This is a genomic window from Sphingomonas sp. CCH21-G11 (assembly GCF_001555965.1).
Taxonomy (GTDB): domain Bacteria; phylum Pseudomonadota; class Alphaproteobacteria; order Sphingomonadales; family Sphingomonadaceae; genus Sphingomonas.
Genome location: NZ_LSHX01000031.1, coordinates 57,672 through 113,242, shown reverse-complemented (window position 1 = coordinate 113,242; position 55,571 = coordinate 57,672). Strand labels below are relative to the sequence as shown.

General features: G+C 68.9%; 51 protein-coding genes (1 of these 51 only partly in view). 29 read left to right on the top strand and 22 right to left on the bottom strand.

The genetic code is table 11. The features are described from left to right. Nucleotides 1–35: 35 nt before the first annotated feature. The gene (locus AX676_RS08175; protein WP_066483044.1) at nucleotides 36–413 is read right to left on the bottom strand and encodes a winged helix-turn-helix transcriptional regulator; all 378 of its coding nucleotides are present in this window, start codon (nucleotides 411–413) and stop codon (nucleotides 36–38) included. Nucleotides 414–498: 85 nt separating this feature from the next. On the opposite strand from AX676_RS08175, the gene AX676_RS08170 reads away from it, so the two are divergent. Then, the gene (locus AX676_RS08170; RefSeq protein WP_066483042.1) at nucleotides 499–1,500 is read left to right on the top strand and encodes a zinc-dependent alcohol dehydrogenase family protein; all 1,002 of its coding nucleotides are present in this window, start codon (nucleotides 499–501) and stop codon (nucleotides 1,498–1,500) included. A gap of 159 nt (nucleotides 1,501–1,659) precedes the next feature. Continuing rightward, the gene (locus AX676_RS08165; protein ID WP_066483040.1) at nucleotides 1,660–2,400 is read left to right on the top strand and encodes an SDR family NAD(P)-dependent oxidoreductase; all 741 of its coding nucleotides are present in this window, start codon (nucleotides 1,660–1,662) and stop codon (nucleotides 2,398–2,400) included. A 30-nt stretch (nucleotides 2,401–2,430) separates the two neighbouring features. Here the strand turns inward: AX676_RS08165 and AX676_RS08160 are convergent, their stop codons facing one another. The 3 genes from AX676_RS08160 to AX676_RS08150 form a co-directional block, all read right to left on the bottom strand. After that, nucleotides 2,431–3,015, bottom strand: coding sequence for a peptidase S14 (locus AX676_RS08160; protein ID WP_066483037.1), 585 nt, complete (start codon nucleotides 3,013–3,015; stop codon nucleotides 2,431–2,433). Nucleotides 3,016–3,091: 76 nt separating this feature from the next. Next, nucleotides 3,092–4,123, bottom strand: a complete 1,032-nt coding sequence (locus AX676_RS08155; RefSeq protein ID WP_231726130.1) for a C13 family peptidase — start codon at nucleotides 4,121–4,123, stop codon at nucleotides 3,092–3,094. Nucleotides 4,124–4,195: 72 nt separating this feature from the next. Then, a complete protein-coding gene (locus tag AX676_RS08150; RefSeq protein ID WP_066483035.1) occupies nucleotides 4,196–5,212 on the bottom strand; it encodes an alpha/beta hydrolase in 1,017 nt (338 codons plus the stop codon). A gap of 75 nt (nucleotides 5,213–5,287) precedes the next feature. Here AX676_RS08150 and AX676_RS08145 point away from each other — a divergent pair, with 75 nt between their 5' ends. Beyond that, the gene (locus AX676_RS08145; RefSeq protein ID WP_066483034.1) at nucleotides 5,288–5,563 is read left to right on the top strand and encodes a BrnT family toxin; all 276 of its coding nucleotides are present in this window, start codon (nucleotides 5,288–5,290) and stop codon (nucleotides 5,561–5,563) included. Continuing rightward, nucleotides 5,538–5,783, top strand: coding sequence for a type II toxin-antitoxin system BrnA family antitoxin (gene brnA / locus AX676_RS08140; RefSeq protein ID WP_197417157.1), 246 nt, complete (start codon nucleotides 5,538–5,540; stop codon nucleotides 5,781–5,783). Before AX676_RS08145 ends, brnA begins: the two co-directional genes overlap by 26 nt. Before the next feature lie 50 nt (nucleotides 5,784–5,833). Here brnA and sdhA read toward each other — a convergent pair whose 3' ends face one another. Genes sdhA through sdhC form a run of 3 tightly spaced genes read right to left on the bottom strand, consistent with a single transcriptional unit; the run spans nucleotide 5,834 to nucleotide 8,440 of the window. Next, the gene (gene sdhA / locus AX676_RS08135; protein ID WP_066483028.1) at nucleotides 5,834–7,636 is read right to left on the bottom strand and encodes a succinate dehydrogenase flavoprotein subunit; all 1,803 of its coding nucleotides are present in this window, start codon (nucleotides 7,634–7,636) and stop codon (nucleotides 5,834–5,836) included. Then, a complete protein-coding gene (gene sdhD, locus AX676_RS08130; protein ID WP_066483025.1) occupies nucleotides 7,633–8,022 on the bottom strand; it encodes a succinate dehydrogenase, hydrophobic membrane anchor protein in 390 nt (129 codons plus the stop codon). The genes sdhA and sdhD overlap by 4 nt, the downstream gene beginning before the upstream one ends. Nucleotide 8,023: 1 nt before the next feature. Beyond that, entirely contained in the window at nucleotides 8,024–8,440 is a 417-nt protein-coding gene (gene sdhC, locus AX676_RS08125; RefSeq protein WP_066483022.1) for a succinate dehydrogenase, cytochrome b556 subunit, read from the bottom strand. A gap of 257 nt (nucleotides 8,441–8,697) precedes the next feature. Between sdhC and AX676_RS08120 the strand changes: the two genes are divergently transcribed. The 5 genes from AX676_RS08120 to AX676_RS08100 are packed head-to-tail and all read left to right on the top strand — an operon-like array spanning nucleotide 8,698 to nucleotide 13,972. Beyond that, nucleotides 8,698–9,966 (top strand): methyl-accepting chemotaxis protein, encoded by a 1,269-nt coding sequence (locus AX676_RS08120; protein WP_082730854.1) that lies wholly within the window; start codon nucleotides 8,698–8,700, stop codon nucleotides 9,964–9,966. A gap of 13 nt (nucleotides 9,967–9,979) precedes the next feature. After that, entirely contained in the window at nucleotides 9,980–11,356 is a 1,377-nt protein-coding gene (locus tag AX676_RS08115) for a methyl-accepting chemotaxis protein (protein WP_066483019.1), read from the top strand. Between the two features lie 42 nt (nucleotides 11,357–11,398). After that, the gene (locus AX676_RS08110) at nucleotides 11,399–12,100 is read left to right on the top strand and encodes an SDR family NAD(P)-dependent oxidoreductase (protein WP_066483016.1); all 702 of its coding nucleotides are present in this window, start codon (nucleotides 11,399–11,401) and stop codon (nucleotides 12,098–12,100) included. Continuing rightward, complete coding sequence (gene bla / locus AX676_RS08105; protein WP_082730853.1) at nucleotides 12,090–13,007, top strand: subclass B3 metallo-beta-lactamase; 918 nt, start codon at nucleotides 12,090–12,092, stop codon at nucleotides 13,005–13,007. The genes AX676_RS08110 and bla overlap by 11 nt, the downstream gene beginning before the upstream one ends. Beyond that, the gene (locus AX676_RS08100) at nucleotides 13,004–13,972 is read left to right on the top strand and encodes a 50S ribosomal protein L11 methyltransferase (protein ID WP_066483097.1); all 969 of its coding nucleotides are present in this window, start codon (nucleotides 13,004–13,006) and stop codon (nucleotides 13,970–13,972) included. Before bla ends, AX676_RS08100 begins: the two co-directional genes overlap by 4 nt. Before the next feature lie 162 nt (nucleotides 13,973–14,134). On the opposite strand, the gene phhA is transcribed toward AX676_RS08100, so the two are convergent. Beyond that, entirely contained in the window at nucleotides 14,135–15,007 is an 873-nt protein-coding gene (gene phhA, locus AX676_RS08095; RefSeq protein ID WP_066483014.1) for a phenylalanine 4-monooxygenase, read from the bottom strand. Nucleotides 15,008–15,049: 42 nt separating this feature from the next. On the opposite strand from phhA, the gene AX676_RS08090 reads away from it, so the two are divergent. Together AX676_RS08090 and AX676_RS08085 are read left to right on the top strand one after the other, a co-directional pair. Beyond that, nucleotides 15,050–15,694 (top strand): TIGR02117 family protein, encoded by a 645-nt coding sequence (locus AX676_RS08090; RefSeq protein ID WP_082730855.1) that lies wholly within the window; start codon nucleotides 15,050–15,052, stop codon nucleotides 15,692–15,694. Next, a complete protein-coding gene (locus AX676_RS08085) occupies nucleotides 15,685–16,377 on the top strand; it encodes an esterase/lipase family protein (protein ID WP_231726131.1) in 693 nt (230 codons plus the stop codon). Before AX676_RS08090 ends, AX676_RS08085 begins: the two co-directional genes overlap by 10 nt. A 27-nt stretch (nucleotides 16,378–16,404) precedes the next feature. Here AX676_RS08085 and pepN read toward each other — a convergent pair whose 3' ends face one another. Further along, nucleotides 16,405–19,008: an aminopeptidase N gene (gene pepN, locus AX676_RS08080; protein ID WP_066483012.1), complete on the bottom strand. Its 2,604-nt coding sequence runs from the start codon at nucleotides 19,006–19,008 to the stop codon at nucleotides 16,405–16,407. 127 nt (nucleotides 19,009–19,135) lie between these two features. On the opposite strand from pepN, the gene AX676_RS08075 reads away from it, so the two are divergent. Together AX676_RS08075 and AX676_RS08070 are read left to right on the top strand one after the other, a co-directional pair. Beyond that, nucleotides 19,136–20,791: a M28 family metallopeptidase gene (locus AX676_RS08075; RefSeq protein WP_066483010.1), complete on the top strand. Its 1,656-nt coding sequence runs from the start codon at nucleotides 19,136–19,138 to the stop codon at nucleotides 20,789–20,791. Between the two features lie 21 nt (nucleotides 20,792–20,812). Beyond that, nucleotides 20,813–21,652: an NAD(P)-dependent oxidoreductase gene (locus tag AX676_RS08070; protein ID WP_066483008.1), complete on the top strand. Its 840-nt coding sequence runs from the start codon at nucleotides 20,813–20,815 to the stop codon at nucleotides 21,650–21,652. On the opposite strand, the gene AX676_RS08065 is transcribed toward AX676_RS08070, so the two are convergent. The 4 genes from AX676_RS08065 to AX676_RS08050 all read right to left on the bottom strand — a co-directional run bounded on the left by AX676_RS08065 (nucleotide 21,562) and on the right by AX676_RS08050 (nucleotide 26,358). Beyond that, nucleotides 21,562–22,494, bottom strand: a complete 933-nt coding sequence (locus tag AX676_RS08065) for a DMT family transporter (RefSeq protein WP_066483005.1) — start codon at nucleotides 22,492–22,494, stop codon at nucleotides 21,562–21,564. The genes AX676_RS08070 and AX676_RS08065 overlap by 91 nt on opposite strands. After that, a complete protein-coding gene (locus tag AX676_RS08060) occupies nucleotides 22,491–23,492 on the bottom strand; it encodes a threonine aldolase family protein (RefSeq protein ID WP_066483003.1) in 1,002 nt (333 codons plus the stop codon). The genes AX676_RS08065 and AX676_RS08060 overlap by 4 nt, the downstream gene beginning before the upstream one ends. 51 nt (nucleotides 23,493–23,543) lie before the next feature. Beyond that, nucleotides 23,544–25,676 (bottom strand): transglycosylase domain-containing protein, encoded by a 2,133-nt coding sequence (locus tag AX676_RS08055; RefSeq protein ID WP_066544214.1) that lies wholly within the window; start codon nucleotides 25,674–25,676, stop codon nucleotides 23,544–23,546. Nucleotides 25,677–25,791: 115 nt separating this feature from the next. Beyond that, nucleotides 25,792–26,358 carry an HNH endonuclease gene (locus AX676_RS08050; RefSeq protein WP_066482995.1) on the bottom strand — a complete coding sequence of 189 codons (567 nt, stop codon included), beginning with the start codon at nucleotides 26,356–26,358 and terminating at the stop codon, nucleotides 25,792–25,794. 102 nt (nucleotides 26,359–26,460) lie between these two features. Between AX676_RS08050 and gluQRS the strand changes: the two genes are divergently transcribed. The 5 genes from gluQRS to egtD all read left to right on the top strand — a co-directional run bounded on the left by gluQRS (nucleotide 26,461) and on the right by egtD (nucleotide 30,463). After that, nucleotides 26,461–27,336 (top strand): tRNA glutamyl-Q(34) synthetase GluQRS, encoded by an 876-nt coding sequence (gene gluQRS / locus AX676_RS08045; protein WP_066482993.1) that lies wholly within the window; start codon nucleotides 26,461–26,463, stop codon nucleotides 27,334–27,336. A 9-nt stretch (nucleotides 27,337–27,345) separates the two neighbouring features. Then, nucleotides 27,346–27,573 carry a twin transmembrane helix small protein gene (locus AX676_RS08040; RefSeq protein ID WP_066482991.1) on the top strand — a complete coding sequence of 76 codons (228 nt, stop codon included), beginning with the start codon at nucleotides 27,346–27,348 and terminating at the stop codon, nucleotides 27,571–27,573. A 15-nt stretch (nucleotides 27,574–27,588) separates the two neighbouring features. Further along, nucleotides 27,589–28,155, top strand: coding sequence for a cob(I)yrinic acid a,c-diamide adenosyltransferase (locus AX676_RS08035; RefSeq protein ID WP_066482988.1), 567 nt, complete (start codon nucleotides 27,589–27,591; stop codon nucleotides 28,153–28,155). Nucleotides 28,156–28,227: 72 nt separating this feature from the next. Beyond that, on the top strand, nucleotides 28,228–29,484 hold the full coding sequence (gene egtB, locus AX676_RS08030) for an ergothioneine biosynthesis protein EgtB (RefSeq protein ID WP_066482986.1): 1,257 nt from the start codon (nucleotides 28,228–28,230) through the stop codon (nucleotides 29,482–29,484). 1 nt (nucleotide 29,485) lies between these two features. After that, nucleotides 29,486–30,463, top strand: a complete 978-nt coding sequence (gene egtD, locus AX676_RS08025) for an L-histidine N(alpha)-methyltransferase (RefSeq protein WP_066482984.1) — start codon at nucleotides 29,486–29,488, stop codon at nucleotides 30,461–30,463. Nucleotides 30,464–30,493: 30 nt separating this feature from the next. Here the strand turns inward: egtD and AX676_RS08020 are convergent, their stop codons facing one another. Further along, nucleotides 30,494–31,483 (bottom strand): DUF1176 domain-containing protein, encoded by a 990-nt coding sequence (locus AX676_RS08020; protein WP_066482982.1) that lies wholly within the window; start codon nucleotides 31,481–31,483, stop codon nucleotides 30,494–30,496. Between the two features lie 68 nt (nucleotides 31,484–31,551). Here AX676_RS08020 and AX676_RS08015 point away from each other — a divergent pair, with 68 nt between their 5' ends. Continuing rightward, entirely contained in the window at nucleotides 31,552–32,421 is an 870-nt protein-coding gene (locus AX676_RS08015; RefSeq protein WP_066482980.1) for a 3-hydroxyacyl-CoA dehydrogenase NAD-binding domain-containing protein, read from the top strand. 18 nt (nucleotides 32,422–32,439) lie between these two features. On the opposite strand, the gene AX676_RS08010 is transcribed toward AX676_RS08015, so the two are convergent. From AX676_RS08010 to AX676_RS08000, 3 genes are all read right to left on the bottom strand, one after another. After that, nucleotides 32,440–33,708: a NupC/NupG family nucleoside CNT transporter gene (locus AX676_RS08010; protein WP_066483086.1), complete on the bottom strand. Its 1,269-nt coding sequence runs from the start codon at nucleotides 33,706–33,708 to the stop codon at nucleotides 32,440–32,442. 106 nt (nucleotides 33,709–33,814) lie between these two features. Then, a complete protein-coding gene (locus tag AX676_RS08005; protein ID WP_066482978.1) occupies nucleotides 33,815–34,180 on the bottom strand; it encodes a bleomycin resistance protein in 366 nt (121 codons plus the stop codon). A gap of 10 nt (nucleotides 34,181–34,190) precedes the next feature. Beyond that, a complete protein-coding gene (locus AX676_RS08000) occupies nucleotides 34,191–34,976 on the bottom strand; it encodes an SDR family oxidoreductase (protein ID WP_231726132.1) in 786 nt (261 codons plus the stop codon). A 52-nt stretch (nucleotides 34,977–35,028) separates the two neighbouring features. Here AX676_RS08000 and AX676_RS07995 point away from each other — a divergent pair, with 52 nt between their 5' ends. Genes AX676_RS07995 through AX676_RS07985 form a run of 3 tightly spaced genes read left to right on the top strand, consistent with a single transcriptional unit; the run spans nucleotide 35,029 to nucleotide 38,305 of the window. Then, the gene (locus tag AX676_RS07995; RefSeq protein WP_066482974.1) at nucleotides 35,029–35,814 is read left to right on the top strand and encodes an ATP-binding cassette domain-containing protein; all 786 of its coding nucleotides are present in this window, start codon (nucleotides 35,029–35,031) and stop codon (nucleotides 35,812–35,814) included. Next, entirely contained in the window at nucleotides 35,811–37,334 is a 1,524-nt protein-coding gene (locus AX676_RS07990) for an ABC transporter permease/substrate-binding protein (protein ID WP_066482971.1), read from the top strand. The genes AX676_RS07995 and AX676_RS07990 overlap by 4 nt, the downstream gene beginning before the upstream one ends. Then, nucleotides 37,307–38,305, top strand: coding sequence for a M15 family metallopeptidase (locus tag AX676_RS07985; RefSeq protein WP_197417158.1), 999 nt, complete (start codon nucleotides 37,307–37,309; stop codon nucleotides 38,303–38,305). The genes AX676_RS07990 and AX676_RS07985 overlap by 28 nt, the downstream gene beginning before the upstream one ends. Before the next feature lie 24 nt (nucleotides 38,306–38,329). On the opposite strand, the gene AX676_RS07980 is transcribed toward AX676_RS07985, so the two are convergent. After that, a complete protein-coding gene (locus AX676_RS07980) occupies nucleotides 38,330–40,435 on the bottom strand; it encodes a protein-disulfide reductase DsbD family protein (RefSeq protein ID WP_231726133.1) in 2,106 nt (701 codons plus the stop codon). 71 nt (nucleotides 40,436–40,506) lie between these two features. Between AX676_RS07980 and AX676_RS07975 the strand changes: the two genes are divergently transcribed. Further along, nucleotides 40,507–42,213: an alkaline phosphatase family protein gene (locus tag AX676_RS07975; RefSeq protein WP_082731058.1), complete on the top strand. Its 1,707-nt coding sequence runs from the start codon at nucleotides 40,507–40,509 to the stop codon at nucleotides 42,211–42,213. 52 nt (nucleotides 42,214–42,265) lie between these two features. Next, the gene (locus AX676_RS07970) at nucleotides 42,266–43,324 is read left to right on the top strand and encodes a serine hydrolase domain-containing protein (RefSeq protein ID WP_066482969.1); all 1,059 of its coding nucleotides are present in this window, start codon (nucleotides 42,266–42,268) and stop codon (nucleotides 43,322–43,324) included. Here AX676_RS07970 and AX676_RS07965 read toward each other — a convergent pair. After that, entirely contained in the window at nucleotides 43,321–44,259 is a 939-nt protein-coding gene (locus tag AX676_RS07965) for a right-handed parallel beta-helix repeat-containing protein (RefSeq protein ID WP_066483078.1), read from the bottom strand. The two genes, AX676_RS07970 and AX676_RS07965, sit on opposite strands and share 4 nt — an antisense overlap. A 190-nt stretch (nucleotides 44,260–44,449) precedes the next feature. Between AX676_RS07965 and AX676_RS07960 the strand changes: the two genes are divergently transcribed. Then, nucleotides 44,450–45,784, top strand: a complete 1,335-nt coding sequence (locus tag AX676_RS07960) for a methyl-accepting chemotaxis protein (RefSeq protein ID WP_082731057.1) — start codon at nucleotides 44,450–44,452, stop codon at nucleotides 45,782–45,784. A 17-nt stretch (nucleotides 45,785–45,801) separates the two neighbouring features. Here the strand turns inward: AX676_RS07960 and AX676_RS07955 are convergent, their stop codons facing one another. From AX676_RS07955 to AX676_RS07945, 3 genes are read right to left on the bottom strand one after another with little or no spacing between them, the layout of a single operon-like run. Beyond that, entirely contained in the window at nucleotides 45,802–46,077 is a 276-nt protein-coding gene (locus AX676_RS07955) for a hypothetical protein (RefSeq protein WP_066482963.1), read from the bottom strand. A gap of 1 nt (nucleotide 46,078) precedes the next feature. Beyond that, nucleotides 46,079–48,496, bottom strand: coding sequence for a YbcC family protein (locus AX676_RS07950; protein WP_197417159.1), 2,418 nt, complete (start codon nucleotides 48,494–48,496; stop codon nucleotides 46,079–46,081). Nucleotides 48,497–48,519: 23 nt separating this feature from the next. After that, nucleotides 48,520–50,097, bottom strand: coding sequence for a proton-conducting transporter transmembrane domain-containing protein (locus tag AX676_RS07945; RefSeq protein ID WP_066483072.1), 1,578 nt, complete (start codon nucleotides 50,095–50,097; stop codon nucleotides 48,520–48,522). 97 nt (nucleotides 50,098–50,194) lie between these two features. Here AX676_RS07945 and AX676_RS07940 point away from each other — a divergent pair, with 97 nt between their 5' ends. From AX676_RS07940 to AX676_RS07925, 4 genes are all read left to right on the top strand, one after another. Beyond that, the gene (locus tag AX676_RS07940; RefSeq protein ID WP_066482958.1) at nucleotides 50,195–51,064 is read left to right on the top strand and encodes a LysR family transcriptional regulator; all 870 of its coding nucleotides are present in this window, start codon (nucleotides 50,195–50,197) and stop codon (nucleotides 51,062–51,064) included. A 71-nt stretch (nucleotides 51,065–51,135) separates the two neighbouring features. Beyond that, on the top strand, nucleotides 51,136–53,877 hold the full coding sequence (locus tag AX676_RS07935; protein ID WP_066482956.1) for a TonB-dependent receptor plug domain-containing protein: 2,742 nt from the start codon (nucleotides 51,136–51,138) through the stop codon (nucleotides 53,875–53,877). A 54-nt stretch (nucleotides 53,878–53,931) separates the two neighbouring features. Beyond that, nucleotides 53,932–55,497, top strand: a complete 1,566-nt coding sequence (locus AX676_RS07930; protein WP_066482954.1) for a sodium:solute symporter — start codon at nucleotides 53,932–53,934, stop codon at nucleotides 55,495–55,497. After that, nucleotides 55,490–55,571 carry the 5' portion of an N-acetylmuramic acid 6-phosphate etherase gene (locus AX676_RS07925; protein ID WP_066482949.1) on the top strand. 818 nt of this gene lie beyond the right edge of the window, so the window shows 82 of its 900 coding nt (coding positions 1–82); it begins with the start codon at nucleotides 55,490–55,492; the stop codon falls past the right edge of the window. The genes AX676_RS07930 and AX676_RS07925 overlap by 8 nt, the downstream gene beginning before the upstream one ends.

The following is a 55,571-nucleotide window of genomic DNA, read 5'->3' as shown; positions in this document are numbered from 1 at the left end:
ATATTGCTGCGGCGTGATCGCATCGACCTATCAGCTCAACGATCGTGCGCGTCATCCGCTCCTGCTCGGTGACCCTGTCTTTGGAACGCTTCGCCCCAGTCGCGCAGGCTGACCAGCACGGGTTCGAGCGTGCGGCCGAAATCGGTCAGCTCATATTCGACGCGCGGCGGCACTTCGGGATAGACGATCCGGCGAATGATGCCGTCGGCTTCCAGCTCGCGCAGCTGGAGCGTGATCATCCGCGGCGTCGCATTGGGGGTCAGCCGGCACAGCGCGTTGAAGCGCAAGCGGCCCGACAGCAGGTGGAACACCAGTACCGGCTTCCACACCCCGCCCATCACGCTCATCGTCGCTTCGACCGCGCAGCCGGTCTTGGTCGCGCGCCGTCGCGGACCCCTGATACTATCATCCATGTACGTACATGTTGTTTTTGTACGTACTGCAATCAAGCGCGACGAGCGATTAGTTGGCGTGCTCCACCACAAAAGGAGCTTGACCATGCGTGCATATCGACTTGACCCAGCCGGCGGGGCCATCAAGCTGAGCGATGAGGCCGATCCGGTACCGGGGGCCGGCGAAGTCCTGATCGACCTGAAAGCGGCGACGCTCAACTATCGCGACCTGATCGTCCGCGACGGGCGCTATGGCGGCGATCAACGCGCCGACCTGATTCCCTTGTCCGACGGCGCGGGTGTCATCGCCGCAGTGGGCGATCGCGTGGCCGCGGACCGGATCGGCCAACGCGTCGCGATCGGCTTCATGCCGCACTGGACGGAAGGGCCGTTCAGCGCCGCCAAGCAGGCCAGCGCGCTGGGCGGCGGCTTTGTCGATGGCGTGCTCGCCGAACGGATCGTCGTGCCGGCAAGCGCCGTCGCGGTCCTGCCTGACGACTGGTCGTTCGTCGAAGGGGCGGCTTACCCTTGCGCGGGCGTTACCGCCTGGGCCTGCCTGTTCGGCGGCGGCGGCATCCGGCCGAGCGACTGGGTGCTGGTTGAGGGGACGGGCGGCGTCTCTACCTTCGCGCTGCAATTCGCCAAGCGGGCAGGCGCGCGGGTGATCGTGACCTCCAGCAGCGACGACAAGCTCGGCCATGCCCGCGCGCTGGGTGCGGACGCGACGATCAACTATCGCGAAACACCGGATTGGGGCGCGGTGGCGGCGCGGATCGCGGGCGGTGCGGGCGTCGACCATGTCGTCGAGGTCGGCGGGCCGGGCACGCTCAACCAGGCGCTGGCGGCGGTGCGGCCGGGCGGCGAAGTCGCATTGGTCGGCGTGCTGACCGGCTTTGCCGGTGAGGTGAACACCGGCGCGATCCTGATGAACGCGATCAACCTGCGCGGCGTCTATGTCGGGTCCGTCGCCGACTTGTCGACCGCGCTTGCATCCGGCGTCCGCCCGGTCATCGACGAGGTGTTCGCCTTTGACCACGCAGAAGCTGCGTTCGATCGGCTGCGCAGCGGCAGCCATCGCGGCAAGGTGGCGATCCGCATCGCCGATTGAGCGCCGGCAATAGCCGGAGCACGCCGTCCTTGCGCAAAGCGTTCACCTCCCGGTGTCGGGCGCGCCGCAATCGGTTGAATGATCGTGCGGCGCGCCCATAGTCGTTCCGGGCCGGCAACCGATCAGGGTTGCCGTGCCGGATCACATGGGAGCGGCAAGATGGCGGACCTTTCGGGCAAGCGGGCGATCGTGACGGGCGGTTCGCGCGGCATTGGTGCGGCGATCGCAAAGCGGCTGGCCGCCGACGGTGCCGACGTCGTCATCACCTATGCCGGCAATCACGACGCGGCCCAGCAGGTCGTGGCCGCAATCGCGGGCGCGGGCCGGCGCACCGAGGCGATCCAGGCCGACGCGGCCGATGTCGCCGCGGTCGAGGCGGCGGTCGTGCGCGCCGTCGACAAGCTGGGGGGACTCGACATCCTGGTCCACAATGCCGGCGTGTTCGGGCTGGGCACGATCGACAGCGACACGATCGAGAATTACCGCCGCCAGTTCGGTGTCAATGTCGACGGGGTGTTTGCCGGCACGCGCGCCGCGATCGGCCATATGGCGGACGGCGGCCGCATTCTCGTGATCGGCAGCGTCAATGCGCACACCGTGCCCGTACCGGGGGCCGCGGTCTACAGCGCGACCAAGGCCGCCGTCGCCGGAATGGTGCGTGGCTGGGCGCGCGACCTGGGTCCGCGAAACATCTTGGTCAACGCGATCCAGCCCGGTCCGATCGATACCGACATGAACCCGGCCGATGGCGATTTCGCCGCGATGCTGGCCCAGCACGTCGCGCTCGGGCGTTATGGCCGGGCGGAGGAAGTGGCCGCGCTGGCCGCATTCCTCGCCAGTGACGAGGCGAGCTACATCACCGGGACGACGATCGACATCGACGGCGGATTTTCGGTCTGACGTCGCCGCGCCGGCAGGCGGCGCCGGGGTTCAGATGACGTCGAGCACGAGGCCGAGATCGCGTGCCTCTTCGGCTTCGATATACCAGTTTTCGGGCGCGCGGCGGCGCAACTCCTCGAAATCGATCCGCGTGCCGGCGACGAGATCGCGAAACCCCTCCTCCTCGATGCGGATCGAATGCTCGATTTCGTGGAGGCTCGCCTTCAGGCTGGCGACACAGGTGCGCAGCGGGCCATTGACGTCGATCTGCTTCGCCAGGATGCGCTCATGCACCATGATCCGCGTGCCGCGCGTCAGGAAGCGGCGGTCGGCGGGAAAGGCCGACATGAAGGTCGCGCCGGCCGAATAGACCGCGACCTTGCCGAGAAACAGCGCTTCACGGCCCTGATATTCGTGCAGCAGCCTCACTTCGTCGCCCATCAGCCGCGCGACTTCGGGGTCACCGCCCAGCGTCGACAGCGCGATGACCAGCGGCCCGCCGGCGGGGGCGGCGGCGACCTGTTCGCGGAACTGCGCGTACATGGCGTGATCGACCGGCCCCGCCAGCGCGACATGCGGCCGGGCGAGCAGCGGATAGCGGTGGATGGTGGCGTCGGCTTCGGTGTTGTCGGTCATGGCCCCCCAAGCGCGCGACGACGGCCAAGGTTCCGCGTGCGCAACAATTGCGAGGGTCGCTGCGGGTTGTCGCCGCTCAGCGCGGGTCCCTGGCGCGCGCCTCGCGCTGGAGCGCGACCAGCGCGCCGATGTCGGTCGGTCGCCCGACCGGGGCGCTGGCCGTGGTCGGCACGGCACCGTCGATCGCGGCGAGCCAGCGGTGCGCGGCGGCACCGATGCTCACCTGGGGCCGCGACGGGGTCAGCGTCGCTTCGGTTTCCCACACGGCCACCTGGTTGCGCGCCTCGGTAAAGGCCGCCTCGATCGGCTGGGCTTTCCGGAGCGCGCGATTGACGAAGGCGTCGCCGAAAAAGGTCCAGTCGTTCTCGGCGAAGCAGCCGAAGGACGACCGGTCGGTCGCCGCGGCGGTGACGATCACGCTGTCGTCGCTCGCCAGCGGGCCGATGAACACCCCCGAATAGCAGGCATTGACGATCAGCAGCCGCCGCGTGAAGCCAAGTTCGCCCAGCATCGCGCGCAGCTTCATCGGCGAAATCCCGCCATAGCCGCTGTCGCCGTCGTGATAGACGATGCCGAACGGCCCGCCATGGCTGGTGGTGAACAGGACCAGCACGTCCTCGTGCACATCCATGCGCTCGGCGACCGCGGCGAGCGCGGCACCAAGCGCCTGGGGCGATCCGATCGGCAATTCGCTCGTGCGTGTGCCGTCCGAACCGGCGAGCACCAGCGTGCGGCGATCGGCCCCGTAGCGGCGGGCGAGCACGCGTGCGGCCTCGCGCGCCTCACGCCCGAAGACGGGGTCGCTGTCGAGCGCCACCGACAGCACATAGGTGTCGACGACGCCCGGGCGCTGCGGCTCGAGCTGCCCAAGTGCTGCGGCCAGCCGGCGATGTTCGGCCAGCGCGTCGCGCGCGCCGCGATCCCGCTCGACCTGCATTCCGGCATCGGCAAAGGCGGCGACCGCCCCGTCGCCGGCGCGATAGAGGAAATCGGGCGGCGGCGCGCGATGCTGGACGGGGACAAAGGCGGCCTGTTGCGCGTCGGCGGCGGTCATCAGCGCCATCATCGCCAGCACCGCCGCGCGCCCGCCCTGCCACCTGTTCCGCACGTCCGCGCGTCTCCCTTTGATCCCGCAGCGCACGATGGCGCGGCGACGCGGCCGCGTCCAGTGGTCGCGGGGTCACGCCATCAGGCGATAGGCGCGCTCGGGCCGGATCGTCTCGCGGTTGCCGATCCGCGCGTCTTCCTCGCCCGCAAGCACCGCGGCGACGTCGGCGGCGACCGACGCGCTGCGGACGTGATAGCTGTGCATGACCAGACGGTCGGCCATGCCCGCGACCTTGCTCGCGTCGACGATCTTCACCTTGGCGGGCAGCAGGTCGAGCATCCGCGGGCCATCCGACCCCAGCCGGTCGGGATTGGCCTTGGTCTTGTCCGACACCAGCAGCGCACGATCGAAACGGTTGTGATAGAGGGTGATGCGCCGCGACAGGCTGGGCAGCATGCGCAGCTTGTCGTCGCGCTCGAACGCGTCGTCATCCTCGTCGGCGGCGATCATCAGCACCTGGTCGAACAGCCGCACCATCCGCGTAGGCTGCTTGGCATGCAGCGCCTGGATGCCCTGGCGCAGCACATAGTTGCCCATCGAATGCGCCAGGATGTGGAGGTTGCGCAGGCAATAATCGTCCGCCGGCAGCTCGCAGACATAATCGAGCAGCTTGAGATAGGTGCGCGCCAGCGCCGGGCCGGAGGCGCGGGCATCCTCGCGGTCGCTGTAATAGGACATGAAGGGCACCGCTTCGCCGTCGGACGGCCAGCTGAACACCATGATGTTGACGTCCTGCGGCAGCGTCACCGCGATCCGCGCGCCATCGGTCAGCGCCTCCAGAAAAGTGACGTTGAAGCCGTGGATGTAAACCAGCGTATCGACCCGGCCCTTGGCCATCCGGCCGTGCAGCGCATCCATCAGCTGCGCACTGCCCGTTTTGGTGAAGCCCCCCGCGGGTGCGCCCGCCATCGTTTCGTCGAACACGGTGATGCCGGTCATCACCGGCCCGTCGTCACCCGCGCGGAACGTCGCGCGACCAAAGCGCAACGCGGCGACGCCATCCGGATTGAACCGGCCGCCGAACACTGCCCGCTTGTTGTCGGACAGGTGATTGCGATTGGTCGCGAAATAGACGTTGATCTCGGCCATCGGACGTCCTCCTGCGCCGGGTAGTGCGCGCTTTCGGGGGGTGTGTTTCTATACTAAAATGGTATATAAAGAGCCATGTTCGAATTCGATCCGGCGAAGAGCGCGGCGAACAGAGCCAAGCATGGGATCGATTTTGAGGAAGCGCAGGCGATCTGGCTGGACGCATCGGCCAAGCGGCTCAGATCTGCCGTGCCGACAGATGAGGAGCGCTGGCTGGTGATCGGCCGGATCGGCACGCGGCTGTGGACGGCGATCATGACCTACCGGAACGGCAAGGTTCGCATCATCTCGGCCCGGCGCGCGCGCGATTATGAGGAAGAGCTATATGGACGTGGCACGCAAGAAGATTAGCGCCGAAGAGCTGGACCGGCTGTTCGATGAGGGTGCCGACATGCGCCCCTATTTCAATTTCGACAACGCCGAGGCGCTTCACGGTCCGACCAAGCGGGTGAATGTCGATTTTCCCGCCTTGATGGTGTTGCGGCTGGATCGCGAAGCAAAGAAGCGCGGCGTCACGCGACAGGCGCTCATCAAGATGTGGCTGGCGGATAGGTTGGAGGCGACGGGTTAGCCCACTCGCTTTCGCCAATCCACGCGACTGCGAAGGTTAACCGTCGGCCCTTAATACACCCGCTTCTTCGGCTGGATGTACTCGATTTCGTCGGTCAGCGTATAGTCGTGGACGGGGCGATAGTCGATTTCGGTCGTGCCGCCCTTGCCGCCCCAGCCGTCGAAGGTGGCGACGGTGTGCTTCATCCAGTTGGCGTCGTCGCGCTCCGGATAATCCTCGTTCACGTGCGCGCCGCGCGATTCCTTGCGGTTGAGCGCCGAGCGGATCGTCACCATTGCCTGGCCCATCAGATTGTCGAGTTCGAGCGTTTCGACCAGGTCGGTGTTCCAGATCAGCGACTTGTCGACGACGCGGACGTCCTGCATCCCCTGATAGAGCGCGGTCATCGCCGCAATCCCTTCATTGAGCAGTTCGTCGTTGCGGAACACGGCGGCGTGCCGCTGCATCGTCTTCTGCATGTCGGTGCGCAGCTTCGCGGTGGCGGTGCTGCCGCTCGCATTGCGGAAATGGTCGAGCCGCCCGATCGCGAGTTCGGCCGAATCCTTGGGCAGCGGGTTGTGCGGCGTGCCGGGCTTCAGCGTTTCCTTGATCCGCAGCCCCGTCGCGCGGCCGAACACCACCAGGTCGATGAGCGAGTTGGAGCCCAGCCGGTTGGCCCCGTGCACCGAAACGCACGCCGCTTCGCCCACCGCATACAGGCCGGGGACAACCGCGTCGGGGTTGCCGTCGCGGATATGCACGACTTCGCCATGATAATTGGTCGGGATGCCGCCCATATTGTAGTGGACGGTCGGCACCACCGGCAGCGGCTGGCGCGTCAGGTCGACGCCGGCGAAGATCTTGCCGGTCTCGGTGATCCCGGGCAGCCGCTCGGCCAGCACCTTGGGGTCGATATGGTTGAGGTGGAGATAGATGTGGTCGGCTTCCTTGCCGACGCCGCGGCCTTCGCGGATCTCCATCGCCATCGACCGCGACACGACGTCGCGCGACGCCAGGTCCTTGGCCGAGGGGGCATAGCGTTCCATGAACCGCTCGCCCTCGGAATTGGTGAGGTAACCGCCCTCGCCGCGCGCGCCCTCGGTGATCAGTACGCCCGCGCCATAGATGCCGGTCGGGTGGAACTGAACGAACTCCATGTCCTGGAGCGGCAGGCCGGCGCGCAGCACCATCGCATTGCCGTCGCCGGTGCAGGTGTGCGCCGAGGTCGCCGACTGATAGACCCGGCCATAGCCGCCGGTCGCCAGCACGACGGCGTGGGCGCGGAAGCGATGGATCGAGCCGTCCTCCATGCACAGCGCCACGACGCCGCGGCACTCGCCATTTTCCATGATCAGGTCGAGCGCGAAATATTCGATGAAGAAGTCCGCGTCGTACTTCAGGCTCTGCTGATACAGCGTATGCAGCATCGCATGGCCGGTACGGTCGGCGGCAGCGCAGGTGCGCTGGGCCGGCGGGCCGGCACCCATATTCTGCATCATGCCGCCGAACGGGCGCTGATAGATCTTGCCTTCGTCGGTGCGGCTGAACGGCAGCCCGGCATGTTCGAGTTCATAGACCGCCGCCGGTGCCTCGCGGCACAGATATTCGATCGCGTCCTGGTCGCCCAGCCAGTCCGATCCCTTGACGGTATCGTACATGTGCCAGGTCCAGTGGTCCGGGCCCATATTGCCCAGGCTGGCGGCGATCCCGCCCTGGGCGGCGACGGTGTGGCTGCGCGTCGGGAACACCTTGGTGATGCACGCGGTCTTCAGCCCCGCCTCGGCGATGCCCATCGTCGCGCGCAGCCCCGCCCCGCCCGCGCCGACGACGACGGCGTCATAGGTGTGGTCGATGATCTTGTAGGCGTCGGTCATGCCGTGGCGGCTCCGGTAAAGGCGATTTTCAAGATGGCGAAGGCGGCGATCGCCCAGCCGAGCAGCGCGGCGCCGTTGAGCAGGACGAGCAGCACGACGCGGCTCTCCTCGCGCTGATAATCCTCGATCAGCACCTGAAGCCCCAGACGCGCATGATAGAACAGGCTGCTGACCAGCAGGATCAGCGGCACCGCGACCCAAGCGGATGCCATCCAGGTGACCAGGGTCTGATGGTCATAGGCCGGCAGCCGCGCGATCGAGACGAGGAACCACGCCATCAGCGCCAGGTTCGACCCCGCGGTCAGCCGCTGATGCCACCAGTGATGCGTGCCCTCGTTCGCGGGGCCGAGGCCGCGGACCCGGCCGATGCTCGTTCCGTTACCCATCTTATTTCCCCACCGTCAGCCAGGCCCAGAAGGCCAGGGTCGCGACGATCGAAAAGACCATGGTCGAAATCGCGCCGCGCTTGTTGCCCTTGAGTTCGTAGCCAGCGCCCGTGTCGAGCACGAAGTGACGGATGCCCGACGCCGTGTGCTGAAAGAAGGACAGGGTCAATCCGATCCCGAAGACATAGCCGACGATGTTGAGCGCGCCCGATTTGACCGTGAACAGGTCGACGAACGCGGCATAGCTGTCAGGCCCGCCGGCAAGTGCCGCCAGCCACCAGGTGATCAGACCCAGTCCGACCAGCGCCATCCCGTCGCCGGTGGCGCGGTGGAGGATCGAGACCAGCATGTGCGGGCCCCATTTCCAGATGCCGAGATGGGGGGAAAGCGGGCGGGTCGACGTTTTTGCGGTGGCCAAGGTGCATCCTTTCGCTGCGGTCTAATTAGTCGCGGTGCAGCATGATGCAAGCTGGTTCGACGGCACCCGGGACTAACCCGGCCTTAACCATTCACCACCTATCTCTGGCCGGGCGAATGTCGTGCGTGACCCCGCAATGAGAATGAGGACCGGTCGTGACAAGTGGCTCAAATTCAATCGCTTCCGCCCCGAGCAACCGGTTCGCTGCGTCGATCGACCTGTCGTCCCGCCTGCGCGTCTTCGATTTCGACAGCCAGATGACCGAGGCCAGCCGCACCGTATGGCAGGTTTTGGAGCCGGAAATCCGGGGGATCGCGGAGGCCTATTGGCACCAGTGGCTGCGCTGTTTTGCCGACCAGCGCGATTGGGCACCGCACGAAACCGAAAAAATGATCGACTTGGGCGTCGAATTCCTGCGCAACCGCTTTCTCAACGTCCGCGCGATGGGGTGGGTCGAATCGATCGAGCGCTCGGTCGCGGCGGCCTATACGTCGGGCGTCCCGCCGATGGCACTGCTGTCGATGATCAACGCCAGCGACCGCGCCGCGCTCGAAGTGCTGATGCGGCGCGTCGATCGCGGCGATCAGGGATTGCCCGGCATGATCGACACGCTGATGCGCCTCTCCGCGCTGGAAAGCGACATCACCGTCGCGCTGTACAATTGCTATCGCGAGCATTCCGCCGCGCAGGCGCGCGACGCGCTCGCCGCACAGTTCCGCAACGATATCGGGCAAACGGTCGAGCGGGCGTCGCGCGAGGGCGATGCGCTTCGCCGCCAGGCAGAGCACACGTCGGTTTCGGCGCGCGGGATGCTGGGCAAGGCGTCCGAAGTGGCGGCCGCCGCCGAACAGTCTGCCGTGGCGATGCGCGAGGCCGCGCAGACCGCTGCCGGGCTGATCCGCGCGATCGAGGACGCGCGCTCCGAAGTCGAGGCCGCCGCCGATATCGCGACGCGCGCCTCGAGCCAGGCGGGTAATGCGGTCGGAATGTCGGCCGCGCTGTCCGACCATGCGAAGTCGATCGAATCGATCCTGGGTCTGATCCGCGACATTGCCGGCCAGACGAACCTGCTTGCGCTCAACGCGACGATCGAGGCGGCACGCGCGGGCGATGCCGGGCGCGGTTTCGCAGTCGTCGCGCAGGAAGTGAAGAGCCTGGCCAACCAGACGGCGCGCGCGACCGACGACATTGCCGCCAAGATCGCGACGATCCAGCAGGCGACCCAGTCGACGGTCGAAACCAACGCGTCGATCCGTGACACGGTGGCCGAGGTTCAGGAAAGCGCGATCCGCATCCGGCGCGCGATGGAAGTGCAGGCGCAGACCGTCACCGCGATCACCGCGGCAGTCGATGAAACCGCGCTCGCCGCCGATTCGATGTCGACCACGATCGCGGCGATTCGCGAGGATACCGAAAGCGTCGCCTCGGAGATCGAACAGGTCGGCCGCGGATTCGAGGCGCTCGACAACGAAATCGGGTCATTGAAGGCAGGCGCCGGCGAGTTCGTCGCAAAGGTCGCCGCATAAGGGAGCGGACAGGATGGCGCAGATACGACATGCGGACGTCGGCGGATGGGGCGGCGACACCCGCGCCGCACGCGAACGTATCCGCTCGTTCGATTGGGATGACGGTATCCGCGAAGGCTGTGCAATCATCACCGAAACGGTTTCGGACGCGGACTGGACCCAACTGGCCACCGCGTTCTGGGCCTATTTCGGCTCGATCATGAAGAACGCGGGCAAGGACCTCAATCTCGATCAGCGCCAGCTGCAGGTCCGGATCGCCGGTAGCGCGGGCTTTGCGAAACTGAAGTTCGGCAATCCTTATGACGAGGCATGGATGGAGATCGCGTTCCGCAACGCGATCGACACGCACCAGGCCGGCGTCCCGCTGCAGCTGCTGTTCGCGGCCATGTCGCTGGCGCACAGCGAGACATTCAAGCTGATCGAGAGTCGCATCGGTCACGATCCGGCGCGGCTGCGTTCCGCCGGCGATGCACTGATGCGCCTGGTGCTGGTGGAGGCCGACCTGATCGCTTCGCGCCTGGGCGAAAGCGACGCGGCACTTGCCAACGCCGAACGCTTCGCGCGCGCGCAGGCGTTCCGCAACGATATCGCCGAATCGATCGAAGGCGTCACCACGCTGGGTTCCGGCATCCGGGTCCAGGCGCACGAGGCCTCGGTTTCGGCGCGGGGCATGGTCAGCAAGACGTCGGAAGTCGCCGTTGCCGCCGAACAGTCTGCCGTGGCGATGCGCGAGGCCGCGCAGACTGCCGCCGGGCTGATCCGCGCGATCGAGGACGCGCGCATCGAGGTCGAGGCCGCCGCCGACATCGCGACGCGCGCGTCGGGCCAGGCGGGCGTGGCGGTCAGCATTTCGGACACGCTGTCGGTCCATGCGAAGTCGATCGAATCGATCCTGGGTCTCATCCGCGACATTGCCGGCCAGACCAATCTGCTCGCGCTCAACGCGACGATCGAGGCGGCGCGCGCCGGCGATGCCGGGCGTGGCTTTGCCGTCGTCGCCCAGGAAGTGAAGAGCCTGGCGAGCCAGACCGCGCGGGCGACCGACGACATCGCCGCCCAGATCGCCGCGATCCAGGACGCGACCCAGTCGACCGTCAACATCAACGCGTCGATCCGCGACATCGTCGGCGAGGTGCAGGACAGCGCCAATCGCATCCGCAGCGTCATGGAATTGCAGGCCCGCACCGTCACCGCGATCACCGCCGCGGTCGATGAAACCGCGCTCGCGGCCGATTCGATGTCGCAGACGATCAGCGCGATCCGCGAGGACACCGACCGGGTATCGAGCGAACTCGAATCGCTCGAGCGCGATTCGACCGACGTCGACGAGCGCCTGAACTCGCTGCAGCGCGCGGCCGAGAACTTCTCCGCCGCAGTCGCCGCCGCCTGAGCGGGCTTTCGCGCCGCGGTGCCGCGGGCTAAGCCCCGCGGCATGAGCCTCAAGATTCTCGTCACCGGCACCAGCCGCGGCATCGGTTCCGCGATCCTTGCCGCGCTGGACCGGGCCGGCGCGACCGTGGTCGGACACGGCACCGCGAGCGGCATCGCCGCCGACCTGGCCGACCCGGCCGCCCCCCGCGACCTGTGGGCGCGTGCCATCGACGCGCTCGGCGGCGACATCGATGTGCTGGTCAACAACGCCGGCGTGTTCGAAGCCGCGCCGATCGACCTCGACCATGACGCCTGGGTGGCGGGGTGGGAACGCACGATGCGGATCAACCTGACCGCGTCGGCCGAGCTGTGCCGGCTGGCGGTGCGCCACTGGCAGGCGCGCGGGCGGGGCGGGCGGATCGTCAACATCGCCAGCCGCGCCGCCTATCGCGGCGACAGCCCGGCGCACTGGCATTATGCGGCGTCGAAAGCGGGGATGGTGGCGATGACCAAGTCGATCGCCCGCGCCTATTCGGGGCAGGGCATCCTCGCCTTCGCGATCTGCCCCGGCTTCACGATGACGGGGATGGCCGAGGAGTATCTGGCCAGCCGCGGCGGCGACAAATTGCTCGCCGACATCCCGCTCGGCCGCGTCGCGACCCCCGACGAAATTGCCGCGATCGCGCGCTTCTGTGCGCTCGACGCGCCCGAGTCGATGACCGGCGCAGTGCTCGACGCCAACGGGGCGAGCTATGTTCGCTAGGGGGCTGCTGGCGGGTCTGGCGCTCGCCGGCTGCGCGCCTGCGGACGCGCCCGTTTCTCCGCCCGCGCCCGCACAGGCTGCAAGCCCCTTTACCGGCGCCGCGCTCGCGGCCGCGTGCCGGGATCGCGATGGCTGGAGCGACCCGGCGCCCCCTGCGCGCGTCCACGCCAATGTCTATCTGGTCGGGACGTGCGGCATCGTCGCGCTGCTCGTCACCTCCGACGCCGGCCATGTCCTGATCGACGGGGCAACCGATCGCGCCGCCGCTGGCATCGCCGACAATATCGCGCGTTTGGGCTTTCGCGCCGGCGACGTGCGCATCCTGCTGAACGGCCATGAGCATAACGACCATGCCGGCGGGCTTGCCGAGCTGCGCCGGCTGACCGGGGCGCAGCTGCGGGTGCGCGCGCCCGCGCGTGCCGCGATCGAAACCGGGCGCGCTCAGCCGGGCGACCCGCAGCTCGGCCTCAACGATCCCTTTCCCGGCACGCCGGTTGACGGCACGGTCGCTGACGGCGATGTCGTCCGGGTCGGCCCGATCGCGCTGACCGCGCACGCGACGCCGGGGCATACGCCGGGATCGACGAGCTGGTCGTGGCGCAGCTGCGACGGTGCGCGTTGCCTCGACTTCGTCTATGCCGACAGCCTGACCGCCTACGCCGCCGACGATTACCGGTATTCGGACCATCCGGAGGTGGTCGCCGCGTTCCGTGCCGCGATCGACCGTGTCGCCGGGCTGCCGTGCGACGTGCTGATCACCCCGCATCCGGGCGCAAGCGACCTCTACCCCCGGCTGGCGGGAAGCGCGCCGCTCGTCGATCGGGGCGCATGCGCCCGCTATGCCGACGCCGCGCGCCAGCGGCTCGCGGCGCGACTGGCGACCGAGGCGCAGGCGCGCGCGCGATGAGCTGGAAGCTCACCCTGGGATGCACGCGCGCGGAGGCGGAGGCGATCGATCTGGAGGCGGTGGCGCTGATCGACCCGGTGCCCGTGCTGATGACCAGCGAGCGTGTCGTCGACGATCCCATGGCGTGGCAGATCGACGCCTATTTCGAGACCAGGCCCGGCCGCACCGCGATCGCGGCGGTCCGCGCGCTCGCCCCCAGTTCGGCCACGGCGCCCCCGGCGCTGGAGCGGGTCGAGGAGACCGACTGGGTGACGCTGAGCCAGGCGGGGATCGAACCGGTCCATACCGGGCGATTCTATGTCCACACCGAAACCAATCGCGGCACCGTCCCGCCGGGTGCGGTCGCGTTGCGCATCGACGCCGGCCTCGCCTTCGGCACCGGCGGGCATGCGACGACCGCGGGGTGCCTGGCCGAGCTCGACCGACTCAAACGCCGGGGCTGCGTGTTCCGCAACATCGTCGATGTCGGCACCGGGACGGGCCTGCTCGCCTTTGCCGCGCGGCATTTGTGGCCGGCGGCCTATGTCGCGGCGTCGGACATTGATCCCGTTTCGATCGGCGTGGTGCGCGACAATGCCGCGATCAACCGCGTGCCGCTGGGAAGCGAGCGCGGGCGGATCGCGCTCGCCGTCGCGCCGGGGATCGACCATGCCATGCTGGTGGCGCGTGCGCCCTATGACCTGATCATCGCCAATATCCTGGCGGGTCCGCTGATCGACCTTGCGCCAGCGCTGGCGGCCGCGCTGGCGCCTGGCGGGACGCTGATCCTCGCCGGGTTGCTCGATGCGCAGGCCGGTGCGGTGGCGCACGCCTATCGCCGCCAGGGGCTGCGGCTGGCGGCACGGCGCGGCGATGGCGACTGGCCGGTGCTGCGACTGGTCAAGCGCCCGCGCCACGGCTGGCGCGCCGCGACCCGGCTGGGGCCGGCGGTGCCGAGCGAAGCGCCGGGCTATGGGAGCTGGTGAGCGGGCGGATCGGGTTACATAAGCAAATCAATTTATCGGTCACCCCGGGGCTTGACCCGGGGTCCCGCTTTTTCTTGCGCCGGCGCAGGCAGCGGGACCCCGGCGCAAGGCCGGGGTGACGGAGAGGGTGGCTCGATAGAGGTGGACCGCTCCTAAAGGCGCTCATCCCGCCGCGCGGGCCAGCGCATATTCCTGGGTCCCGCGGGTGATGACGCGGTCTTCGGCCAGGATGTCGGCGATGGCGATGTCGGGCAGGGTGGCGAGTTCGGCATAGAGCGGCGCGAAATCGGTCTCGACCGTCACGCGGAGCAATTCGTCGAAGCTGGGGATGACGAAGTAATTCTGCTGGAAATCGTCGATCCGATAGTCGGTGCGCATCACCCGCTTCAGGTCGAAGCCGATGCGGTTGGGGCTCGGATCCTCCAGCGCGAAGCGGCTTTCCGACGCGCTCGACACGATACCCGCGCCATAGATGCGCAGGGCACCCGCCTCCTCAATCAGTCCGAATTCGACCGTGTACCAGTATAGCCGCGCCAGCTGTTTCAGCGACCCGTATTCCAGCGCGCGCAGGCCGCCGCGCCCATAGGCCGCCATATAGTCGGCGAACACCGGATCGGCGAGCATCGGCACATGGCCGAACACGTCGTGGAACACGTCCGGTTCCTGGAGATAGTCGAGCTGGTCGGCGCGGCGGATGAAGTTGCCCGCGACGAAACGGCGGTTGGCGAGGTGATCGAAAAACACGTCATCGGGGACGAGCCCGGGCACCGCCACCACCTGCCACCCGGTCAGGTCCATCAACCGCGCGGACAGTTCGGCGAAATCCGGGATGCCCGGACGCGACAGGCGCAGCACGTCGATGCCGCGCAGGAACGCGTCGGACGCACGGCCCGGCAACAGCGCCGATTGGCGTTCGAACAGCGTGTCCCACACGCCATGTTCGGCGTCGCTGAAACGATCCCAGTCCTGCGGGATCGTCCAGTCGGCGGCCGCGCCCGGCGGCGGCGCGGCAAAGACATGCGTTTCGCTGGCCATGCGAACCGGATAGCATGACGGGCGATGAAACGAAATCGGACGATGTTGCGGGGACTTGCGCGCGGGTTCGGCCTGATCGCGCTGCTGCCGCTCGCCTATCTGATCGCCGCGCTGGGCGGATCGATCCTGCCCGCCAATGCCGGGTGGCGCGCGCCCGCGACCGGGGTGCGCATCTTCATCGAGGACAATGGCGTGCACACCGGCATCGCGGTGCCGAAGGCCGCGCTAGGCCCCGAATGGCGCGAGATCCTGGCGGGCCAGGGGGTGCGCGATCGCCGTCATCTCGCCCATCCCTGGCTGGCGATCGGCTGGGGCGACCGCGCCTTCTATATCGACACGCCGACCTGGCGCGATCTCAGCCCCGCAACCGCGCTCGCGGCGCTGGTCGGCAGCGACCGCACCGTGCTCCATGTCGAACATATCGCCGCGCCGGTCGCGGGGCGTTCGGTGCGTGCGGTCACGTTGCGGCCGGCCGAGTTCGCCCGCTTGCAGGCGGCGCTGCGCGACCAGTTCGCGCCGGGCGCGGCGGCATCGGGCTATGCGGGCCATGACGTGTTCCACCCGGCGCGCGGCCATTATGACGCGATCCGCACCTGCAACGCCTGGTCGGCCGGAATGCTGCGCAGGGCGGGGGTGCGCGTCGGCCGCTGGACGCCGTTTTCCTTCGGGGTGATGTGGTGGTTCTAGGGCCGCCGCCGCTGCGCCTCCTGGCGGGCGAGCTGCCGCGCGCGGCGGGACAGATGGCACGGCTGCCCTTTGCCTGGCGCGACCTGAAGCGCGTGCCCCCGGGCGACGGGCGTCCGGTGCTGATCCTGCCCGGCCTGTTCAATTCCGATCGGTCGAATGTGGCCTTGCGGCGCTATCTGTGCGCGATCGGCTATGATGCGCGCGGGTGGGGGCTGGGGCGCAACCTTGGCCAGCGCACGATCGGCGCGCAGGGTGACCGCTTGTTCGCGCGCGTTGCCGACGTCCACCGTGAAACCGGCCGGCCGGTGACCCTGATCGGCGTCTCGCTCGGCGGGATCATGGCGCGGATCGTCGCGCATCGGCATCCGGACGAGGTGCGCGGCGTGGTGACGATCAGCGCGCCCTTCGCTGGCCCGCCGACCGCGACCAATGTCTGGCGCGCCTATGAAATGCTGTCGGGGGCACGGATCGATGATCCGGCGGTCCGTGCGTTCGGCGAACAGGCCGCGCGGGTGCCGCCGGTGCCGACGCTGGCGATCTGGAGCGCGCGCGACGGCCTGGTCAACGGCGCCATCTGCCACGATCCCGCCCAGCCGCACGCCGAAATCGCGAGCAGCCATATCTGGGTCCAGTTCAACCCGGCGACGCTGCGCGCGGTCGCGCGCGGGCTGGCGGCGCTGTAACGGCCCGCAGCCGTCCAGCACCCCGCGTCAGTCGGCGAGGCTCTTGCTCGCCTGCTCGATCATGTCCTTGCTCAGCCCCGGCGTCGCCAGAATGCGTGCCAGTTCCGCGCGCATCAGCTGCGCGCGCGCGGGATCGAAGCGCCGCCACCGGCCGAGCGGGGGCAGCAGCTTGGCCGCGGTCTGGGGATTGAGCTTGTCGAGCGCGAGCAGCTGGTCGGCGACGAAGCGATAGCCGCGCCCGTCGGCCGCATGGAAGGCGCGCTGATTGACCCCGAACGCGCCGACCAGTGCGCGGGCGCGATTGGGGTTGGCCAGCGTGAAATCGCGGTGGCGGGCGAGTTCGAGCACCAGGTCGAGCGTGTCGTCGCGCGTCGACAGCGCCTGGGTCGAGAACCATTTGTCGAGCACCAGCGCATTGTCGCGATAGCGCTGGTAGAAGATGTCGAGCGCGGCGACGCGCTTGTCCGACAGGCTGCTCGCCAGCGTGGTCAGCGCGCCCTGGCGGTCGGTCATGTTGTCCGCCTGCTCGAACTGCACAAAGGCCAGGCTGGCGGCGTCGGGCGCGCCCGCGGCGCTGATATAGCCGAGCGCCACCGAGCGCAGCCGCCGTGCGCCCTTGGCCGCGGGCGAATATTCGAAGCGATCGGCGCGCGTTGCGGCATAGGCGTCGCGCCACTGGCCCTCGAGCTGGCGACCGATATCGCGCCGCAACGCCTCGCGCGCGCGAAAGATCGCATCTGGATCGACCACCTCCAGCTGATCGCCGATAAAGCTGTCCGACGGCAGCAGCACCGCCTCCGCGATGAAGGCCGGGTCGAGCGCGGGGTCGGCCAGCGTCTTGGCGATCGCGTCGATCACCGGCTGATGCCCGGCCTGGCCGCGCGTCACTGCAGCAACCAGCGTGTCGAGCATCAGCTGCTGCATCGCTTCATAGCGGGCGAACGGATCGTCGTCGTGCGCGGACAGGAACACCAGGTCGTCGGCGGTGCGATTGGTCTCGACGATGATCGGCGCGGAAAAGCCACGATTGATCGACAGCACCGGCGGCTCGCCGACGTCGTCGAAGGCGAGATCGAGCGTGGCTTCGTCCATCAGCATCAGCTGCTCGTCGGCCAGCGTCGCGCCGCTCCGGGCCCCGAACAGCTTCAGCCGGAGCGGCAGCAGCATGGGTTGCTTGACCGGCTGGCCCGGTGTCGGCGACACCGTCTGTTCAAGCGTCAACGTCGCGCGTCGGGCGTCGGGATCATGCGCGATCCGTGCCTTCAGCCGCGGGGTCCCGGCCTGCGAATACCACAGGCGAAAGCGGCTCAGGTCGATGCCGCTCGCTTCCTCCATGCAGGCGACGAAATCCTCGCACGTCGCGGCGGTGCCGTCGAAACGGTCGAAATACAGGTCGGTGGCGGCACGGAATTTCTCCGGTCCCAGGATGGTCGCCATCATCCGGATGACTTCCGCGCCCTTGCCATAGATCGTCGCGGTGTAGAAATTCGAGATCTCGATATAGGATTCCGGGCGCACCGGATGGGCGAGCGGCCCGGCATCCTCGGGAAACTGCGCCGCCCGCAACGATCGGACATCCTCGATCCGCTTCACTGCGGCCGAACCCTGGTCGGCGGAAAAGCTCTGGTCGCGAAAGACGGTGAAGCCTTCCTTGAGGCTGAGCTGGAACCAGTCGCGGCAGGTGACCCGGTTGCCCGACCAGTTGTGGAAATATTCGTGCGCGACCACCGCCGACACCGCGTCATAATCGTAATCGGTCGCGGTGTCGGGATCGGCGAGGATGTAGCGGCTGTTGAAGATATTCAGCCCCTTGTTCTCCATCGCCCCGAAATTGAAGTCGTCGACCGCGACGATGTTGAACACGTCCAGGTCGTATTCGCGGCCATAGACGCGCTCGTCCCACGCCATCGCAGTCCTGAGCGCGTGGAGCGCGTGATCGGTCTTGCCCAGGTCCTTTTCGCGCACCCAGATGGCGAGCTGGACCTCGCGCCCGCGCATCGTCGTGAACGTCGCCCGGTTGGCGGCAAGGTCGCCGGCGACCATCGCGAACAGATAGCTCGGCTTGGGGAAGGGGTCGTTCCATTCGGCGAAGTGGCGACCGTCGGGCAGGTCGCCCGCCGCGACCGGATCGCCGTTGGCGAGCAGGATCGGGTAGCGGCGCTTGTCGGCTTCCATCCGCACGCGGTAGCGGCTGAGCACGTCGGGCCGATCGGAGAAGAAGGTGATGCGGCGGAACCCCTCGGCCTCGCATTGCGTGCACAGGATCCCGCCCGAGGCATAGAGGCCCATCAACTGGGTGTTGCGCCCCGGGGCCAGTTCGACACGGGTTTCGACGACGTGCGCCGCGCCCGGCAGGCGGATGGTCAGCTGAGTCGCGTCCAGCGTCCACGCCGCCGCGTCGCACGCCACGCCGTCGACCGCGATCGCAAGCGGCGTCAGGCCGTCATGGTCGAGGCGCAGCGGCCGGTCGTGCGTGCCCGCGCGCTCGACCGAAAGCCGTGCGGTGACGACGGTGCGATCGGCGGCCAGCTCGAACGCCAGATCGACCATGGTCACCTGCCAGTCGGGCGGGCGATAGGCATCGAGCCGCGTCACTTCGGGGGGCGTTGCGGCATATTGGACATCGAGCATGATCTGGGGTCCGGATCGAACAGCACTGGGCCGATAGTGCGGAATGCATGAATTTGCGTTCGACCGTTTGCGAAAACCGGCCGGACGCTGCTAGCAGTCCTTTATGCCCGCTTTGATGAGGATGCCAATGTTCCGTTTCTCGATTGCTGCCGTGTTGCTCGCGTCGTCCGCGCCGCTGCTTGCCCAGGAAACGGCGCCTGCGCCGGCCGCGACCGCCGCGGCGGAGGCCGAGCTGACGCCCGAACAGGCGCTGATGCGCAGCCATGTGATGTTCCTGGCGTCCGACGCGCTCAAGGGCCGCGAAGCGGGGACGCCCGAATATGAGATCGCGGCCGAATATGTCGCATCGCAATTCTATGCCCAGGGGCTGAAGCCCGCGGGCGACAAGGGCAGCTTCCTGCAAAAGGTGCCGCTGCTCAGCTACACGCCGGTCGACAAGGGCAGCTTTGTCCTGACCCGTGGGGGGAAGAGCGAGACCCTTGAGTTCGGCACCGATTACCTGCCGGGTGCCGACCCCAGCCGCGACGTGACCCGCGTCGACGCGCCGGTCGTCTTTGTCGGTTACGGCATCGACGCGCCGCAGTTCGGCCGCAAGGATTATGGATCGGTCGACGTGAAGGGCAAGATCGTCGCCTTTTTCGGTGGCGCGCCGCGGGCCTTTCCCGGCGAGGAGCGCGCCCATTTCGGCAACAACGGCAACAAGATCGCCTATGCCGCGACCAAGGGGGCGGTTGGCGTCATCATCCTCGAGTCGCCGATCACCGCGAAGGTGCGCCCGTTCAGCCGCTCGGTCGACAGCTGGGACAGCGCGCGCATGACCTGGGCGCACCCGGATGGCACGGGCTACGTGCCCGCGCCCGGCACCCCGGGAGTCGGGGCGCTCAGCCTGGCGGGTGCGGAGAAGCTGTTCGCCGGTGCCAAGGTCAAATGGGCCGACCTCGCCAAGCGTGCCGAGACCGACGGGGCCAAGTTCACGCCGGTCGAGCTGCCGACGCGCCTTGCCGTGACGCTCAAGACGGCGCGCAAGCCGATCACGAGCTATAATGTCGCCGCGCTGCTGCCGGGCAGCGACCCCGCGGTGAAGGACGAAATCGTCGTCCTGTCCGCGCATCTCGACCATGTCGGCATCGGCAAGGGCAAGGATGGCGACACCATCTATAACGGCGCGATGGACAATTCGGTCGGCATCGCTTCGCTGATCGAGGAAGCGCGACGGTTCAAGATGTCGGGCACGCCGCCACGGCGCTCGATCCTGTTCCTGGCGGTGACCGCCGAGGAAAAGGGGCTGGTCGGCTCCGACTATTTCGCGCGCAATCCGTCGGTGCCCAAGGAGAACATCGTCGCCGACGTCAATCTTGACATGCCGATCCTGACCTATGCGTTCGAGGATATGATCGCGTTCGGCGCGGACCGTTCGACGCTGGGGCCGATCGTGCGCAAGGCAGTCGGCGATCTGGGCGTGCCCTTCTCGCCCGATCCGATGCCCGACCAGGGCATCTTCACGCGTTCGGACCATTATCGCTTCGTCCAGCAGGGCGTGCCGTCGGTCTTCCTGTGGCCGGGGCAGAAGGGCGCCGGCAAGGCGGCGGTCGAGGAGTTCTTTGCCAAGCATTACCACCAGGCGTCGGACGAGGTCTCGCTGCCGATCAACTGGCAGTCGGGCGTTCGCTTCATCGAGGCGAACTACGCGATTGCGCGCGCGATCGCCGATGCCGATCAGCGCCCGGCCTGGAACAAGGGCGACTTTTTCGGCATGCTCTACGGCGGTTACGGCGCGCAATAGCCGCGTCGGGGCGGGCGCGTCGTGCGGCTGCTGATCTTCGGGCTCGGCTATGCGGCGAAGCGTATCGCCGCCCTGGCCGAAGCCCAAGGCGCGCGCGTCGTCGGGACGAGCCGCTCGCGGCGCGACGGCACGATCGCGTTCGACGATCGCGACCGGGTCGCCTTTGAACTGGGGAATGCGACGCACGTCCTTTCTTCGGTACCTCCGGAGGGCGACGATCCCGTGCTGACGCGCCATGGCGACGCGCTGCGCGTGCATCCGGGCTGGGTCGGCTATCTGTCGGCGACGGGCGTTTATGGCGACACCGGCGGTGCCTGGGTCGACGAGACCGCGCCGACCGGCGGCGGGCGGCGGACCGAGCGCGCGGCGGCCGACGCGGCGTGGCGCGCGATCGGGGCGCGGGTGTTCCGGCTGCCCGGCATCTATGGCCCCGGCCGCTCCGCGCTCGACCGGGTGCGCGACGGCCGGGCGACGCGCATCGACCTGCCCGGACAGGTGTTCAGCCGCATCCATGTCGACGATATCGCGCGCGGCGTGGTCGCCGGGTTCGCTGCACCCGCCGGCGTCTACAACCTCGCGGACGACCTGCCCGCCAGCCAGAACGACGTGATCGCCTATGCCTGTCGCCTGCTGGGCGCGCCGTTGCCGCCGCTCCAGACGCTGGAGGCGGCGCAGCTCGGGCCGATGGCACGCGATTTCTATGCCGAGAATCGCCGGATCGCAAACGGGCGTGCACGGCGGGTGCTGGGCTGGCGGCCGCTTTACCCGGACTACCGGTTCGGCCTGCGCGCCCTCAACGCAATGACCAGCCCGATCATCGCCAGCGCGCCGCCCGCGACGGCAAGCGCCGACCAGCGATAGCCCTCGAACACGGTCGACAGCAGCATCGCGATCACCGGGATGATCACGCTCGAATAGGCCGCCTTGGCCGGGCCGATCGTGCGGATGAGGCCGAAATAGAGGGTAAAGGCCAGCGCCGAGGCGACGATGCCGAGATAGAGCACGCCGAGGATGTAGCTGGGCCGCCAGTCGAATACAGGCGCGCCGACGGTCATCAGCGCGAAGAGCACATTGACCCCCGCGCCCACCAGCATCGCGACGCTGACGATCAGCGACATTGGATAGGCGCGCGACAGCCGGGTGGCCTGCATCACATTGGCGGTCGAGGCGGACAGGACGCCCATCAGCGTCAAGCCGACCCCGGTCACGACCGCGCCGGTCGCGGTCGGATCGACGCGCGCTTCATGGATGAACAGCAGGGCGACGCCCGCCATCGCGACGACCGAGCCGGCGAGCAGCTGCCCGCCCATGCGCTGACCCAGAAAGAGTCGCGCCAGGATGGCATTGGGGACGAGCAGCAGCGCGAACACCACCGCGACCAGTCCCGAGGTGACATATTGTTCGGCGCGGTAGACGAAGTTGAAATTGAGCACGAACTGCGCGGTGCCCAGCGTCGACGCGAACGCCCAGCCGCGGGCGTCGAGCCGCACGAGCTCGCCGCGCCACGCCGCCCAGACCAGCATCACCGCGCCGCCGATGCCGAAGCGATACGCGACCGACCAGCTGGGCGGCACGGTGCCGAGCTGGTCGCGGATGACGATCCAGGTCGAACCCCAGATCAGCGTGATGACCGCGAACGGGATCAGGACCGCCAGCCGCGTCGATTGCGGCGGCGGCGCGACCGGCGGCCCGGGCGCGGTCATAATCGCGCCAGCGCGTCGGCGAGCGGCCGGATGGCGTCTTCGCGATGGTGCCAGCTGAACACGAAGCGTGCCTCGTCCGGTCCCCAGTCGTAGAAATCGAAACCGTCGCGGCGCAGCGCGGCCGCTTCGTCGGGCGTCATCCGCACGAACACCTCGTTCGCCTCGACCGGGTGGACCAGGCGGTCGGGAACCGCGGTCGCCAGCATCGCCGCGGCGGCATTGGCGGTGCGCGCGTTGGCGAGCCACAGATCGTCGTCGAGCAGCGCCAGGATCTGCGCGGCCAGATAGCGGCCCTTGGACAACAGGTGCCCGGCGCGCTTGCGGCGATAGCGCGTCGCGTCGGCGAGGCCCTCGCGAAAGAAGACCAGCGCCTCCGCCGACATGCCGCCATTCTTGACGAAGCCGAAGCTGAGCGCGTCGACGCCGCTTTTCCATGTCATTTCCGCGGGCGTGCAGCCGGCAAAGGCGAGCGCATTGGCGAAGCGCGCACCGTCCATGTGCAGCGACAGGCCGCGCGCGCGGGCGAGCGTGCCGATCGCGGCCACTTCATCGGGGCGATAGGTCAGGCCATATTCGGTCGCGTTGGTGATCGACACCGCGTGCGGCTGAACCTGATGCACGTCGTCGCGGATCGTCGCCAGCCGGTCGGCCAGCGTCGCCGCGGTCATCTTGGCACCGACCCCGTCGACCAGCATCAGCTTCGCGCCGTGCATGTAGAATTCGGGCGCGCCGCATTCGTCGTTCTGGATATGCGCGTCGTGGTGGCACAGAACCGCGCCGTGGGGCGGGCACAATGCGGCGAGCGCGAGTGCGTTGGCAGCGGTGCCGGTGGCCACCCACAGCACCTCGACCCGCGTTTCGAACAGTTCGGAAAAGCGATGGTCGAGCTGGCGGCTCCAGCCGTCACCGTCATAGGCGGTGTCGAGCCGGTCGGCATCGGCCAGTGCCGCCATCACCTGCGGTGACACCGGCGCAGCATTATCTGAAAAGAAGCGCATCGGCCGCCGCCTTACGCCCTGCGCGCGCAGCGTCAATGCTGGCGGGTTGCGCTATTGCGGCGGGTTGCTGTCGTCGGGTTCGGGCGGTGGATCGCCGCGCCGCTCGCCGGGTCCGGAAAAACGCTCGAGACGCAATGGATTGCCTTCGCGCGATGGCGGCACGATCGGGATTTCCCCGTCGCCGTTGCGCAGCGTCACGCCGCCTTCGCTGGTGATCGTGACCCCGGTGCCGTCGTCCAGTTCGGCGTCGAACAGCGTGTCGTTGTCGATGCCCGCGTCGATCGCATTTTCGATCGCCTCGTCGACCTCGATCGCCTCCTCGGGATACGCGCCGACATCGATCACGTCGGACATGAATGCCCGCCAGATGCGCGCAGGCAGGCCGCCGCCGGTCAGCCCGGCATTGGGGGTGTTGTCGTCATTCCCCAGCCAAACGCCGGTGACGATGCCGCCGGCATAGCCGACGAACAGCGCGTCGCGACTGTCCTGGGTCGTGCCGGTCTTGCCATAGACCTGGATGGGCAGCGCCGCCTGGCGGCTCGTCCCGCCGGACACCGATGCGGCGAGCAGCTCGCGCATCTGCGCCAGCTCGCGTTCGCCCAACCGCCGGGTGCCGCCGCCCAGCCGCTCCAGCCAGCCCGGTTCGTCGACCTGTTTCAACCCGCGCGGGCGGACCGGCGCCTCGCCCGCGGCAATCGCGGCATAGGCGGCGGTCAGCTCGAGCAGCGACACCGACGGCGTGCCAAGCGCGATCGACGCCTCCGGATCGATCGGGGTCGAGATGCCCAGGTCGCGCGCGGCGCGGATCACCGCGCGCGGGCCGACCTGCTGGGTCAGGCGCGCGGCGACGACATTGCTCGACACCGCGAAGGCGGTGCGCAGGGTGATGTCGCCGCGATAGCGCCCGTCATTGTTGCGCGGTGCCCAGCCCGCGATCTCGACCGGCGAATCGTCGACGATCGTATCGGGCGTCATGCCTGCGCGCAGGGCGGCCAGATAGACGAACAGCTTGAAGGTCGATCCCGGCTGACGCGAGGCCGACGTCGCGCGGTTGAACTGGTTCTTCGCATAATCCTTGCCGCCGACCATGGCGATCACCCGCCCGTCGGGGCGCATCGCGACGATCGCGACCTGTGCCTCGCGCAGGCCCGCACCGCGCACCGCGCGCTCGGCGGCGCGCTGCGCCTTGATCTCCAAAGTGGTTTCGATGCGCCCGTCATTGTCGATGCCGCCCGCGCGGTCGCGCGCGGCGGGCATCACCCAGTCGGCGAAATAGGTGCCCGACGGCAGCGCCTTGATCCGGTTGACCTTCAGCCGGGCGGGGCGGACATCCTCGGCCTCGTCCGCGCCCAGGAAACCGGCATCGACCATTGCGGCGACGACCAGCTTCTGGCGGTCGCGCGCGCCCTTCAGGTTGCCGGTCGGGGCGAGCCGCGACGGCGCCTTCACCAGCCCGGCGAGCATCGCCGCCTGCGCGATCGTCAGCTCTTCGGGATCGCGGCTGAAATAATGGTCGGCGGCGGCATCGAGGCCATAGACATTGTCGCCGAAATAGACGTTCGACAGATAGCGCGACAGGATCGCGTTCTTGCTCAGCCACGCCTCCAGCCAGAAGGCGATCGCCACTTCGCGCAGCTTGCGGCCGAAGGTGCGGTCGGAATTGAGGAACGCGTTCTTCGCCAGCTGCTGGGTGATGGTACTGCCGCCCTGCGAACGTCCGTCGCTGACCATGTTGTGAAAGGCGGCGCGCGCGATGCCGCGTGGGTCGACCCCCCAATGTCCGTAGAAGCGGCGGTCCTCGATCGCCAGAAAGGCATCGCGGACATGCGCGGGCAGGGTTTCGGCGTCGACGGGATCGCCGATGATCGCGCCGTTGCGCGCGATCGGCGTGCCTTCGGCTGATACGAGCGTGATGGACGGCGATGCCGGCGGCTCGAGCGACTTGGAAAGCGGAGCGGTCAGCGCCAGCCACGCGACCAGCACGACGAACAGCACCGCCACCGCGCCCAGCCCGCGCGCGATCCAGCGCATCCGTGTCCCGCCGGAACGAGGTGGCGACGGGGGCGGCGGCGCGGACGGCGGCGGCGCTTCGGGACGCTCGTCGCCCAGCGTGCGCAGGATCTTCGCGACGCCCTCGCGCGCGCCCTTCACATTGTCCAACGGGTGATCCAGCGTCGCTTTCATCGGGCTGCTGTATTAACCCGATAGGACAGTGCCGACAAGCACCGTGGCCTCGCGCGTTGAACGGGATCAGCGTGCCCGCATCGCAAATGCCGGCAGGCGCGCCCGACAGCCGGTTTCAAGCCTCCAGCTCGACGTCCCAGTAGAGCCAGTCGCGCCAGGTTTCGTGGAGGTGGTTGGGCGGGAAGCGCCGGCCATGTTCCTGAAGCTGCCAGCTGGTCGGGCGGATGGGCGCGATGTGGAGCGGCATGGCGGCCTGTTTGGGGGTGCGGCCGCCCTTCTTCAGGTTGCACGGCGCGCAGGCGGTGACGACGTTTTCCCAGGTGGTGCGGCCCCCCTGGGCGCGCGGGACGACGTGGTCGAAGGTCAGTTCCTTGGGATGGCCACAATATTGGCAGGCGAACTTGTCGCGAAGGAACAGGTTGAAGCGGGTGAAGGCGGGGAATTGGGAAGGTTTGACATATTGCTTGAGCGCGATGACTGAAGGCAGCTTCAGCCTCGCGGTGGGACTTCGGACCTCGCGTTCATAGTAGGACACGATGTCGACACGATCCAGGAACACCGCCTTGATCGCGGTCTGCCACGGCCACACGCTCAGCGGATAGTAGCTGAGCGGTGTATAGTCCGCGTTCAGGACGAGCGCGGGGCACCCGTCGGGGTGCCGGATCAGATCGGGATGATACATCGGGCTCCCTTCCCTTATCCTCCCCGCCTTTCGCCAAGAAGGATGACGCGCGTATGACAGCATGTGCAGCGACTCGCGGTCAAGGGCCATGTTGAGCGACAGATGAGCGAACCGATCGTCAGCCGCTTCGCGCCGTCGCCGACCGGGCGGCTGCATCTTGGCCACGCCTTGTCGGCGGTGCGCGCGCACGATCTGGCGCGCGCGGCGGGGGGGCGCTTCCTTGTCCGGATCGAGGATATCGACGCGACGCGCAGCCGGCCGGAACATGTCGACGCGATCCTCGCCGACCTTGCCGCGCTCGGGCTCGGCTGGGACGGGCCGGTCTGGTATCAGTCGCAGCGGCTTGATGCCTATGCGGCCGCGCTCGACCAGCTGCGCGATGCGGGGCTGCTCTATCCCTGTTTCTGCACCCGCGCCGACATCGCGCGCGAGGTGGCGGCCAGCCTGAGCGCGCCGCACGGGCCCGACGGACCGGTCTATCCCGGCACCTGCCGCGCGCTGCCGCCCGGATTGCGCGCCGAACGGCTGGCGCGCGATCCGCATAGCTGGCGGCTGGACATGGCGGCCGCGGTCGCCCGCGTGGGGCCGCTCGACTGGCACGACGCGACTGCCGGCACGATCCGCGCCGATCCGCTCGGGCATGGCGACGTGGTGCTGGCGCGCAAGGACGCACCCGCCAGCTACCACCTGGCGGTAACCGTCGACGATGCCGCACAGGGCGTGAGCGACGTGGTGCGCGGGCGTGACCTGTTCGCCGCCACGCATGTCCACCGCCTGCTCCAGGCGCTGCTCGGGCTGGCCGTGCCGCGCTATCACCATCACCCGCTGATCGTCTCGGCCGACGGTCGGCGGCTCGCCAAGCGCGACGGCGCGCCGACGCTCGACCGCTTCAGCGATGCGGACGGTCGCTTGGACGATCTTGCCCAAAAGCTGCGCGCGGGGCGACTTCCGCTTGGTTTCGCGCTGGCGACGGCCTAGATAGGGGGCATGCAGACCTTCCTCATCATCCTGCTGATTGCAGCGATGCTCGCGACGGTGGTGGCGCTGGTGCGCGGCATCATCTCGTTCCTGCGCACCACCGAGGCGGAGCTGAAGGGCGAGGGCCCGGCGCGCTCGAGCATCCAGTCGAACAAGATGATGCAGCAGCGCATCTTTTTTCAGGCGCTGGCGATTGTCGTCGTCGTGCTGATCCTGTTCGCCAGCGGCCGGAGCTGATCGGCCCGGGCGCGCATGGTCAGGCTGAACCGCATCTATACGCGCACCGGCGACGACGGCTCGACCGGTCTGGTCGACGGCAGCCGCGTGTCGAAGGCGGATCCGCGCATTGCGGTGATCGGCGATGTCGACGAGGTCAATTCGCTGATCGGCGTCGCGTCGACCCTGCTGGCCGGGGACGACCTCGCGCTGCTCCGCCGCATCCAGAACGACCTGTTCGATCTGGGCGCGGATCTGGCGACGCCGGGCGACGATTACACCCCCGGCGACATGGTGCTGCGGATCGTGGCGGGCCAGATCGCGTGGCTGGAGTCGACGATCGATCGCGTCAATGGCGGCCTGGCCCCGCTGACCAGCTTCATCCTGCCCGGCGGAAGCCCGGCGGCGGCGGCGCTGCATGTCGCGCGGGCGACGGCGCGACGGGCCGAGCGTACGGCGGTCGCCGCGTCGGCGACGGTCCCGCTCAATCCGCTGGCGCTGACCTATCTCAACCGGCTGTCCGACTTTCTGTTCGTTTTCGCCCGTCATGTGAACCAATTGGCGGACGGCGACGTTCTGTGGGTGCCCGGGGCGTCACAATAGCAATGTAGCGACAGATTTCCGCCGCCCGGATTGACACACAGACAGTGAACACGCGGAGCGAAGGAGGCGTGAATGGCCAAGACCATAGCCAGGCCACGGGCCGCCCCGATCGCGGAACGCTATCTGGCGGTGCGGCGGCTGAGCGACCAGCTGGTCGCGCCGTTGAGCGATGCGGATGCCACCGCCCAGTCGATGGACGACGCGTCACCCGCCAAATGGCACCTCGCGCATACCACCTGGTTCTTCGAAACCTTTGTGCTGCGTGATTTCGTCACGGGCTATCGCCTGCACGACGATCGCTTCCCCTATCTGTTCAACAGCTATTACGATGCAGAGGGCGCGCGCCATGCCCGGCCGTCCAGGGGCCTGTTGACGCGCCCGACGCTGGACGAGGTCAAGGCCTATCGTGCCGCGGTGGATGCGGCGCTGGTCGCCGCGCTTCCCGACCTGCCGCCGGCGGCGCGCGACCTGGTCGAGCTCGGCTGCCATCACGAGCAGCAGCATCAGGAGCTGCTGGTCACCGATCTTCTCCACCTGTTCGCGCGCAATCCGATCGAGCCGGCAGTGTGGCCGGGCGCGCGCAAGGTTCCGGTGGCGATGCCGGGGCCGATCCGCTGGATCGAGGGGCCGGCGGGCATCGCGTCGGTCGGGCACGGCGGCGATGGTTTCAGCTTTGATTGCGAAGGCCCGCGCCATCCGGTGCTCCTCCACGCGCATGCGATCGCCGACCGCACGGTCACCAACGGCGAATGGGCGGCATTCATCGCCGATGGCGGCTATGCCGACCCCCGGCACTGGCTGTCCGACGGCTGGGCGTGGGTGCGCGCGGAGGGCGTTGAGGCGCCGCTCTATTGGGAACGGCGCGACGACGCGTGGACGCGTTTCGGGCTGGACGGGCGGCGCGCGATCGACCCGGCGGCCCCGGTCACGCATGTCAGCTTCTACGAAGCCGATGCCTATGCGCGCTGGGCCGGCGCGCGGCTGCCGACCGAGGCGGAATGGGAAGCCGCCGTCGCCGACGAGGACCCGCTGGGCGGCAATCAGCTCGATACGGCCGGGCCGGTCGAACCGCGGCCGTCGACCGGCGGACCGGCATTTTTCGGCGATGTCTGGGAATGGACCGGCAGTGCCTTTCGCCCCTATCCCGGCTTCACGGCGGCGGCGGGGGCAGTCGGCGAATATAACGGCAAGTTCATGAGCGGGCAGTTCGTGCTGAAGGGCGGATCGTGCGCGACGCCGCGGGGGCACCTGCGCGCCAGCTACCGCAATTTCTTCTACCCCCACCAACGCTGGCAGTTCACCGGCGTGCGGCTCGCCAGGGACCTGTGACATGCTGAAGCCCGAAATCGAGGACGGTCAGGCCTCGCTCGCCGATCCCGCCTTTCGCGCCGACGTGCTCAATGGACTGGCGGCGCGCCCGCGCGCCATTCCCGCCCGCTGGTTCTACGACCGGCGGGGTTCGGAACTGTTCGAGGCAATCACGACGCTCGACGAATATTATCCGACCCGGACCGAAACGGCGATCCTGGACGCGGCGTGCGCCGACATCGGCGACCGCGTCGGCACCGGGCGCGCCGTGATCGAATTCGGCTCGGGATCGTCGACCAAGACGCCGATCCTGCTGCGCTGCATCGCTCCCGCGGCCTATGTCCCGATCGACATTTCGGGCGACTTCCTGCGTGAATCGGCCGCCGGCCTCGCCGACGCGTTTCCGGCGATCGAAGTCTATCCGGTCGAGGCGAACTTCATGCAGCCGGTGCGGCTGCCCGCCCCGGTCGCCGACCTGCCCAAGCTCGGCTTCTTTCCCGGTTCGACGATCGGCAACCTGACCGCGTTCGGCGCGGTCGACCTGTTGCGCACGATGCGCGCCTCGCTGGGCGAGGGGTCGATGCTGCTGATCGGGATCGACCGGATCAAGCCCGCCGACATACTGGTCCCGGCCTATGACGATGCGCGCGGGGTGACGGCGGCGTTCAACCTCAACCTGATCGAGCGGATCAACCGCGAACTCGACGGCGACCTGCCCGTCGACGCGTTTCGCCATCGCGCGATCTGGAATGACGATGCCGCACGCATCGAGATGCATCTGGAGGCGCTGCGCGACGTGTCGTTCCACGTCGATGGCCGGGCGTTCAGCATCGCTGCGGGCGAGACGATCCACACCGAAAACAGCCACAAATACGGTCCGCGCGATGCCCGCGCGCTGCTGCGTGCAGGGGGCTGGACCCCGGTTGCCGAATGGACCGACGCGCGCGACTGGTTCGGGCTGATCCTGGCCGAAGCGCAACCGCGCCCGATGGCGCCGTGAGGGGTTAGGCGTTCAAACCGCGCGACCCGTTCACCGGATCGTCGCTGCGCGCCACACTGTGATCCAGTCGATCGACCCGCGGCATTCGCTCATCGCGGCCTGCTCGACCAGGCGGAAACGGTCGCCGTCCCAGGCATATTCGCTCGACGTGCCGCAATCGCCGAGCCCGCGGCCCTTGGAATATTCGGTCAGACGGGCGCGATCGGCGTCCCAGTCGGCGTTGACCAGCAGCGTGGCATCGGGGCTGAAACCGACCTGCACGTCGAACGGCGCGACGCTGAACTTGCCGTTGCGTACCAGCACGGGCACCGCGCTGAAATTATAGGCGCCCGCGCCGCAGGGGATGAGGACCAGCGTGGTCCGCGCGTCGAGCCGGACAGGATCGGGGGTGAGGTCGGGCCCGCCCTGTTCGTCGGCACAGCCGGTCTGCGCCTCGATCGCGCGGCGCAGCGTCGGGCCGATCGCCTCGGGCGGCCTGCGGGGCGCGCGTACCTGAACGACCACCGGCAGCGGGCGTGAGCTGGGTACATTGCTGGCCGGGCGACTGCCGCGCGCCACGACCGCGGTCACCGTGCCCACCCGGCTCTGTTCGGCGTCGATATAGCGCAGCGTCGCCGACGCGCCGGTCAGCGAGACGCGGGTGAACACCCGACCATCGACCAGGCGCTCGACGGTCAGCTGCTTGCCATTGACCATGCGCCGGACGATCGCGTCGGCGCTCGCCCCGGTAATCGTCAGCCCGGCATCGGCGACCTCGCCGCGGGCCAGCGTCGCGCCGTCCAGCCGCACCGCGACGCGGCCGATCTTTGCCGCGTCCGGGGTCAGCGTCACGGTCCAATCGCCCAAGGGGCCGGGCTCGCGCTCGATCCGCATCGTCGCGTCGCCAACGCCGTTGTCGACGGTCAGCGATACCGCCGCACATCGCTTCGCATTGTCGCAGCCGACGACCCAGTCGCCGAATGTCTTGAGGTCGCCGGGCGTGGGACCGGCGGCGAGCAGCATCAGCAAGAGCGCGATCATGGCTTCGATCCTAGCCGAAGCGCATCCGCCGCGATAGGAGGGCCGCGAAGCGAACGGGAGAGACGGACATGAAGACCATCGGCGTGATCGGCGCGGGCCAGATGGGGGCGGGGATCGCCCAGGTATCGGCGGCGGCGGGTTATCGCACGCTGTTGTCGGATGTCGCGCTCGACCGTGCGGAAGCGGGGAAGGCGGGGATCGCCAAATCGCTCGACCGGCTGGTGGCGAAGGAGAAGCTGACGAGTGCCGATGCACAGGCGCTGCTCGCCCGGATCGAGCCGGTCGCCAGCGCCGACGCGATGGCCCCCGCCGATCTGGTGATCGAAGCGGCGACCGAGCGCGAGGAGATCAAGCGCCGAATCTTCGAAAGCGTCGGCAAGGTGCTGGGCGCGGACGCGATCCTGGCCAGCAACACATCGTCGATCCCGATCACGCGGCTGGCGCAGGCCTCGCCCGATCCGGCGCGGTTCATCGGCGTACATTTCTTCAACCCCGTGCCGGTCATGGGGCTGATCGAGGTGATCCGGGGCCTCGCGACCAGCGACGCGACGGTCGCGGCGGTCGAGGCGTTCGGCACGTCGCTTGGCAAGGCGATCGTCCATGCCAACGACGCGCCGGGTTTCATCGTCAACCGCGTGCTGATGCCGATGCTCAACGAAGCGTGCTTCGCGCTGGGCGAAGGCGTGGCGACGATCCCCGACATCGATACCGCGTGCAAGCTGGGGCTCAATCACCCGATGGGGCCGTTCACGCTGGCCGATTTCATCGGGCTCGACACCTGCCTCGAAATCACCCGCGTGCTGTTCGAGGGCACGGGCGATCCCAAGTTCCGCCCGGCACCGCTGCTCGTCAAATATGTCGAGGCCGGCTGGTACGGGCGCAAGACCGGGCGCGGCTTCTATGACTATTCGGGCGCGGAGCCGGTGCCGACGCGCTGACCGGGTAAAGCGCGGCGGTCAGCCCGGCAGCAGCATCCCGGCGAGCGCCGCCGACATCAGGTTGGCGAGCGTGCCCGCGATCAGCGCGCGGATGCCTAGCTTTGCGATCACGGGGCGTTGATTGGGGGCCAGGCTGCCCGCGGACGCCATCTGGATCGCGATCGAACTGAAATTGGCGAAGCCGCACAGCGCAAAGGTAATGATGCCGGCGGTGCGTGGGCTCAGCCCCTCGGTCGCTCCGAGCTGGGCGAAGGCGACGAACTCGTTGAGCACGACCTTGGTACCGAGCAGGCCGCCCGCTGCCTGCGCCTCGCTCCAGGGGATGTTGAGGAGGAAGGTCACGGGCGACAGGATGACGCCCAGGATCGCCTGAAAGGTGAGATCGGGCTGGCCGAACCAGCCGCCGACCGCGCCGAGCAGCCCGTTGGCGAGCGCGACGAGCGAGACGAAGGCAAGCACCATCGCGGCGACCGCGACCGCGATCTTGACGCCGGTCTGCGCGCCGATCGCGGCGGCCATGATGATGTTGGCGGCGCGCTCTTCCTCCGCGACATGTTCGGCCGCCACGATCACCTGCGCCTCGCGGTCGTCGCCCAGCGGCAGCTCGCCGGTCGGCGCGAGCGGATCGTCGGGCATCAGCATCTTGGCCATCAGCAGCCCGCCCGGCGCCGACATGAACGACGCCGCGAGCAGATAGGGCAGCGCGGTGGGGCCCAGCAGCGCGGCATAGGCCGCCAGGATGGTGCCCGCGACACCCGCCATGCCGACCGACATCACCGCGAACATCTGCGGCTGGGTGAGCGAGGCGAGATAGGGGCGGATCACCAGCGGCGATTCGGATTGTCCGACGAAGATATTGGCGGCCGCGCACAGCGATTCGACCTTCGATACGCCGATCACCTTTTCGATCGCACCGCCGATCCAGCGCACGACCATCTGCATGATGCCGACATGATAAAGCACGGCCACCAGCGCGGCGAAGAAGATGATGACCGGCAGGGCGGAGACGGCGAAGGCGGTGCCGAAGGTCGCGTCGGTGGCGATCGGGCCGAAAATGACCTTGGTCCCCTCGCTCGCATAGCCGAGCAGCGCCGACACGCCGCCGGCCATTCCCGCGATCACCGCCTTGCCGGCGGGCACGTAGAGGACGAGCAGCGCGATGCCGGCCTGGAGCGCGAAGGCCGCGCCGACGACGCGCAGGCGGATCGCACGGCGGTTGGCGGACAGGGCATAGGCGATGGCGAGGATGACGATGATGCCGGCGATGCCGATCAGGAACCTGGTCATTCGGGTGAAATTGTCCCCTGGCGTGACGAAAGCGCGCGTGCCCCGGCCCGCGTGCGCGGCGACCATAGCGCGATTTGCGCGCGCGGCCAGAGGGGACGCGGCCCGGTCAGGCGTTGGCCACCAGCCGCAGCAGCGTGCCGTCGGGATCAACCAGATAGCCGATGCGCAGCCCGGCCACCGGATCGCGCACGGGCGGGCTGACGCGCGGCATGCCGGTGCGGGCGTGTGGGATCCCCGCCGCGACACAGGCGGCATGGAGCCCGTCGACGTCGTCCACGCGCAGGCAGCAGCCGAATGAACTGCCGGACGGATCGAGGTCGGGATAGGGAAAGAATTCGAGCATGAGATCGCCGCGCGTCAGGATCATCCAGTGCGACGCGCGGAACTGCGTCGCAAAGCCGATCGCGGCGTAGAAGGCTTCGGTCGCGTCGAAGTCGCGCGACGGCAGGTTGGGGGTGGCGCGGTCGCTCATCGGTCCCGGCTCACAGGCCGCGCGAGGCCTGGCGGCGCAATTGCTTGGGCATCCAGCGCGCGGCGAACCGCATCCGCTTCGCGGTCTTGCCAACGACGGTGTGCACGTCGTCGCCATGCACCGCGCGCCACGCGGCCTGGGCCACTTCCTCGACCGGGGTGAGCTCGAGCCCCGCCGACGTCACCCGCTCGCGGATGTTGAGGTTCGATCCGACGATGCCGCCGTCGAGCAGCGGGGTTTCGATGAAGCTGGGCATCAGCGAGCGCACCTTGATTCCCTCGCGCCGCCACTCGGCCTCGAGCGATTCGGTCAGTCCGCGCACCGCGAACTTGGTCGCCGAATAGATCGCCGCGCCGGCGGTGCCGTAGATCCCGGCCGCCGACGCGGTGTTGAGCAGACAGGATCCGGGCGACAGCCTGAGATAATGATAGCCGATATGCGCGCCATGGACGACGCCGGTGAAATTGATCGCGATCGTGCGCTCCAGGTCGGCGGCGCCGGTGTCGGCGAACGGCCCGCCCATCGAGATGCCGGCGTTGTTGAACAGAACATCGAGCCCCGCGCCGCCAGTGAAGGATTCGAGGCAGGCGCGCCACTGGTCGCGATCGCGCACGTCCATCGTAAAGGCGCTTGCCCGGCCCTCGGGCAACAGCGCGACGGTTTCTGCCGCCGCCGCCGCATTGATGTCGGCGACGCCGATCCGCCAGCCCTGCGCGGCGAAATGGCGGGCGACCGCGCGGCCGATGCCCGACCCGCCGCCGGTGATGAATGCCGATTTGCCGACGCTTGCCGCCACGCGATGCTCTCCCCTTTGATTTTCCGTCATCCTTCCCGCACAACCCGCTTCAATGCCAGCGCAAAACCACGATCCCGGCCCGGCGGTGCAATTCGACGGCGCGGCCAAGACCTATCCGGGCGGGGTGACGGCGGTGCGCGGTGTCACGCTGGACATTGCCGGCGGCAGCTTCGTCGCGCTGGTCGGCACGTCGGGGTCGGGCAAGTCGACGCTGCTCAAGATGGTCAATCGGCTGGTCGAGCCGAGCGCGGGAGCGGTCCGGATCGATGGGCGCGCGGTCGATGCCGAACCCGCGCATTTGTTGCGCCGACGGATCGGCTATGTGTTTCAGAATGTCGGGCTGTTCCCGCATCTGAGCGTCGGGGAAAATATCGCGATCGGCCTCCGGCTGAGCGGTGATCGCAATCATGCGGCACGCGTCGCCGAACTGCTCGAGCTGGTCGAACTCAGCCCCGACCTCGCCACGCGGATGCCCGATGCGCTGTCGGGAGGCCAGCGCCAGCGCGTCGGCGTCGCGCGTGCAATCGCTTGCGAGCCGCGTCTGATGCTGATGGACGAGCCGTTCGGCGCGCTCGATCCGGTGACGCGCGACGGGCTGGGCAAGGCGATCCGCGCGCTGCACGATCGGATGCGGCTGACGACCTTGATGGTCACGCACGACATGGCCGAGGCGCTGCTGCTCGCCGACCGCGTGCTGGTGATGGCGGATGGTGCGATTGTCGCCGATGCGACGCCCGCCGAGCTGCTGGCCGGCCGCGCGGGTTCCGCCGCCGACGCGCTGGTGGCGGTACCGCGCGACCAGGCGCACCGGTTGGCCGAGATCGAGGCGCGCGGATGATCGAGGCATTCGCGCGCGTGCCCGAGCTTGCGGCCCGCCACCTGCTGCTCGCGGCGGCCGCGCTCATGCTGGCGCTGGTGGTCAGTGCGCCGTTGATCCTGTGGTCGGCGCGGCGGCCGGCGGTGGCGCGCATCGTGCTGGCGCTGGCGAGCTTGATCCAGACCGTGCCCGCGCTTGCGTTGCTTGCGTTGTTCTATCCCGTGCTGCTGTGGCTGTCGGGGCTGGTGGGGGGCGGCATCCCGGCGCTCGGCTTCCTGCCGTCGCTGCTCGCGCTCAGCCTCTATGCGCTGCTGCCGGTCGTCCGCAACGGCGTGACCGGGCTGACCCATCTCGACCCCGCAGTGCTGGAGGCGGCGGATGGCGTCGGCATGACGGCGGGACAGAAATTGCGCCTGGTCGAGCTGCCGCTGGTCGCGCCGGTGCTGATGGCCGGCATCCGCACCGCGGCCGTTTGGACGATCGGGGCGGCGACGCTGTCGACGACGGTCGGCCAGCCGAGCCTGGGCGACCTGATCTTCGCCGGGCTGCAGACGCAGAACTGGTCGCTGGTGCTGGCCGGGTGCATTGCCGCCGCGGCGCTGGCGATCGCGGTCGACGCGCTGCTGGGGCTGGCCGAAGGGGCAATCCGGGCGCGGCGGCGCGGACAATTATGGGCGAGCGTGGCGCTGCTCGGCGCGGGCCTGGCGGTTGCGGTCGCACCGCTGCTCGTCACGCCCCCGCGCGACGTCGTAGTCGGGGCCAAGGGCTTTTCCGAGCAATATATCCTGGCGCGCGTCATCGGCCAGCGGCTCGAAGCGGCGGGATACCGGGTCAGTTATCGCGAGGGGCTGGGATCGGGCGTCGCCTTTGCCGCGCTCGCCGGCGGGGACATCGATGTCTATGTCGACTATTCGGGGACGCTCTGGACCAACCAGATGCGGCGCACGGATGTACCCGGCCGCGCGGCGATCGTCGCGGGCGTGGCGACATGGGCGCGGAAGCGGCACGGTGTCGGGCTGGTCGGCACGCTGGGGTTCGAGAATGCCTATGCCTTCGCGATGCGCGGTGACGATGCAAAGGCGCGCGATATCGCCTCGCTCGATGACCTGACGCGCGCCGCGCCGGGGCTGAAGCTGGGCGCAGACCTCGAATTCCTGGAGCGCGGCGAATGGCGGGCGATCCGCGACGCCTACGGGCTGCGTTTCGCCTCGGCGCGGGCGTACAACCCGACCTTCATGTATCGCGCGATCGACAGCGGCGAAGCGGACGTCATCTCCGCCTTTTCCTCCGACGGGCGGATCGCGGCGCAGGGGCTGACGGTGCTCAGCGATCCCAAGGGCGCGATCCCCGGCTATGACGCGATCCTGCTGGTCGCGCCCAAGCGGACGCAGGACGAACGTTTTCTGGCGGCGCTGCGCCCGCTGGTCGGCGCGATTCCGGTCGAAGCGATGCGCGAGGCGAATTACCGGGTCGACCGCGATACCGACAAGCAGGGTGCAGGCGAGGTGGCGACATGGCTCAACCGACGGATCGCACGATGATTGCGCGGCGGACAGTGTTGCGTGGCGGGCTGGGGGCGGGGGCGGCGCTGATGCTGGCCACGCCGGGCTGGGCGCAGGACCGGTGCTTTTACGGCATGGACCTGATCGGCGATTATGGCGAACCCGAACGGTTCGTGACGATCGGCGAGGCGGATGGCGCGCTGTTCGCGATCGGTATGGGGCTGGACGGCATGCTGACCCCGGCCGAACCCGGCGTGTGGCGCGCGGCCGACGGGCGGAGGCTGTATTTCAGCGAGGGCGGACAGTCGGTGGTGATCAATGGCCTGCTTAACCCGCGCCGCGATTTCGGGGCGGAGGCGCAGGCGCGCATCCGTGCCGCGGTGCGCGCCGACCCGGCGGCGCTGCGCCAGCGGGCGCTCGCCGCCACCCCGCCCGCGCCGCAGCCCGGCGCGCGTGCGGCCGACCTTGTCGCGCTGACCGGCGTGGGGCTGCGCCTCGACATCCGCTATGCGACCGCGGACAATTTCATGGGGCTGCCGGTCTATGACCGCCCGGGCGCATTTTTGCAGCGGCCGGCGGCCGAGGCGCTGGGCCGCGTGCTGGCGGCGCTGCGTGCGCAGGGCTTCGGGCTGGTCATCTATGACGCGTATCGACCCTGGTACGCGACCTGGATGTTCTGGGAAGCGACGCCGCCCGAAAGCCGCGAATTCGTGGCCGATCCCGCGCAGGGGTCGCGCCACAATCGCGGTTGCGCGGTCGATCTGGGCCTGACCGAGCTGGCGACCGGGCGCATCGTGCCGATGCCGAGCCGCTATGACGAATTCTCGCACCGCGCGGCGGCCGACTTTCGCGGCGGCACCACCGAGGCGCGCGCGAACCGCGACCTGCTGCGGCGCGCGATGGAAGCGGAGGGCTTTGCGGTCATCCCGGAGGAATGGTGGCATTTCGACCACGCAACCTGGCGCGACTATCCGGTCGGCACCGCGACCTTTGCCGAACTGGGCGGCTGAGCCGGCGCGCGGCCGACACGACGCTCACCCCCCGGCTTTTCCTCCGCCGGCCAGATCGGTCAGCATCGCCTGAGTCAGCACTTGCGGCAGCACCTTGGGTTCATCACTGCCCGGCGCGTACCATAGGTAGAGCGGCACGCCGGCGCGGTTGTGGCGTTCGATGAAGCGGCCGAGCGCGGGGTCGCCATTGGTCCAGTCGCCGACCAGCACCGCGACCCTGCCGTCGCCGAACGCCCTCGCTACCGCCGCGGTTTCGATCGCGGCCTTTTCATTGACCTTGCACGTCACGCACCAGTCAGCGGTGAAATAGGCGAAAACGGGCCGGTTTTCGGCGCGCAAGGTGGCCAGCTTCGTCTCGCTGAACGCCTGTGCGTCCGGCAGCGCGGCGACCGCATCGGTCGCCTGGGCGGGCGCACGCTGGACAAGCGCGGTCGCGGCAAGCGCGAGGGCGAGCGCGGGAAGCGCGGGCAGCCATTGCCGCCCCTTGCCGCCCGCCTGTCGTCGCCCGGTCCACCACAGTCCGATCGCGGCGACCAGCACCGCGCCCAGCCCGAGCGCCATGCCGTCGACCCCCGCCTGTCGCCCGAGGATCCAGGCGAGCGCGAGCGCGGTCAGAAACATCGGCACCGACAGCGCCTTGCGGAAATTGTCCATCCACGGTCCCGGTCGCGGCAGCCGCCGCCGGAGCGCGGGGACGAAGCCGAGCAGCAGGAAGGGGAGCGCCAGCCCGAGTCCCAGCCCGATGAAGATCAGCATCGCCGCCCACCAGGGCAGGATCAGCGCCGCGCCGAGCGCCGCGCCCATGAACGGGCCGGTGCACGGTGTCGCGATGAAGGCGGCAAGCGCGCCGGTGGCGAACGCGCCCTTTGTCCCGCCGCCCGTGGCGCGCGCCGCGAATTGCGGGGTCGGCAGCTCGAACAGCCCCGCCAAGTTGAGCGCGATCGCGCTGACCAGCAGCAGCAGGACGAGGATGACGCGCGGGTCCTGAAGCTGGAAGGCCCAGCCGACGGTGGCGCCGGCCGCGCGCAGCCCCAGCAGCATCGCGCCCAGCGCGGCGCAGACCAGCACGACGCCGGCGGTATAGGCCAGGCCCTCCGCCCGGGCATGCGCGTCGCTCTCGCCCGCCTTTGCCAGGCTGAGCGCCTTCAGGCTGAGGATCGGAAAGACGCATGGCATGATGTTGAGGATCAGCCCGCCGGCGATCGCGCCGAGCAGGGCAAGCGCGGCGAGCTGCCAGTCGACCGCACCGCCGCCGCCCGCGGTCGTCGGCACCGCGCCGGGGGCTGCGCGCACCTGGAACCCGTCGCCTTCGCCGAGCTTAAGCACGCCTTCGATCGCCGTTGGACTGCCCGCCGCGACGGTGTCGATCAGCAGCCTGTCGCCGTCGCGCGTCACGGTCTGGGCCGCGCCATAATCGATCGCGCCGGCGGTCAGCGGAAAGAAATAGGCGGCGGCGGGGTCGCCCAGCGGCGCGTCGGCCGGGTAGGGGATGGCGATGCGGACGCGCGCGTCGGCGCCGCTGCCGGTGACCGCGAAGGTCGCGGGTGATCCGATCGGCCTGGGCAGGGCGCGACGCCAGCGGTCGAATTGCGCGCGGCGCGCGGGATCGATCGCGCCGTCGCCGACGGTCAGGACGGTCGACAGTTCGGCGCTTTCGGGGACGCAGATCTCGTCGGTGCAGACCAGGTAATCGGTGCGCACCCGCAGCGGCAGGCGCGTGCCGACCGCCGCGTCGGCGGGAATCCGGACCGTCGCGAATTGCGTGAACGGCCCTTCATAGACATAGTTCATGATGCCCGCGATCAGCAGCTTCTGGGGCACCGGATAGGCCAGCGGGCCGACCGCGACCCCGGTGGGCAGCGTCCAGGCGAGCTGGGTCTCGATGCCGGCCTCGCCCGGATTTTTCCAGTAACCGTGCCAGCCGGGCTGCGGGGTGGAGGCGAATGCGAGCGTCACCTCCTGCCCCGGGGCGGGACGATCGGTTTCGGCGATCAGGTCGATGGCGATATGCGGGCCGGGCAGCTCCTCCTGCGCCAGCGCCGATGCGAACGGCGTGACGAGCAGCAGCGTGACGATTGAAAGCCGGCGCAAGGCGGCCTTTGTCATCGCGCCGAAATATCCAGAACCCATGCGTCATCCTTGCCCAGCCCGACGCGTTGGAACATAGCGCGGGCGATCCGAAAAAGCAGTTGGGATATTCGATGCGCGTCCTTCGTCACCATGCTCCCGCCCTGTTGTTCGCGCTCGCGGCACCGATGGTTGCACATGCACAGACCGCGCCGCAAAAAAGCGATGCGCCCGCGGCCGAGCCCGCCCGCGCACCGGCGGCCGATCGACCCGCGGCTGCGCCCGCCGCCCCGCCCAGGCTGATCGTCGCGATCTCGGTCGACCAGTTCGCCGCCGACCTGTTCGCGCAATATCGGCCGCATTTTACCGGCGGGCTGGCGCGCATGGCGAGTGGGGTGGTGTTTCCCTCCGGCTACCAGGCGCATGCGGCGACGGAAACTTGTCCCGGCCATTCGACGATCCTGACCGGCGCGCTGCCTTATCGCAGCGGCATCATCGCGAACAACTGGACTGACCTGAACGCCGCGCGTGCCGACAAGAGCGTCTATTGCGCGGAGGACGAAACCGCGCCGGGCAGCACGTCGTCCGACTATACGGTTTCCGCCGTGCATCTGAAGGTGCCGGTGCTCGGCGAGCGGCTGAAGGCGGCGAACCCGCGATCGCGCAACGTCGCCGTCGCGGGCAAGGATCGCGCCGCGGTAATGATGGGCGGCGGCCGCACCGACCAGAGCTGGTGGTGGGACGGCAAGCAGTTCGCGACGTTCAAAGGCCGCGCCACGCTGCCCGTGGTCGATCGCACGAACGCCGCCGTCGCGCGCCTGATCGCGCAGGGCCAGCCGCCGCTTGACCTGCCGCCGGCATGTGCGCGCGTCGATCAGCCGATCGCGATCGGTGGCGGCAACAGCGTCGGTACGGGCCGGTTCCAGCGCGCGCCGGGCGACGCGCGCGGCTTTCGTGCGTCGCCCGCGCTCGACGGCGCAACGCTCGCGCTGGCGGCGGGGCTGGTCCAGGACATGGGGCTGGGCAAAGGCGAGGCGACCGACATCCTGGCGGTCGGCGTGTCGGCGACCGACTATGTCGGCCATACATTCGGCAACCAGGGCACCGAGATGTGCCTGCAGCTCATGTCGCTCGACGAGGATCTCGGCCAGTTCTTCGCGGTGCTCGATGCGGCGGGCATCGACTATCTGGCGGTGCTGACCGCCGATCATGGCGGGCACGACCTGCCCGAACGCATCCGGATCCAGGGCGCGGCCGACGCGACCCGCCTGGACCCGGCGCTGGCGCCGGCGACGATGGGCAAGGCAATTGCCGGCGAGCTGGGCCTGACCGGCCAGCTGATGTGGGGCGGCGCGGGCGGCGATGTCTGGATCGACCCCGCGCTGAGCCCGGCCGACCGCCGCCGTGTCGTCGATGCCGCCGTGCGTCGCTATGCCGCGCACGAACAGGTCGAGACCGTGTTCACCCGCGCCCAGATTCTGGCGACCGCGCTGCCCCGCCAGCGTTCGCCCGACGCCTGGACACTGATCGAGCGGGCGCGCGCCGCGTTCGATCCGGCCCGGGCGGGCGATTTCGTCGTCGTGCTCAAGCAGCGGGTGACGCCGATCCCCGACGCCTCGCGCGGCTATGTCGCCACGCATGGCAGCATCTGGGACTATGACCGCCGCGTGCCCATCCTGTTCTGGCGCAAGGGGATGGCCGGCTTTGAACAGCCGCTGGCGATCAGCACGACCGACATCGCGCCGACACTGGCCGGGGTGCTGAAGCTGCCGCTGCCTGCGAACGAGATCGACGGTCAGTGCCGCGACCTCGACGTGACGACGGCGAGCACCTGTCCCTGACTTGGGTCGGCGCTTTCACCGGACCTTAGCCGTTCGGCGCTAGACCGGCGGGGTGGCACGCGCATCGTCCCTCCTTTCGTTCGGCCTGCGGCGGCGCGCCGGATTGGTCGTCCTGCTGGCGATCCTCGCCCTGATCGGGGCGTTGACCATGCATGGGATGACCCGGAGCCCGGAGCGCGCGCTGATCGAGGAGGTACGCGGGTTGCTTGCGCGCGAGGGCATTGCCGGCGCGGTGGTGGCAACCGGCCGGGTCGGCGGACAGCCCGAACTGACCGCGATCGGCATGGCGACGCCCGATCGGCCGATGCGCCCCGATGACCGGTTTCGCCTCGCCAGCCTAGCGAAGCCAGTCACCGCGTCGGCGGTGTCGGGGCTGGTGCGCGCAGGCCGCCTCACCCTCGACACCCTGGTTGCGGAGGCAGGCCCCGGCATCACGGTGCGCCACTTGCTCCAGCACAGCGGCGGATGGGACCGCGCGTCGACTTTCGACCCGATCGGCGATCCCGCGTCGTTGACGCGCATCGGCCTGACCGCTGCGGACCGTTGCGAAGCCATCGCCGACCGGATGCCGCCCGCGCAGTTCGCGCCCGGCACGCGCTATGCCTATTCCAATCTGGGCTATTGCCGGCTCGGCCAGGTGATCGCGCGCGTTTCGGGACGATCCTATGCCGACCAGGTGCATCGCACGGTGCTTGCGCCGCGCGGTGCGGCGCTTCGCTATGGCGGCGTGCCGAGCGTCAGGCATCCCTCGTCCTGGACCGCGGCGAATTTTCGGGCACTGGGTCCGGGGGGTGGCTGGAGCGGCAGCGCGGGCGACTATTGGCGATTCGCCGCCGGGCCGGTCGACCCCTATGTCCGGACCCGTCCGGCCTATGCCGCGCCGGGCGATGCCAGCTATTACGGGCTGGGCTGGCGCGTGTGGCGCGGCGGCGTGCTCAGTCACTTCGGTGCGATCGAGGGTGCCTTCGCCCTTGTCGTCCGCGACGGGGACCGGGTGGCGGTGGTGGCGATGAACGGCAGGCCCCGTCGGGACGAACGTGCGGCGGCGCAATTGATCGCTGCGTTCGCACCGCCCGTGCGCCAGCCCGACCGGGCCGACGCGCGGCGCTAGCGTCGTTCCAGCGCGCGGATGCCGGGTGCCAGCCGGTTGTTGGCCAGCACCACCGGTTCATTGCCATAGATCGCGACGAAGGCAGGGCTGCGCGTCTCGCCGGGGGCGAGCGTCGCGACATTGCCCTCGACGCGCAGGCCCGCGGACGAATGCGTGTGCTTTTCCGCACCGACGACGATGAAGCCGGTCCAGTTTTCCTTGTTGCGGCCCTGGACGAAATGATTGCCCGCGATGATGCCGCGCGCGCCCTCGGACAGGTCGATCGCGTAATTGGTCGCGCGCCCGCGGCTGTCGTCGAAGCTCGAATCGCGGATCGTGACGTTGGGCACGCGCATCTTGACGTAATGGCCGCCGCGTCCGCGCTCGAACCGCGACCGCGTGATCGTGACGCTGCCTTCGTTGCCGAGATAGATCGAATGGGCGCAGTCCTCGGTTTCGTGGCACTGGCCCAGCCCGGCAAAGGTCGACTGGTCGATCACGATCTTCTGGCCGCTCGGATGCCCGCCGAGAATGCCTTCCTGGCTGTCGAGAAACATCGAATTGACGACGGTCAGGTCACCGATCTCGGTCCGGATGCCCGCGCCGTTGCCGTCGGGCACGCGCAGGTTGCGAAAGACGATGCCGTCGACGACCGACCCGCGACCGCGCAGGACGAACGCGGCCTTGTCCTCGCACGCCACGCCATCGAAGATCGCGGTGCCCGGCTCGACCGCGCGATAGGTGATGTGCCCGCCGCTCTGGACGGTGCACTCGCGATAGACGCCGGGCGCGATCAGGATCGTCGCGCGCCCGTCGCGGACCGCGCCGACCGCATCGTCGAGCGTGCGGAAGGATTCGCCCGTTTCCGCGATGGTGAACGGACCGGCGGCGCGCGGTTGCGCGATGCCGGGGGCGGCCAGCATCACGGCCAGCATCGGGATCAAGGCGTGTCGCATCTTCGCTCCTTCGCCGTCACCCATCCCTCGCGCGCGGGTGCCGCGAAAGTGCGAAGGAGGGTTAATCGAGTCCCGATCGGGCACGCCCCGCGAATGAAGCGCAAAAACCCGCAAGAAACTGCCGTTTGTCGCTGAACCGTAACATAATCCTAAACTGTCGTTTACGATCCAAACCCTAAGCCTGCCGCGCATGTCGACGCTTCCCGCCCCCGCCCGGATCCCCCCGGCACCATCGCGATCCGACCGGATTTCCGACTGGATGTCCCCGGCCGAGCGCAGCCCGGCGCACGCGACGACCGCGGATACGCTGATCAGCGTCATCGACCGGTTCCAGGCCAATCCCGACCTGCGGCTGCTGCCCGTGCTCGACCCGCTGGGGCGGCCGCGCGGCGCGATTTTCGAGCGCGATGTCCGCCGCCTGCTGCTCAACCCCTTTGGCCACGCGCTGCTGCGCAATCCGGCCTATGGCGGCGATCTCACGCCGCACGTCCGCGAGTGCCCGGCGGTCCAGCATGACGTGTCGATCGGCGAAGCGCTGGAGCAATATCGCGTCGGGCGTGGCAGCGAAGGGATGGTGATCCTGCGCGGCGACCGGCTGTTCGGCATCCTCACCAATCGCCGGCTCGCGCTGCTCGCCGCGGAGTGGGAAGTCCACCGCGCCGCAGGGCGGATCGCAAGGGCCGAGCAGATCGAGGCCGCGGCCGACCGTTTCGACCGCGAGGTCGCGGCGCTGGGCGACACGATGGATATGCAGTCCGAAATGCTCGAGCGCGAGGCCGCACGCGTGGCGGACGGCGCCGCAACCGCCAGCACGCGCGCGGCCGCGGTCGCCGCCGCCGCCGCGCAGACCAGCGTCCATATGGAGGAGATTGCGGGGCGCGGCCACGACCTTGCGCAGGCGCTCGAATCGATCGCGGCGCGGACGGGTGAGGCACGGCGGACGGCCGGCGAGGCGGTGGCGCTGGTCGCCGCAGGCAGCGCGCAGACCGCGGAACTCAGGGTGTCCGCCCAGTCGATCGGCTCGGTGATCCTGCTGATCGGCGAGATTTCCCGCCAGGTGAACCTGCTTGCACTCAACGCAACGATCGAGGCCGCGCGCGCGGGCGAGGCCGGGCGGGGCTTCACCGTCGTGGCGAACGAGGTGAAATCGCTGTCCAACCAGACCGCGATCGCCGCCGAACGGGTCGGCAGCTATATCGCCGAGATCACGCGCGCGGTCGACGAAGTCGCCAAAAGCCATGCCCGCTTCGAGACCGCGATCGGACAGATCGCCGGCCACTCGATCGAGATCGAGCAGGCGGTCGAACAGCAACGGGCCGCCACCCGCACGATCGCGTTCAACGCCGACCAGACCAACGATGCCAGCCGCGCCATCGGCAACGACGCCGAGGCGATCAACGCGACCGCCCGCAGCGCGGCGGAAAAAGCGCAGGCGATGCTGTTGATCGCCAAGCGCGTCTTTGCTGGTGCCCGCCAGCTCGCGGCCGAAAGCGCGCATTTCGCCGAGCAGATCCGCGCCGTCTGACGTCGCGAAGCGGCGTCCTACGCGTCGTCGATCGGGGTTGCCGGGGCCATTGCGAGCGCAAGCGCGGCGCGGGTGCGCGGCAGGATCAGCTGGCGCAGCAGCTCGACATCGTTTTCCAGCGCCACCGGATCGTGTCCGCGCGCGGAATGCAGCGCTGCCTTCAGCCAGTCGCTCACCTGCGGCTGCGCCAGCGCCCAGCCAATATGTGCGTCCGCGCGGGCGAGCGCCAGCTCGGGCTCGGGGCGGAGCTGGGCGAGGTGCGGCCGCCGCCCGATCGCATCATGACCGGCCATGTCAGGCGAGCTCCGTTTCGCGCGCGGGGGTTGCGGGGGCATCAACTGCTGCCTCCCATGCCAGTCCGGGGCGATAGCGCGCGGTCATCCGCCCCTGGTCGTCGAGCGCGAACAGATGCAGCCAGCCATTGTCAAACAGGGCGCGGACATCGGGATGGCGCTCGAGGACCGCAGTGATCGCGTCGATGGGCGCGGCGATGCAGACGGTGAGCCGCAGCGGCTCGTGCATCAACGCGGTGCCGTCATGCACCGACTGCCAGGGCAGCCCGGCGCGCAGCACGCCGCCATTGCCCTCGACCACGCCCATGCCGCCGATCACATTGTGCAGCAGCTTGTTTCCGCCGCCGAACAGGGCGGGCGCAACCGCCGACCCGTAATATTGCAGGCTGATCCAGCTGGCGACCACCACCGGCGCGGTCAGGATCAGCTCCAGCACCTTGAAGCCGGTATCCTGGTGCCAGTCATAGTCGTGGAGAAAGGCCCGGCCGGCAAGGTCGCGGCCGGCGGTGCGCTCGCGCGGGGCGGCGATGAACGCCTGGCACCCGGCCAGCGCCCATTCGGGTCGCGTCTGTGCCCAGTCGCGGCTGCGGCGGCTGACCGCGTCGGCATGGCGTGCGCCGGGCAAGCGCAGCGCACGCTCGCCACGCGCCAGCGCGCCCGCGCGAGCGAGCCAGGCGCGCGCCTGGTCGATCCGGTCGGAATGCGGGGTTGCCGGCTCGTCGTCGGCGAATAGCTGCACCGCATCGGTCGTCGTGTCGTGCAATGCGGCGACGAAGCGCGTGTCCGCCGGGATCGCGATCCCCTGGTCGGCCAGTCCGTCGCGCACCACCGGGTCGTTGAGCAGCGCCGCCAGCAAACGCGCATTCACGTCGCCGGGATAGCCCCCGCACGCTCCGCAATGCAGCGCGCTTGCGTGCGGATTGTTGACGACATTCGCACCGTGCCCGACCAGCAGCACCAGCGGGGCAAAGCCGTCGGTCAACGACATCGCGCGCAGCACCGTCGCCGCCATGGTGACGCGGTCGGCCGGATCGGGCATGGGGTCGAGCCGGGGCGCGGGCGCATCCACGCCAGCACCGCCCCGAACGCCGATCGCGTCGCGGACCAGCTTGACGACATAGGCCGGGCCCGCGGCTTCGACAAAGGCGAAGGACGAGACCGCGGCGAGCTTGAACCGGCCCCAGGCGCGCGCCGCCCGGTGACGGAAGCGGGCCGTCCGGTCCGCGTCGATCAGCGCGGTGTCGGTGGTGGTCGATGCCAGCCCCGGGTTGAGCAGCACCGGCAGGCGATGTTCGGCGACATCGGAGCCGAAGCGGCGATGCGATGCGGTCAGCCCGAAAAAGCCGGCAAAGCCCAGCGTGCGGATCGCCGGGTCAATCGATTCGAGCGCGCGGCGAAACACCTCCGATCGCACGTCGATGCAGAACGCCGCCTGCATCGCGGGTGCGACCGCGGTGCGCGGTGCCGCCGGCGCCGCCAGCGTTTCGGCCAGCCGGCGCTGCGCCGCACGTTCGCTGGCGTCCTGAAGAATGGCGTCGATCCGCTGATCCATGTCGGGCGCGACCGGGCGCGCATAGTCCGCCAGTGCGGCCGTCCAGTCGGCCGCGATCCGTGGCGCATAATGTTCGAGCAGCGCGTCCTCCCACAGCATACGGATGCACAGGAAGTCGGTGATCGTATCGTCGCCGCTGCCCGCGAGCTGCGCCTGCCACAATCGGTAGCGCGCGGTGTGCGCCCAGCCGCCGAGCGTCGTCAGCAGACGGTGGAAATAGGTCGGCATCGCCGCGCCCCCCAGGCCCAGCCGGGCGGCGGCGCTGATCATCGCGTCGGTCGACGCGTCGGGCAGGTCGGCGACGAAGGCCGCGAAGCCGCGCAAGCCGACGATCTCGGGCGTCAGGTCGTGGGTGGCGACCGCGCGCCAGGCGGCATAGGCGCTCTTGCCGCGCGGGGCCGCCCACAGCGCCTGGCCTTCGTCGAAATAGGCGCCGGCCCATGCCCCGAACCGCTCCGCGATCACCGCTGGCCAGTCGATGCCCGACACCCGCGCCGCCAGGTCGGCGACGGTGGGCAAGGCCGCGGGTGCGGGCGTGTCGACGGCGACGGCGGCCCGGAGCCGCGCGAGCGTCGGCGGCGGGCTGTCGCCGGCTGCGGCGGCGTCGATCGCGGCCGCCAGATCGACATCGCGGATCGCGCCGCTGGCGATGCGCGCGCGATACCAGGCGCGCGGCATCGTGATTCGGGCACCGGCGACCCGCGCCAGCAGCGCCGCCGTGTCCGCCAGCGACCGGTCGGCCTGACCCAGGAACGGGTTGACCGCGACGCTGGCGGCCAGCGGCCAGGCCGGCGGGATGGCGCGCGCGGCCGCATCCGCACTGGCGAACAGCCGGTCCAGATCGTGCACCTGATCGGCGATCGACATCGACATCTCCTTATCCTCCATCGTCATTCGGCGGCGCGCATGCGCAGCCGCCAGCCGCCGAGCAGCCGGTCGTGGACCGCATTGGCGTAAAGACCGTTGGCCAGGTGCACGCGCAGCCCCGCAGCGGCCGGGTGATGCGCCCAGAGCGGGAACATCGCCTGGGCGACCGCGACCAGCCCGAAGCTCGCCACCGCGAGCACGATCAGCGTCCATTCGAGCGCGCCCGGCGGCGGGGCGGCGGGCAGGGTGCCCGCCGTCAGGTCGAGCGCCAGCGCGTGCAGCCCGAAATAGGCGAGCGAGGCGATCAGCGCATAGCCGATCATCCGGCGGGTCAGCGGACGCGGTGCCGCATCGGCCAGCCCCTGCGCGAGCAGATAGGCGACGCCGAAGATCAGGATCGCGCCGAGCGCCAGCGCCTGGGGGGATTTGTCGGCAAAGCCGAAGAGCGCGCCGATCGCGGCATAAATGGCGAGCGCGGCCAGAAAGGCGCGGCCGACCGCGCGCGGGCGCGGGACTGCCACCGGGCCGGGTCGGCGCGCCGCCGCAATCCGGTGGACCGCGCCGCCGGACGCCAGGAACGAATGCGCCTTGTACAGCGAATGCGCGACGATGTGCAGCAGCGCGAGCGGGAACAGCGCCAGGCCGCATTGCATGATCATGAAACCCATTTGCGCGACGGTCGACCAGGCCAGCGACGTCTTGACCGCCGGCTGGGTGAGCATCACCAGCCCGCCGAACAGCGCGGTGAAGCCGCCGACCATGACCAGAATGGCAAGCACGCCGGGGGCCAGCAGCATGACGTCGGCGAAGCGGATCAGCAGGAAGCCGCCGGCATTGATCACGCCGGCGTGGAGCAGCGCGGAAACCGGCGTCGGCGCCTCCATCACTTCGGTCAGCCAGCCGTGCAACGGGAACTGCGCCGATTTGAGCATCGCGGCGAGCGCGATCAGCCCGGCGGCCGCGATCGCCCAGCCGCCGCCTTCGCCGCGCGCCGCGGCCGCCGCGATCGCGCCGATGTCGGTTTCGGCATAGGCGCGGATGAGCAGCGCCGCCGCGCCGATCAGTGCGACGTCGGCGGCGCGCGCGGTCACGAACTTCTTGCGCGCCGCGCGGCGCGCGGCGATGCGATCGGGGTAGAACAGCAACAGGCGATGCAGCGCCAGGCTGGTCGCGATCCACGCGAGCACGAGCTGGACCAGATTGCCCGCGGTCACGAGCAGCATGACCATCGCCAGCGTGACGCCCAGCCAGCCCATGAAACGGCCATGCCCGGACTCGCCGTCGAGATAGGTCGCCGCGTAACGCAGCACGACCCAGCCGATGAAGCTGACCAGCATCAGCATCGTCGCGCTGACCACGTCGAGCCGCGCCGACAGGCCGATGCCCTGAGCGCCGGTCAGCGCGCCGAGCGTGCCGGTCGTTGCGCCGTCGCGTGCCAGCATGAAAATGGCCGCGGCGGCGATCGCGATCGTCGCCAGCGCGGCGGCTTCGATCATCCCCAGCACCAGCCGCGAGGGCCGGCCGCGCGCCGCGAAGCCGAACGCCGCCGCAGCGAGGGTCAGCAGCGGTGCGCCGAGAAGGAAGAAGGAAGATGCCGCCATGATCGTCTCCGACAAATTGCTGGCGGCGACCTAGCGCGGGCATGTCGATGATAAAAATTCATTGTAAGCGCCATATCGTTCGATAAAAGCGAACGATATGGCGGAGCTGAACTACAACCATCTGCGCTATTTCTGGGCTGTGGCGCGCGACGGGAACCTGACGCGGTCGGCCGAGCGGCTGAACGTGTCGCAGTCCGCATTGTCGGTGCAGATTCGCAAGCTCGAGGCGCGGCTGGGTCATGCGCTGTTCGAGCGGCGCGGGCGCCAGCTCGTCCTGACCGAGGCGGGGCGGATCGCGCTCGACCATGCCGACGCGATCTTTGCGACGGGCGAGGAGCTGGTGGGGACGCTGCGCGAAGCCGGGCGCACCCGCCACGCGCTGCGGGTCGGCGCGCTCGCCACCTTGTCGCGCAATTTCCAGATCAGTTTCCTGAAGCCGCTGCTGGGGCGCAGCGACATCGAAATCGTGTTGCGATCGGGCAGCATGTCCGAGCTGCTCGTGGCGCTGCAATCGCTCAATCTCGACATGGTGCTGACCAACCTGCCGCCGGCATCGGACGCGCTGACCCCCTTCATCGCGCACAAGGTCGCCGAGCAGCCGGTGAGCCTGGTCGGTGCGCCTGCGCTGCTGGGTGGCGAGCGCGTCGTCGAACGGCTGCTGCGCCGCCATCCCGTCATCCTGCCGACGCTCGACAGCGCGGTGCGCAGCCATGTCGACGCGCTCGCCGACCGGCTCGGCTTGCGGCTCCAGATTGCGGCCGAAGTCGACGATATCGCGATGATGCGTCTGCTTGCGCGCGAAGGCTTCGCACTCGCCGTGCTGCCGCCGATCGCCGTGCGCGACGAGCTGGACGCGGGCATGCTGGTCGAGGCCGACGCGCTGCCCGGGATCAACGAAAGCTTTTACGCGGTGACGGCAGCGCGGCGCTTTCCGAACCCACTCGTCCGCGCGCTGCTGCCGCAATAAGACCGCGCATGCATTCCCCCTTGACAGGCAAATGGTACTAAGGTGGTATGTAACCACTAGGGGAGGAACATATGACCAAAGCCCGGCCCGCACTCCGTCTGTCCGCCGCTGTCGGCGCGATCGGCATCGCCCTGTTCAGCGCATCCTCGGCCATGGCGCAGGACGCGCCGGACCCGGCGGCGCCCGCTGCCGAAGCCGATGATCGCGACGGCGACATCGTCGTCACCGGCACCCGCATCCGCAGCGCCGGGCTGGCATCGACCAGTCCGATCAACACGGTCGACGCCGAACAGATCCAGCTGCTGCGAGCGGTGACGATCGAGGACTTCTCGACCAAGCTGCCCCAGCTCGCCGGCGGCGTGAACTCGACCTCGGTCGGCAGCGACGCTTTTGGCGCACAGACGCTCGATCTGCGCAGCCTGGGCCAGAACCGCACGCTGGTGCTGATCAACGGCACGCGCGCGGTGCCGTTCTCGTTCCGCAACGCCGTTGATGTGAACGCGATTCCGGCACCTTTGCTCAAGCGGGTCGACGTCCTGACCGGCGGCGCTGCCGCCGTCTATGGCGCCGACGCGGTGGCCGGCGTCGTCAACTTCATCATCAATGATGATATCCGCGGGCTTCAGGCGAGCGGCAATTACCGCGCGGTCAGCGACGGCGCGTCGCAGGCCAGCGTCTATGTGAGCGGCGGGCTCGACCTGGGCGGGCGCGGCAGCATCGTCGCCTATTTCGAATACACCGATCGCGATCCGCTGCTCGCCGGTGAGCGGCTGGAAACCCGCACCGGCCCTGCGACCGCGCCGATCGGCGGCAATTTCCGCGATGTCGCCAGCGGCCGGACCTTTTCGTTCGACGCCGCGGGCAATTTCACGCTGACCCCGCAGACGACCGACTACACCTCGCAATTCCTGCTGGTGCAGCCGCTGGAGCGGATCAACGCCAGCGCGTTCTTCAAATACGATCTGACCGACGCGATCCAGGCCTATGGCCGCTTCCTTTATTCGGGCGTCGACACGCGCGGCGGCACGCGCACGGGCCAGAATCCCGCGACGATCGGCGGCGCGGGCGTCAACGTCCAGATCGCTCAGAACAATCCGTTCCTGACCCCGCAGATCCGGTCGCAGCTGACCTTCGTCAACGGCTTTGCGACGGTCAACGTCCAGCGTTCGCTGGGCGAGCTCGGTACCACGGCGGCAATCAACGACCGCGATACGTGGCAGGGCCAGATCGGGCTGCGCGGCGACCTGACCCCCGCCATCCGCTGGGACGCCTACTACCAGATCGGCGAGACGCGCGAGAACATCACCGTCGTCGGCGACGGCCTGCGTGCCAGCTTTGCCGGGCTGGTCAACACGACTGACATTTTCGGGCCGGGGGGTGACTTCACCTCGGTGCTGCGCGACTTCGACTATGGCTCGCGCGTGCGCCGCCAACAGGTCGGGTCGGCCTATGTCTCGGGCGACACCGGCGATTTCTTCAACGGCTGGGCCGGTCCGTTCGGCTTCACCGCCGGCTATGAATATCGGCACGAAAAGGGGCGCTTCAGCTATTCGCCCGACCTCAGCCAGTCGTTCAACCAGGGTGCGGAATCGGCGCCGCCGGTGCCGCCCTTCATCCGGGTGCACGAGCTGTTCGGCGAACTGGTCGTGCCGCTCTTGCGCGACTTCCCGCTGGTCAAGTCGCTGACGGTCGAGGGGGCCTATCGCCGGTCATGGTATACCCGCTCGGTCGGCGAGGACCGGTCCTACGACACCGACAAGCTCGGCCTGAACTGGGTGGTCAGCGACGATCTGCGTCTGCGCGGAACGCGCCAGACGGTCATCCGCGACGCGAATATCGGCGAGTTCGCCAATCCAGTCTTCTCGATCCCGTTTTCCAGCCTGGTCACCGTCGCGCGCCTGTTCCCGCGCTATGGCGGCGATCCTTGCGCGCTGGGCACCGGCAATGTCGAACAGTGCACGCGCCAGGGCTATCGCGGGCCATATGACTCGCGGGCGGCGGCCAATCTGACCGGCGGCTATTTCTTTGGCGGCAACGCCAATATCCGCGCGGAAACCGGCCGGACCTACACGGTCGGCGGCGTGCTGACCCCGCGCTTCCTGCCCGGCCTGTCGCTTGCGGTCGATTATTACAGCATCTCGATCCGCGATGCGGTCGGCCAGATCCAGCCGGTCGATGCGCTGACTAGCTGCTACATCACCGATCCTAGCGCCGACAATCCGCTGTGTCAGGCGGTGTCGCGCGATCCGGTCACCGGCTTTCTGCGCGATGCGTTCGTCGATGACCGCAACCTGGCGCGGATCAAGCAGCAGGGCGTCGACGTCGATTTCCGCTATGCCTTTGCGCTTCCGGCCAGCCTGCCGGGCCGCCAGCTGGCGTTCGGCTATCAGGCCAATTTCGTCACGTCATACAGCATCCAGCGCAACGCCGCGCTGACCCCGGTGAATTGCAAGGGCAGCTATGGCGCGCGCTGCTCATCCGACCTGGTCACGCTCGTTTCGCCCGATTATCGCCACCGCGCGACGGTGACCTGGGATGCCAAGCCATTGACCGTCCAGTTCGGGTGGAAACGGATCGGCGAGGTTCGCGACAGCACCGTGGGCAGCACGGACACGATCGATGCGTTCGACTATTTCGACCTGAACGTCGCGATCCGTCCGCCGACCACTGGGCTGACGATCACGATCGGTGTCGACAACCTGTTCGACAAGCGGCCGCCGACGCCGCGCAACGCAGGTGCGTTCAACACCTATCCCGACACCTACGACATTCTGGGCCGCACCGTCGGCGGGTCGTTGACGCTGACGCTGTAACCGTCCGGTCACGCCGGAACGCCAATCGATCGCCAAGGCCGGAAAGTGACTGACATGCCGTTGCAGTTTGCGCCGATCGACTGGGCGATCCTGGGAGGATATGTCGGCCTGCTCGCGCTGGCCGGCTATCTCGGCACGCGGCGGGGCGTCGGCACGGCGGACGACTATTTCCTGGCGGGGCATTCGGCGCCGGTGTGGCTGGTCGCGGTGTCGGTGTTGTCGACGGTCCAGTCCGCCGCGACCTTTCTGGGGGTGCCGGACTACAGCTTTCGCGGGGATTTCGCCTATCTGGCGGTGACGATCGCGGCGTGGCTGGCGGCGGTGTTCGTCGGCCGGGTGCTGATCCCGCGCTTCTACCGGCTCGACGTGGCGACGGTCTACGAGTTGCTGGAGCGTCGCTACGACGCGGCGGCGCGGCGGGCGGCGGCGGCGATGTATCTGGTCGGGCGCACGCTGGCGAGCGGCGCGCGGCTCTATCTCGCCGCGATCGCGGTCTCGATGATCATGTTCCTCGATATCGCGCCGCACCACATCGTGATCGCGGCGTTCGTGCTGCTGGTCTTCGGGCTGGTCTTCACCTTTTTCGGTGGGCTCAACGCGGTTATCTGGAGCGACCTTGTCCAGGTCGTGCTCTATATCGGCGCGGCGATCACGGTCCTCGTCATCCTGCTGATCAAGATCCCGGCCCCGATCGACCAGATCGTCGCCGCGCTCCACGACGCGCCCGGCGGGGTCGACAAGCTGCGGCTGGTCGACTGGCGGTTCGATCTTTCGGCGCCCTTCTCGATCTGGGCGATCCTCACGGGCCTGGTGCTGCTCAACATCGGCAATTCGGGGCTCGACCAGGATACGACCCAGCGGCTGCTTGCCTGCCGCAATTCGGGCGAGGGCGCGCGCGCGCTCTACGGGTCGATCTATGCCTCGGTGCCGGTCATCGCGCTGTTCCTGGCAATCGGCGCGCTGCTCCATGTCTTCTACGAGCGTCCGGACCTGATGGGCGCGCCCGCCGGTGCGCTGGCCGGGACGTTTCAGGGCGAGCGGATCACCGTGTTCATGGCGTTCATCCTCAGCGAAATCCCGCCCGGCGTACGCGGGCTGGTGACGGTGGGGGTGATCGCCGCCGCCGCGATCAATTCGGGGCTGATCAGCATGTCGTCGGTCGCGATCAACGATTTCTACCGCCCCTGGGCCGAGCGGAACGGGCGGGTGGACGAGGCGCATCTCGTCCGCGCCGGGCGCTGGACGACCGTGCTGCTCGGCTTCGCGCTGTTCGTGACCGCAATCGCGTGCTCCTACTGGCAGCGCGCCACCGATGCGCCGCTGCTCGAATTCGTGCTGGGGGTGATGGCGTTCGCCTATGCCGGGCTGCTCGGCGTCTATTTCACCGCGGTATTCACCACGCGCGGGTCCAGCCTGTCGGTCCGGCTCGCGCTGGTCGCCGGGTTCGTCACCGTGCTCGCGCTCCAGCCGGCGATCGCTGAGTCGATCGGCCTGCCCGCCGCACTCGCGCAGATCGCGTTTCCGTGGCAGCTTTTGATCGGTACCGGCGTCGCGTTCATCGTCTGTCTGTGCGGCAGCCCCGCTGTCGCCACGACCAGGGAAACGACCGTTCATGCGTAAGACCGAAGGCATCGACCCCCGTTTCGTCGAACTCGACAGCTGGCCGACCGCGACCGCGGTGGAGGCGATGCTGG

What these genes read in the sequence shown, in the direction of transcription:
- AX676_RS08175 (WP_066483044.1), bottom strand. Translation starts at nt 413, where the DNA reads ATGGATGATAGTATCAGGGGTCCGCGACGGCGCGCGACCAAGACCGGC.
- AX676_RS08170 (WP_066483042.1), top strand. Translation starts at nt 499, where the DNA reads ATGCGTGCATATCGACTTGACCCAGCCGGCGGGGCCATCAAGCTGAGC.
- AX676_RS08165 (WP_066483040.1), top strand. Translation starts at nt 1,660, where the DNA reads ATGGCGGACCTTTCGGGCAAGCGGGCGATCGTGACGGGCGGTTCGCGC.
- AX676_RS08160 (WP_066483037.1), bottom strand. Translation starts at nt 3,015, where the DNA reads ATGACCGACAACACCGAAGCCGACGCCACCATCCACCGCTATCCGCTG.
- AX676_RS08150 (WP_066483035.1), bottom strand. Translation starts at nt 5,212, where the DNA reads ATGGCCGAGATCAACGTCTATTTCGCGACCAATCGCAATCACCTGTCC.
- AX676_RS08145 (WP_066483034.1), top strand. Translation starts at nt 5,288, where the DNA reads ATGTTCGAATTCGATCCGGCGAAGAGCGCGGCGAACAGAGCCAAGCAT.
- brnA (WP_197417157.1), top strand. Translation starts at nt 5,538, where the DNA reads ATGGACGTGGCACGCAAGAAGATTAGCGCCGAAGAGCTGGACCGGCTG.
- sdhA (WP_066483028.1), bottom strand. Translation starts at nt 7,636, where the DNA reads ATGACCGACGCCTACAAGATCATCGACCACACCTATGACGCCGTCGTC.
- sdhD (WP_066483025.1), bottom strand. Translation starts at nt 8,022, where the DNA reads ATGGGTAACGGAACGAGCATCGGCCGGGTCCGCGGCCTCGGCCCCGCG.
- AX676_RS08120 (WP_082730854.1), top strand. Translation starts at nt 8,698, where the DNA reads ATGACCGAGGCCAGCCGCACCGTATGGCAGGTTTTGGAGCCGGAAATC.
- AX676_RS08115 (WP_066483019.1), top strand. Translation starts at nt 9,980, where the DNA reads ATGGCGCAGATACGACATGCGGACGTCGGCGGATGGGGCGGCGACACC.
- AX676_RS08110 (WP_066483016.1), top strand. Translation starts at nt 11,399, where the DNA reads ATGAGCCTCAAGATTCTCGTCACCGGCACCAGCCGCGGCATCGGTTCC.
- bla (WP_082730853.1), top strand. Translation starts at nt 12,090, where the DNA reads ATGTTCGCTAGGGGGCTGCTGGCGGGTCTGGCGCTCGCCGGCTGCGCG.
- AX676_RS08100 (WP_066483097.1), top strand. Translation starts at nt 13,004, where the DNA reads ATGAGCTGGAAGCTCACCCTGGGATGCACGCGCGCGGAGGCGGAGGCG.
- phhA (WP_066483014.1), bottom strand. Translation starts at nt 15,007, where the DNA reads ATGGCCAGCGAAACGCATGTCTTTGCCGCGCCGCCGCCGGGCGCGGCC.
- AX676_RS08090 (WP_082730855.1), top strand. Translation starts at nt 15,050, where the DNA reads ATGTTGCGGGGACTTGCGCGCGGGTTCGGCCTGATCGCGCTGCTGCCG.
- pepN (WP_066483012.1), bottom strand. Translation starts at nt 19,008, where the DNA reads ATGCTCGATGTCCAATATGCCGCAACGCCCCCCGAAGTGACGCGGCTC.
- AX676_RS08075 (WP_066483010.1), top strand. Translation starts at nt 19,136, where the DNA reads ATGTTCCGTTTCTCGATTGCTGCCGTGTTGCTCGCGTCGTCCGCGCCG.
- AX676_RS08065 (WP_066483005.1), bottom strand. Translation starts at nt 22,494, where the DNA reads ATGACCGCGCCCGGGCCGCCGGTCGCGCCGCCGCCGCAATCGACGCGG.
- AX676_RS08060 (WP_066483003.1), bottom strand. Translation starts at nt 23,492, where the DNA reads ATGCGCTTCTTTTCAGATAATGCTGCGCCGGTGTCACCGCAGGTGATG.
- AX676_RS08055 (WP_066544214.1), bottom strand. Translation starts at nt 25,676, where the DNA reads ATGAAAGCGACGCTGGATCACCCGTTGGACAATGTGAAGGGCGCGCGC.
- AX676_RS08050 (WP_066482995.1), bottom strand. Translation starts at nt 26,358, where the DNA reads ATGTATCATCCCGATCTGATCCGGCACCCCGACGGGTGCCCCGCGCTC.
- gluQRS (WP_066482993.1), top strand. Translation starts at nt 26,461, where the DNA reads ATGAGCGAACCGATCGTCAGCCGCTTCGCGCCGTCGCCGACCGGGCGG.
- AX676_RS08040 (WP_066482991.1), top strand. Translation starts at nt 27,346, where the DNA reads ATGCAGACCTTCCTCATCATCCTGCTGATTGCAGCGATGCTCGCGACG.
- AX676_RS08035 (WP_066482988.1), top strand. Translation starts at nt 27,589, where the DNA reads ATGGTCAGGCTGAACCGCATCTATACGCGCACCGGCGACGACGGCTCG.
- egtB (WP_066482986.1), top strand. Translation starts at nt 28,228, where the DNA reads ATGGCCAAGACCATAGCCAGGCCACGGGCCGCCCCGATCGCGGAACGC.
- egtD (WP_066482984.1), top strand. Translation starts at nt 29,486, where the DNA reads ATGCTGAAGCCCGAAATCGAGGACGGTCAGGCCTCGCTCGCCGATCCC.
- AX676_RS08020 (WP_066482982.1), bottom strand. Translation starts at nt 31,483, where the DNA reads ATGATCGCGCTCTTGCTGATGCTGCTCGCCGCCGGTCCCACGCCCGGC.
- AX676_RS08015 (WP_066482980.1), top strand. Translation starts at nt 31,552, where the DNA reads ATGAAGACCATCGGCGTGATCGGCGCGGGCCAGATGGGGGCGGGGATC.
- AX676_RS08010 (WP_066483086.1), bottom strand. Translation starts at nt 33,708, where the DNA reads ATGACCAGGTTCCTGATCGGCATCGCCGGCATCATCGTCATCCTCGCC.
- AX676_RS08005 (WP_066482978.1), bottom strand. Translation starts at nt 34,180, where the DNA reads ATGAGCGACCGCGCCACCCCCAACCTGCCGTCGCGCGACTTCGACGCG.
- AX676_RS07995 (WP_066482974.1), top strand. Translation starts at nt 35,029, where the DNA reads ATGCCAGCGCAAAACCACGATCCCGGCCCGGCGGTGCAATTCGACGGC.
- AX676_RS07990 (WP_066482971.1), top strand. Translation starts at nt 35,811, where the DNA reads ATGATCGAGGCATTCGCGCGCGTGCCCGAGCTTGCGGCCCGCCACCTG.
- AX676_RS07985 (WP_197417158.1), top strand. Translation starts at nt 37,307, where the DNA reads ATGGCTCAACCGACGGATCGCACGATGATTGCGCGGCGGACAGTGTTG.
- AX676_RS07980 (WP_231726133.1), bottom strand. Translation starts at nt 40,435, where the DNA reads ATGGGTTCTGGATATTTCGGCGCGATGACAAAGGCCGCCTTGCGCCGG.
- AX676_RS07975 (WP_082731058.1), top strand. Translation starts at nt 40,507, where the DNA reads ATGCGCGTCCTTCGTCACCATGCTCCCGCCCTGTTGTTCGCGCTCGCG.
- AX676_RS07965 (WP_066483078.1), bottom strand. Translation starts at nt 44,259, where the DNA reads ATGCGACACGCCTTGATCCCGATGCTGGCCGTGATGCTGGCCGCCCCC.
- AX676_RS07960 (WP_082731057.1), top strand. Translation starts at nt 44,450, where the DNA reads ATGTCGACGCTTCCCGCCCCCGCCCGGATCCCCCCGGCACCATCGCGA.
- AX676_RS07955 (WP_066482963.1), bottom strand. Translation starts at nt 46,077, where the DNA reads ATGGCCGGTCATGATGCGATCGGGCGGCGGCCGCACCTCGCCCAGCTC.
- AX676_RS07950 (WP_197417159.1), bottom strand. Translation starts at nt 48,496, where the DNA reads ATGTCGATCGCCGATCAGGTGCACGATCTGGACCGGCTGTTCGCCAGT.
- AX676_RS07945 (WP_066483072.1), bottom strand. Translation starts at nt 50,097, where the DNA reads ATGGCGGCATCTTCCTTCTTCCTTCTCGGCGCACCGCTGCTGACCCTC.
- AX676_RS07940 (WP_066482958.1), top strand. Translation starts at nt 50,195, where the DNA reads ATGGCGGAGCTGAACTACAACCATCTGCGCTATTTCTGGGCTGTGGCG.
- AX676_RS07935 (WP_066482956.1), top strand. Translation starts at nt 51,136, where the DNA reads ATGACCAAAGCCCGGCCCGCACTCCGTCTGTCCGCCGCTGTCGGCGCG.
- AX676_RS07930 (WP_066482954.1), top strand. Translation starts at nt 53,932, where the DNA reads ATGCCGTTGCAGTTTGCGCCGATCGACTGGGCGATCCTGGGAGGATAT.